The sequence below is a fragment of the Halochromatium sp. NSM3 genome (assembly GCF_059621085.1).
Window position 1 is genome coordinate 1 of sequence record NZ_JCAQIA010000022.1, and the last position, 57113, is coordinate 57113.

The following is a 57113-nucleotide window of genomic DNA, read 5'->3' on the forward strand; positions in this document are numbered from 1 at the left end:
CCAACCCTGATCGCCGCCCAAGCCGACAAACTCGACGCCCTCAAGACCCACAAGAGAGGGCTGATGCAGCAACTCTTCCCCAATGCTGCCGCAACGCCAACGGAACCTACGCCATGAGCATCGACGAACTCCTGCCTTCGGTCGGCGCGCTCTCGCACGCGGACAAGATTCGCTTAGCCCAAGTAGTCCTGCAGCAACTCGCACAAGAAGAGAGCACCGCCGAGTCACCCGCTGAGCCATCACGCAAGCCCTTCGACCCGCAACGCTTCTATGGCCTGGCGCATCAATCACGGCAAGCCGTGGATGAGTATCTGGCTTCAGCGCGCGAAGGTTGGCGCGAATGAGCCTGCTCACCGATACCAACATCGTCATCTATTACTTCAACGGCCTCACCGCCGACGAGACCCTGCATCAACGCCAGGGGCTCAACACCCAAAGCGTGACCCTGAAGCCGAGCCTTGATCCATGACCCAAGAACAACTCAACCAACTCGGCAAGACCCTCTGGGCCATCGCCGACGACCTGCGCGGTGCCATGAACGCGGACGACTTCCGCGACTACATGCTCTCGTTCCTGTTCCTGCGCTACCTCTCCGACAACTACCAGGCCGCTGCGGAAAAGGAACTCGGCCCCGATTACCCGCAACTGCCTGCCGATGATCGCCGCCCGCCGCTCTCGGTCTGGTACGCCGACAACGCCGCCGACGTGCCCGCGTTCGAGAAGCAGATGCGCCGCAAGGTCCACTACGTCATCCATCCCGAGTATCTCTGGCGCAGCCTCTCCGAGCGCGCCCGCACCCAAGACCCGGAACTGCTGCAGACGCTGGAGCGCGGCTTTCAGTACATCGAGAACGAATCCTTCGAGAGCCGCTTCCAGGGCCTGTTCTCCGAGATCAACCTCAACTCCGAAAAACTCGGCCGCAACCCCACCGAGCGCAACAGAAAGCTCTGCACCATCCTCACCAAGATTGCCGAAGGCATCGCCCAGTTCTCCACCGCGCGCGACATCCTCGGCGACGCCTACGAATACCTGATCGGCCAGTTCGCCGCCGGCTCCGGCAAGAAGGCCGGCGAGTTCTACACCCCGCAGACCGCCTCGAGCATCCTCTCGCGCATCGTCACCCTCGACAGCCAGGAACCGGCCACCGGCAAGAAGCCACGCCTCAGCTGCGTCATGGACATGACCTGCGGCTCCGCCTCACTGCTGCTCAACGTGCGCCACCAGATGGGGCCGAACGGCATCGGCATGATCTACGGCCAGGAAAAGAACATCACCACCTACAACCTCGCACGCATGAACCTGCTGCTGCACGGGCTGAAGGACACCGAGTTCGACATCTACCACGGCGACTCCCTCACCAACGACTGGCCGCTGCTCAGCGAGCGCAACCCAGCGAAGAAGCTCAAGTGTGATGCCGTGGTCGCCAATCCGCCGTTCAGCTACCGCTGGGACGCCAACGAGGCCATGGGCGAGGACTTCCGCTTCAAGAGCCACGGCCTCGCGCCCAAATCCGCCGCCGACTTCGCCTTCCTGCTGCACGGCTTCCACTACCTCAGCGACGAAGGCACGATGGCGATCATCCTGCCCCACGGCGTCCTCTTCCGAGGCGGCGCCGAGGCGCGCATCCGTAGCAAACTGCTCAAGGACGGCCACATCGACACCGTCATCGGCCTACCGCCGAGCCTGTTCTTCTCCACCGGCATCCCGGTCTGCATCCTGGTGCTGAAGAAGTGCAAGAAGCCCGATGACGTGCTGTTCATCAACGCCGCCGAGCACTTCCAGAAAGGCAAACGGCAAAACCACCTGCTCCCCGAGCATGTCGACAAGATCGTCGACACCTACCAGTACCGCAAGGAAGCAGAGCGCTATTCGCGCCGGGTTGGGATGGAGGAGATCGAGAAGAACGACTACAACCTGAACATCTCCCGTTATGTCAGCACCGCTCGGGCCGAGCCGGATATCGACCTTGCCGCTGTGCATACCAAGCTGGTGGACATCGACGAGAAGATCGCCAAGGCGGCCGAGGAGCACAACGGCTATCTGAAGGAGTTGGGGTTGCCGCCGGTGTGATGTAACGGATGAGTCACTGATGTTGGCGCCCGTCCGTCACGCGCCTTGCATCGGGCATCCCTGCCCGGCTTGCGCGTTATCGTCTACTATTAGGAGTCGGAGTCGAACGCCTCAAGGTCGGGCTCAGGCATGCATAGTGATTCTTATGGTGCGCGAGGGGGGACTCGAACCCCCACGGGATTACCCACTGGAACCTAAATCCAGCGCGTCTACCAATTCCGCCACCCGCGCACGAGGATCGCGGCCAGTGCCGATGATCCACAGGCGTAAGTGTACCGGCTTTCGTGCCTGGCGGTCACCTAGGACGTCAACGCGACTGGCGCCTGATGGGCACTGAGCGAGCATTGCGGGAAGGCGCCGGTGAGACAAGGGCGCCAATGCATCGTCGGGCCTAGGCTTGCTTTTTGGTCGCGAACATAGGATGGTCTTGCGCTCATTTTCACTTGGAGATCAAGATGCGTACCCTTCGTGTGTTCTGCGTGGTGCTGGCCGTCGCGTTTGCACTGACCGGATGTTTCAAGATCGACCAAACCCTCACCCTCAACAAGGACGGCTCCGGCGTGCTGGAGATGCGTTATGGCATGTCGGAACAAGCGATCGCCCAGCTCGAGGCGATGGAGAAGATGGCCGAGGCGATGGGCGAGGACGGCGGCGAGGCGATGACAATGGACACCGAGACCCCTTTCGACATGAGCTTCGACGAAGCCCAGGTGCGCGAGGAGTTCGAGGCCAAGGAACTCGATGGTGTCGAACTCCTGTCCGCGACCTCGGAAACCGTCGATGGCTGGCGCTACATGCAGCTAAAACTCAGCTTCGATCATCTTGCCGCGCTCAACCAGACCGAATTCCTCGAGGATAATGAACTGTCCCTGACGCAGAATGCCGACGGCAACTATGTGTTGACGCAGGGCGGCGGCAATGCTGATGCCGATGCCAGCGTCGACGGCGATGACGCCGACAGCGAGTTGGAGGCACAGATGCTACAGCAGATGGCCGCCATGTTCGCCGGTCTGCGGCTCGTGAGTCGGGTTGTGGTTCCGACCGAGATCATCGACACGGATGCCACCGAGGTCGATGGGCGCACCGCCGCGTGGATCTACGATATCGAAGAGAACCCGAACGTCCTGACCGAGCTGCGGGACATCAAGATGCGGGTGGTCTTTTCCGGCAAAGGCGTCTCGATTGACGAACGCTGATTGACCTCAGGCCAGCAAGACCGACATCCACAGCCAAGACAGCCCACTCGACTGACCGACCGCAAGAGGATCTTCGATGGATCTCGCAGAAAAAACCGCCCTAGTGACAGGCGCTAACTCCGGACTTGGCAAGGCGGTCTCGCGTGCGCTCGCGGCGAGAGGCGCCCGCGTGCTGATGGTCGCCCGTGACCCGCAGCGCGGCGAGGCGGCCCGCGCGGAACTCGAGGCCGCCACCGGCAATACCCGCCTCGAACTGTTGATCGCGGATCTGAAGTCGCAAACCCAGGTCCGCACCCTCGCCGCTGAGGTCAAGGAGCGCGCGCCGAGCCTGGATGTTCTGGTCAACAACGCCGGCACCGCCTTTCCGAAACGCTGCCTGACCGAAGACGGCATCGAATGCACGCTGGCCGTCAATCACCTCGCGCCGTTTTTGCTGACCAACCTGCTGCTCGATTCCCTCGAGGCCGCCGCGCCGGCGCGGATCGTCAACGTGGGAACCCGCATCAACGAGGCGATGGAACTCGGCGACCTGAACTGGGAAGGTCGCTCGTTTCGCATGATGCGCGCCTATGTCGAGTCGAAGCTCGGGATGCTGCATGTCACGCGCGAACTGGCCAAACGCATCAAGGGCAGCGGCGTCACCGTCAATTGCGTGTTTCCCGGTGTGTTCAAATCCAACCTCGGCGGAACCGACGGCGCCCAGGGGCTGTTCTGGCAATCGGTCAGCCTGCTGGTCGGCTGGGCGCTGGCACAACCGGAGCAAGCCGCCGAGCGCGTGATGTATCTGATCGAATCACCCGAGGTGGCTGAGATCAGCGGTGAATACTTCGGTGATTGCCGCGTGATCACGATGCCGGCTCAGGTGCGCGATCCGGCCGCCAATGCGCGGGTGTGGGAGATCAGCGAACGCCTCGCGAATCTCGATGACACCACGCCCTGAGCCGCGCTGTGGAGCCCCCCGTGAGCGTTATTGCGGGTCGCCCAATCGAGCATCGCCCGCGCGCTTCAACCGCGCGACTGCTCGGTGGGCCGGGCGGCACGAAAGAGCTTGAAGAAGTTCTCGGTGGTGAGTTCGGCGAGGGTTTCGACCGAGAGGCCGCGCAGCGCCGCGATCCGCGCGGCCACATGGGTGACGAAGCGCGGCTCATTCTTCTGGCCTCGATAGGGCACTGGCGCGAGATAGGGGGAGTCGGTCTCGATCAACAGGCGATCCAGCGGAACCGATTGCGCAATCTCGCGCAACGCGTCGGCGTTCTTGAAGGTGAGGATGCCGGAAAACGAGATATAGAACCCCAGATCCAGGGCCTGTTTGGCCATCTCCCAGGTCTCGGTGAAGCAGTGCATGACGCCACCGGCCTGATCGGCGCCGGCGGAGCGCATCAGCGCGATGGTGTCCTCGCGGGCATCCCGGGTATGGATGATCAGGGGCTTTGCGAGTCTGCGCGCGGCCTCGATATGGGTCTCGAAACGCTGGCGCTGCCAGCCGAGGTCGCCGTCATTGTAGTGGTAATCGAGCCCGGTCTCGCCAATCGCGACCACGGCAGGATCAGACCCGAGCCGCACCAGTTCATCGAGCGATGGCTCTTGACCGCCCTGTTCGTTCGGATGCACCCCGAGCGAGACCGAGATATCCGCATGACCACTCACGCGCTGGCACATCGCCGCGTAGTGCTCGAGGTCGATGCAGACGCAGAGCATGTGTTGCACGCCCTCCTCGCGTGCCTGCACCAGCATCGCATCGAAATCGCCTTGATAAGGGGTCAGGTCGACCCGGTCGAGGTGGCAATGAGAATCGACGAACATCAAAGAATCACCTTGGGCATTAGCATGCCCTTATAGCGTATGGGTCGGGCGTTGGGTATCGGTTCCTTCGGACAGACACTGCTCGAAGGCCTGGCGGATATCGTTTTTGTCCTGCACATTGAATTGGACACCCACGCCAGCGACGCGATTCCCCTCGGCACCCAGCGGTGTCACCCAGACCACCTGACCTGCCACCGGGATACGCTCTGGCTGGTCCATGAGCTGCACGAGTAAGAACAGCTCATCGCCGAGCTGATAGGGCGTGCTCGTCGGCACGAATAGCCCACCGTTCTTGATGAACGGCATGTAGGCGGCATGCAGGGACAGCTGATCCTTGATGACCAGACTCAGGATGTGGCTTCGCCTCTCGACCTGCTCGGCTGGCATCATCTGTTCTCAATCTCGCTCTGGATCTCGATGCGGCGTCCTGCTGCGCGCCCCTGTGTGAGCCGCGCCCAGCGTATCAGCAGGGACTCGAACAGCAGTTGCTTGTTGACCGGCGCCTCGACCAACGTGCGCGCCTGCAACAGCCGCTGCAACAGCCGGTGTCCGGCGGCTGGCTCGATCCGCTCGGCCAGCGCGTTCAGTGCGCGCCGCGCATCTGGATTGATCAGTCGCGTCAGTGTCGGATCGACCGCCACGCGCAAGAGGTCGGTCAGCCAATCGATCATGGCTGCGAGCACCGCTGCGGCCTCGAGCCGCTGCCACTCATCGGCCACAGCGAGCGGATCATGCTCGCCCCGGGCAACGCCCATGATGTCATCGACGAGCCGCTGGCGCAGCGCCAAGGCCTCCGTCGTTGCCAGCGACAGGGCGCGAAACGGTGCCCCATGGGCCAGCGCAAGACAGAGCGCGGCATGGGGCACTTGCACCTTGGCCTGCTCGGCGAGGCGCGCTTCCAGCCAGGGTAAGGCCACTGATTCCGCCGGCACCGGGAGGTTGACCCGCTGGCAGCGACTGCGGATGGTCTGGCTCAGGCGCTGCGGCTGCTCGGTGACGAGCACCCAGACGGTCGACTCCACCGGCTCTTCCAGGGTCTTCAAGAGGCTATTGGCGGCGAATGGGTTCATCGCATCGGCCGGCATTAGCGTTAAGACTTTCACCGAGCCTCGCGTCGGCGTCAAGGTTTCGCGGGCGCAGAGTTGACGCACCTGCTCGGCGCGAATCTCAGCGCTGGCGGCTTCGGCATCCGGCGCAAGCAGCAGATGATCCGGGTGATGGCCGGCGCTCAACAGTGCGCATTCGCGACAAACGCCGCAGGGCCTTGCATCGACGTTATCCGCGCGACAGAGCAGCAATCCCGTGATGCGGTCCGCGAGCAGTCGCTTACCGACCCCCAGCGGGCCGGTGATCAGTAATGCTTGCCCTAGCCGCGCATGACGATGCGCCCGCGCCAAACGTAGCCAGACCGTCTCCAGCCAGGGCGGTAACGGCTCCGACAATGGGCGCGATGGGGGCGTCCGATCCATCTCCGATCAGGGGCTCGCGAGCAGGCGTTCGGCGAGACAAGCCCGGACCTCGGCGGCCACCGCCGCCTCGCTCTGATCAGCGCGGATCAGACACACGCGATCGGCGGAGCGCTCGGCGATCTCCAGGTAGGCCGCTCGCACACGCTCGAAGAAGGCCAGATCTTCAACCTCGAACCGATCCGGCGTCGAGCGCTGATGCGCGCGCGCCAGTCCACTGGCGACGGGCAGATCGAGGATCAGGGTCAGGTCAGGCCGCAGCCCGCGTTGGACGAAACGCTCCAGTTCGGCGATCCGCGCCTGCTCCAGGCCGCGCCCGCCCCCCTGATAGGCATAGGTCGCATCGGTGAAACGATCACAGACCACCCAACGGCCGGCGCTGAGCGCGGGCTCGATACAGTGCGCCAGATGATCGGCCCGCGCCGCGAACATCAGCAACAGTTCGGCCTCGGCGGCCAGTCCGGTGTTGGCGGCATCGAGCAGCAATCCGCGAATCCGCTCCGCAGCCGGGGTCCCGCCCGGCTCGCGGGTGACGACAGGATCGATCCCCTGCCCCCGCAACCAGTCGACCAAGCGCGCGAGCTGCGTCGACTTACCTGCGCCTTCGCCGCCCTCAAGGGTGATAAAGCGGCCACGGCCTTCGGCTGAAGACGCGCGCGGCGAGGCGTGGGGCGACGAGTCGAGTCTGGGCGCGATAGCGTGCATGCCGGCCATTAGGGCGCGTCCTCGAACAGACTGCAGCGGCCCCCGCGCAGATAGTGGCGCACGGCGCAGTTGTGCTCTTCGAGCGTGGGTGAGAAATGGTGGCTGCCATCGCCACGGGAGACGAAATAGAGTGTTTCCCCGTCGGCCGGGTGCAGGGCCGCATGGATCGCTTCGCGTCCGGGCAACGCGATGGGGGTCGGCGGCAAACCGTCGATCACATAGGTGTTGTAGGGCGTTGCGCGCTGCAGATCCGAGCGTCGGATGGTGCCATCATAGTCATCGCCCATGCCATAGATCACGGTTGGATCCGTCTGCAGGCGCATCCCGCGTTGCAGCCGCCGGACGAAGACGCCAGCAATGTCCGGCCGCTCCTCGGCCAAGCCGGTTTCCTTCTCGATGATCGAGGCGAGGATCAGGGCCGCGTAGGGCGTCTCGATCGGGAGTCCTTTGGCGCGCTGTTCCCATTCCTCGTTCAACACCTGTTTCATCCGTTCGTGCGCACGCTTCAACACCGCGACATCGGTGCTCTCGCGCGAGACCATGTAAGTATCCGGAAACAGCCAGCCCTCGGGATGCGGCTCGTCGATGCCTAGCCGCCGCATGATCTCGGTCTCCGAGAGATCTGCCAGCTCGTGTTGCAGCTTGTCATGATTGGCGAGACTTTCCACCGCCTCGCGAAAGGTCCAGCCCTCGATCAAGGTGACTGGGTACTGGATCGAACGGCCACTCGCGAACAACCGCAGCAGCTCCAATGGCCGCATGCCATTGGTCAGCGCATATTCACCGGCCTTGATCTGCCTCTGAAGCTGCTCTTGATAGGCCAGGGCGATGAAAAAATAGGGATCATTGATCAGCCCCTCATCGCGCAGCCGATGGGCCAGCTCGTGCAACCGGGTGCCGAGGCGGATCTCGAAGACCCGTGGCCCCGTCTGTGCTTCGGCTCGTGTCTCGCCCGGTGCCTCGCCCGGTACCTCGGATTTCGGCGCGGCGCTAAGCTCGATTGGGCTCGCCAGGAACCGTTGATACTCGAACCAGAGCACCCCGAAGAGGGCAACTCCGACCAGGATCAGAGACAACACAGCCGCAAAAAAGGCTCTCACCACTCAAGCTCCGGTTGAAAAAGCCGAGCGTGGACGCGTTCGAGCAACGTCCAAGGCAACCGGGACAGCTCGAACGCATGCTCCTCGACGGTGCGGATCGGCCAGATGCCGATCACCGCATTGGTCAGGAAGGCCCCTCGCGCCCGAACCACATCGGTCAGCGCGAGGCGCCGCTCGCGAACCTCGAGGCCCGCCTCGCGGGCGTCTTCGAGGATCCGCGCGCGCGCCGTCCCGGCGACGCCACACCGGTCGATCAGCGGGGTCTGCAGGACGCCGTCCTCATCGACCAGAAAGAGGTTGCTCATGGTACCGCAGACCAGCCTGCCCTCGGCATCCAGCATCAGGCCCTCATCGGCGCTGGCATCATCCGCCCATTCTGAGCGCGCCAGCACCTGCTCGAGCCGATTCAGGTGTTTGAGACCGGCGAGCTGGGGATTGATTCCGAGCCGGGTCTGACAGAGGCGGACGTGGGCAGCCCGATCGCTTAAAGCGGTCTCGGCCTCGGCACTTAGCGGAGACTGCTCATTGAGCATCAGGATGCGCGTGGGCTTGGGCTCGAGCGGCGGTCGGTATCCGCGCGCCGAAGGGCCGCGGGTGACAATGATCTTGAGTATGCCGCGTTCGACACCGGCACTGAGTCGGGTGGCTTCCTGCTTCAGCCGGGCCGGGGATGGCACCGGCAGCCCAAGCCGGACGGCACCGCGCGCGAGCCGATCGAGATGATCGAGCCAACAGCAAGGTCGACCGGCGCGGATCGCGATGGTCTCGAACAGGCCGTCTCCATAAGCGAGCCCACGGTCCGAGACATCCAGATCAGCGCGCGCCTCGCCATTGACGAGGCAACGGGGCGCCTCCCGACTAGAGCCGTTTGAAGGCCAGGGTGCCGTTGGTACCACCAAAGCCGAACGAATTGCTCAGCGCGAGATCGATCTTCATCTCGCGTGCGGTGTTCGGGACATAGTCCAGATCGCAGTCCGGGTCTGGGGTCTCGTAGTTGATCGTCGGCGGCGCCACCTGATCGCGAATCGCCAGCACCGTGAAGATCGCCTCCGCGCCACCGGCCGCGCCCAGCATGTGTCCCGTCATCGATTTGGTCGAACTCACCGCCAACTGATAGGCCCCATCGCCGAAGGCACGCTTGATGCCCTTGGTTTCAGCGATATCGCCCGCTGGCGTCGAGGTGCCGTGGGCATTGATGTAATCGACCGACGACTTATCCAGCCCGGCATCGGCGAGCGCCATCAACATGCATTCGCTCGCGCCCTCGCCGGTCAGCGACGGCGCAGTCATGTGATAAGCATCGGAGTTCATGCCGACGCCGACGAGTTCAGCGTAGATATGCGCATTGCGCGCCTTAGCGTGCTCATATTCTTCCAGCACCATGACACCGGCGCCGTCACTGAGCACGAAACCATCGCGGTCCTTGTCGAACGGGCGGCTGGCCCGCAGCGGGTCATCATTGCGAGTCGAGAGCGCTCGCGCGGCCGCGAAGCCACCCAAGCCCACGGGCGATGTTGCCATCTCGGCGCCGCCCGCAAGCATCGCGTCGACGATGCCGCTACGGATCATGAAGGCCGCATCGCCAATATTGTGCGTCGCGGTGCTACAGGCGGAGACGATCGAGTAATTCGGACCCTTGAGCCCGTACTTGATCGATAGATCGCCGGCAACCATGTTGACGATATTGGCGGGTACGAAAAAGGGCGAGATCTTGCGCGGGCCTCCTTCTAGGAAGGCTCCGTAGTTATTCTCGATACCCGTGATGCCGCCGATCCCGGAGCCGATAGCGACACCGATGCGCCGACAGTTCTCCTCGGTGATCTCAAGGCCCGCATCCTCGATCGCCTGGCTCCCCGCGCCGATCCCGTAATGGATGAACGCATCCATCTTCCGTGACTCCTTCTTGGAGACGTACTGGGTGACGTCGAAGCCATAGATCGGGCCGCCAAAACGGCTACTAAAGGAGCTCACGTCGAAGTGGGTGATGGGTTGGATGCCACTCCGTCCCGCTAGGATGCTCTCCCAAGCGGACGGGATGTCGAGACCCACCGGAGCGACAATGCCGAGTCCGGTGACAACGACCCTTCTGCCTGACATGAATGACCCCTCAAATCTAGATAGCGACATACAGCCGCCAAACATCACAGGCCCAGTGCCGGGTCACGCGAAGGCGTGACACCTCAACCCGACGTAGGAACCCAAAAGATCACGGCTGACGCGCCTTGGCGCGCCCGGTGATCATGAACAGGCGATTCAACCGAGATGCGCGTTGACGTAATCGACGGCCTCTTTGACCTTGGTGATCTTCTCGGCATCCTCGTCCGGGATCTCGGTCTCGAACTCTTCTTCGAGCGCCATGACGAGTTCGACCGTATCCAATGAGTCGGCGCCGAGGTCGTCGACGAATGACGCATCCAAGGTCACTTCCTCTTCCTTGACGCCCAGTTGCTCGACAACGATCTTACGCACCCGCTCTTCAACGCTACTCATGATTGTTAAACCCTCAGGATGTGGAGACACGTCACCCTCTCAATGAGAGGCCGCGCCATTTTAGAGACAAACAACGGCGGGTGAAAGCTCGACGAAGGCCAAGCCAGCCCATCCAACGATGATGATTTGTTTTCAAATCAAAAGCCTAATTCAGGCCCGAACTCAGACTCTAACTCAAACCATCAGCATCCCACCATTGACATGGATGGTTTGGCCGGTCACATAGGCCGCAGCCGGCGAGGCCAAGAATGCAACCGCAGCGGCGATCTCCTCGGGAGCCCCAAGCCGGCCAAGCGGAATGCTCCCGAGCAGCGCCTCACGCTGCCCCTCGGGGAGTTCTCGCGTCATATCGGTATCGATGAACCCAGGCGCGACCACATTGACGGTGATCCCGCGCGGACCGATCTCGCGCGCCAGCGACTTGCTGAACCCGATGAGACCGGCCTTAGAGGCCGCATAGTTACACTGCCCGGCATTCCCGCTGACCCCCACCACCGAGCTGATGTTGATGATGCGCCCATGCCGCGCCTTGGTCATCGAGCGCATGCAAGCCTTACAGAGGCGAAAGGCCGACGAGAGATTGGTGTCCAGGATCTCGTCCCACTCCTGCGCTTTCATGCGCATCAGCAGATTATCGCGCGTGATCCCGGCGTTATTGACCAGGATGGTCGGCCGCCCGCCGAGCTGCTCTTCGACCGCAGCAAGCGCGGCTTCGATCGAGATCGGCTGCGTTACATCCAGGCATAAGCCAATCCCCACGCTATCCGCTTCGGCAAAACGCGCGGCAATACGAGACGCGCCACCATCGGTGGTCGCCGTGCCCGCAACCTTGGCGCCGAGTCGCGACAGTTCCGCAGCGATGGCCGCACCGATGCCACGGCTGGCACCAGTGACCAGGGCGATCTCTCCGTCGAGAATGGAATCAGGCATGAGCGCTCGCCTCGAGTGCGTGTGATAAACCGTCTGGATCGAACACTGGCAGAGTCGTCAGACGTTTGTCGATACGTTTATTCAGACCGGTCAGCACCTTGCCTGGACCGGCCTCGATGGCCAGTTGCACGCCCCGCTCGGCCACCGCTTGCACGGTCTCGACCCAACGCACCGGACTAAAAAGTTGTTGCGCTAAAAGCCCACGGATCTGCTCGGGTGACTCGGCCGTTTCCACATTAACATTATGGATAACCGGGATCGACGGCAGGTGAAGCTCGGTTTGCTCCAGCCGCGCGGCAAGGTCCGCAGCGGCATCCCGCATCAGCGCGCAATGCGAAGGCACGCTCACCGGCAGCAGCACCGCTCGTTTCGCGCCAGCGGCCTTGGAGGCATCGATCGCTCGCTGTACCGCATCACGCTCTCCCGCAATCACCACCTGCCCTGGGGCGTTAAAGTTGACCGGCTCCAGCACCTGATCCAGGGCCTGGGTCCGACAGAGTTCGACGACCGCCTCGTCATCCAGGCCCAATAGCGCCGCCATTGCGCCCGCCCCATCCGGAACTGCTGCTTGCATCAAACGCGCTCGCTCAGCCACCAGGCGCAGCGCATCCTCGAAGGTCAGTGCGCCCGCGCAAGAAAGCGCACTGTACTCGCCAAGACTGTGCCCGGCCATGACCGAGGGCATTGCACCGCCCTGCTCGCGCCAGACGCGCCAGACCGCGACCCCCGCAGCCAGCATCACCGGTTGCGTGTTCGTGGTCTGATCCAGGGCCTTCTTGGGGCCCTCTTGCATGAGCTGCCAGAGGTCGCGACCTAAGATCTGCGAGGCCTCATCAAAGGTGGCGCGGACTTGCGGATGGGCGACTGCGAGTTCGGCCAGCATGCCGAGTGCTTGCGAGCCCTGTCCGGGAAAAAAGAAAGCGGGATGCATGCTGATCGGTCGCTCCAATGGTCAGTAGCGCAGTAACGCCGAGCCCCAGGTAAAGCCGCCGCCAAACGCCTCCATCAGCACCGTCTGCCCGCGCTGGATGCGCCCGTCGCGGACGGCCTGATCGAACGCGAGCGGGATCGAGGCCGCCGAAGTGTTGCCGTGGTCGGTCACCGTGACCACCACCTGCTCCATGGCCAAATCGAGTTTGCGGGCGGTCGCTTTGATGATGCGCAGATTGGCCTGATGCGGCACCAGCCAGTCGATATCGGCGCGCGTCATATTGTTTGCCGCCAGGGTGTCGTCGACGATCGCCCCCAGGGTCGTGACGGCAACGCGGAATACCTCGTTGCCCTTCATCTGAATATACGGCGAGCCATTGCCGCCATTGCCGATGCCGGCCGGCACCTGCAACAGCTCACGATAGGCGCCATCGGCATGCAGGTGCGTCGAGATGATCCCCGGCTCATCGGCGGCACCGATGACCACCGCACCTGCCCCATCGCCGAAGAGCACGCAGGTACCGCGATCGGTCCAGTCGAGGATACGGGATAGGGTTTCGGCACCAACGACCAGGGCACGCTTGGCGCTGCCGGTGGCAATGAACTTCTCGGCCACAGCCAAGGCGTAGACAAAGCCGGTGCAAACAGCCTGCACATCGAACGCGGGACAGCCATGGTTTTCCAGGCGCTCTTGTAACAGGCAGGCGCTGCTCGGAAAGGTCTGATCCGGGGTGGTCGTCGCCACCACGATCAGATCCAGCTCCGAAGCCGCGACCCCAGCGGCCTCCAAGGCCGCGCGTGCCGCGCGCTCCGCCAGATCGACGCAGGTCTCATCGTCGGCGACGAAGTGGCGTTGGCGAATGCCCGTGCGCTCGCGAATCCAATGATCGGAGGTGTCGACCAACCGCTCCAAATCCTGGTTGGTCACGACCTTGGCCGGCAAGGCGCTGCCGGTACCGAGGATGCGCGTATAGCAGCGGCTCACGCCGACACCCGCGCGGATGCTTGCAATGACAGCGCGCGCGCTTCGCCCAGGTGCGCCTCAACCTCGCGTTCGATGCGCGCGATGACCCGCGAGCGAACCTCCTGATCGGCAATGCGCAGCGCATGCTCGAACGCCAGCTCGTCAGCACCGCCATGGCTCTTGATCACGATACCGCGCAGTCCAAGCAGACTGGCACCATTGTAACGACGTGGATCGACATCATCGCGAAACCCGCGCAGCACGGGCAGTGCCACCAAGCCGGACAGACGACTCAGCAGGTTGCGTCCGAAACGACGCTTCAACATCTGAGCGATGAGCGTGGCCACGCCTTCGCTTGCCTTCAATGCGACATTGCCGACAAAGCCATCCGAGACGACGACATCGACATCGCCGAGATAGATATCGTCACCCTCGACATAACCGACATAGTTCAGGGAACTCGCGGCCAGCAGCTCATGCGCGGCGCGCACCTGATCATTGCCCTTGATCTCCTCTTCGCCGATATTGAGCAGCCCCACGCGCGGCATCGGCAGCCCCTGCACGGCGCGCACGAGTTCACTGCCCATCACGGCAAATTGGAACAGGTGCTCGGCGGTGCAATCCACGTTGGCACCCAGATCGAGCATATGCGTCTGACCTTTGAGCGCCGGAATCGCGGTGATGATCGCGGGCCGGTCGATATGCGGCAAGGTCTTGAGCACGAATCGCGCCGTCGCCATCAACGCGCCGGTATTGCCGGCACTGACGCAGGCATCGGCCTCGCCCTGCTTGACCAGGTCGATCGCGACCCGCATCGATGAATCTTTTTTGCCGCGCAACGCCTTCGAGGGCAGCTCGTTCATCGCCACCTCTTGCGAGGCATGGCGCACAAGTACGCGCTCGTCACCCTCGGCCCAGCGCGGCAGATGCTCGGCGATCGCCTCTTCGCGGCCCACCAGGATCAAGCGACAATCCTGACGTTCGCCGAGAAAGCGCAGCGCCGATGGCACCACCACCCCGGGACCATGATCGCCACCCATGGCATCCAACGCGAAGGTCTGTGGAACAGCCAAATCGGTGTCTCCTGAGGGGATAGAGCCTGCTTGCAAACGCGATGGATGCGCGAATGACGGTCGCGACGCGCCCGTTTGCCCTAGGGCCTAGCGAGGCTAGCTGGCCAACACGGACGCGTCAGGGCAAGTGGGTGGACGACCTCAATCGTCCTTATCGATCACCTTGCGGCCGCGATAGAAGCCATCCGGGGTGACATGATGACGCCGGTGGATCTCACCGGTCGTGCCATCCTCGGAGAGGGTTGGGCGCGATAGCGCGTCGTGGGAACGGCGCATGCCGCGCTTCGAGGGTGTCTTACGATTTTGTTGAACGGCCATTTCGATCTCCGCGTGGGTCGCGATTAGTCCTGACTTTCAGTGTCGTCTCGTTGTGCTTCTTTGAGCGCCGCCAAGGTTGCAAACGGGCGCCGATGGTGATCCGCGCCCAGCGCCTGCTTCTCGCCTTCAACGCCGACCAATGCGGCGGCTGTGCTTGGCACCGGCGGGGGCTCGCACTGGCCATCCGGATGTCGAGGAATCGTTGGAACAGCCAAGATCAGCTCGTCTTCGATCAGATCGGACGCACGCATCAGCCGATCCTCCATCATGAGCGGTTCATACCGCGCCGGCAGGGCCTTGGCCTCATCGACCCCCTCGACCAGGGCGAGACTGACCGCCGCGTCAACCATGATGTCGTAGCGCTCAAAACACCGCTGACAGCATAATGGCAGTTCGGCGGCGACCTGGCCTAGTACAGTCGAGTGTCCGTCGATGTCACGCCCGAACGCGAACCGATAACGCACCGCGTTGGACGCCTTCGCGCTGGTTGGCGTCTTCGACTCCACGCCCCGCCACAGCAGCTTGGATAACCGGGGCAGACGCGCCAACGCCATCTCGCCCTCGAAGACCGAGCGCTGAGCGACCGCTTTTCGGGGGTCGAGAAGATCCGGAAAAGAGACCGACATAAGCCCTTAAATATAAAACGGGGATAGTAGCGCTGTCAACATCAGCCTCCTGTCAAAGCGAGCAGGACACCGGCGGCAACGGCCGAGCCGAGGACACCGGCCACATTCGGCCCCATCGCGTGCATCAGCAAGAAGTTGTGTGGGTTGCTCTCGAGACCGACCCGGTTGACCACGCGCGCGGCCATGGGGACCGCCGAGACACCGGCGGCACCAATCAAGGGATTCACCTTGCCGCCCGTGGCCCGGTACATGATCTTGCCCATCAACACGCCAGCGGCGGTGCCGATCGAAAACGCCAACGCCCCCAGCACCAAGATACCCAAGGTCTCGAGGGCCAGGAATTTTTCCGCCGACAGCCGCGAGCCGACCGCGAGCCCGAGCATGATGGTGACCACATTGATGATCTCGTTCTGCGCCGCCCGGCTGAGGCGCTCCACCACGCCGCTCTCGCGCAGCAGATTACCGAACATCAGCATGCCGATCAGCGGCGCCGCCGAGGGCAGTAGAAGCCCGCAGAGAATCATGACGACGAACGGGAAAAAGATACGCTCAAGGCGCGAAACCGGGCGTAGCTGCTCCATCACCACAGCGCGCTCCTTCTTGGTCGTGAACAAGCGCATGATCGGCGGCTGGATGATCGGCACCAAGGCCATGTACGAATAGGCCGCAACCGCGATCGCGCCCAGGAGATCAGGCGCCAGCCGCGAGGCCAGGAAGATCGCGGTCGGTCCGTCGGCCCCGCCGATGATCGCGATCGCCGACGCATCCTGCAACGTGAAATTGAACCCGGGCAAGGCATTCAACGCCACCGCCCCGATCAGGGTAGCGAAGATCCCGAACTGCGCCGCCGCGCCGAGCAGCAGGGTCGAGGGACGGGCGATCAAGGCGCCGAAATCGGTCAGGGCGCCGACACCCATGAAGATGAGGAGCGGAAAGATGCCGGTCTCGACACCGACACTGTAGATCATCCCGAAGAGACCATCGGGTCCGCCGATACCGGCCACCGGAATATTGGAGAGCACGGCGCCAAAACCGATCGGCACGAGCAGCAAGGGCTCGAACTTCTTTGCGATCGCCAGGTAGATCAGCCCGCAGCCGATCGCGACCATAAGCGCCTGCTGCCAAACGAGGTTGGCAACGCCGGTCGACTCCCACAGTGTGAGCAATGCATCCATCGACTCAGCCCAAGGCGAGCAACGGCGCGCCGAGCGCCACCGCGTCACCCTCCTTGACCCGAATATCGCCGACCCTGCCCGCCGAGGATGCGCGCACCTCGGTTTCCATCTTCATCGCCTCGAGCACCAAGAGCACATCGCCCGACGTGACGGTCTGATCAACGCGCACCTCGACGCGCACGATGGTCCCGGCCATCGGCGCGGTGATCACCCGTCCCTCGGTGATGGTCGAGACCTCATCGGCGGTCTCGGTGGAGCGCACGCGCTCAACCGCTCCCTGTGGCGATACCGTGACATCGTAGCCCTTGCCATTGACCTCAATGTGATAACACTCGGGCTCGGTGCTCACCGCCGGCGCGCTAACCGGAGTCGCAGCGGGGGCCGCAGCAGGCGCCGGCGCCGACTCGTCGATCGTCCAAGGCGGCGGCTCGAAGGCCGAGGCATCGCCGCGATGCTCGAGAAACTTGAGCCCCACCTGCGGGAACATGGCGTAGATCAGTACATCGTCGACCGAGGCTTTGGCAAGCCCGATGCCGCGCTCCTTGGCGATGCCATCAAGCTCCTTGCTCAAGCGCTCCATCTCCGGCGCCAGGTCATCGGCCGGACGTCCGGTGATCGGTACCTCGCCGTCCTTGAGCACCCGCGCCCGCAGCTCGGCGTTGACCGGTGCCGGCGTCGCGCCATAGGCACCGCGCAAGACGCCAGCGGTCTCGTTGGTGATGCTTTTGTAGCGTTCGCCCATGAGCACGTTGAGCACGGCCTGACTGCCGACAATCTGCGAGGTCGGCGTCACCAGCGGGATAAAGCCAAGATCCTCGCGCACCCGTGGGATCTCGTCGAGCACCTCGTCCATGCGCTCGGCGGCGCCCTGCTCGCGCAACTGATTCTCCATGTTGGTGAGCATGCCACCCGGTACCTGGGCGACCAGGATGCGCGAATCGACGCCCTTGAGCGAGCCCTCGAAGCGCGCGTACTTCTTGCGCACCTCGCGGAAGTAGGCCGCGATCTCCTCAAGCAACAGCAGATCCAGCCCAGTGTCGCGCGCGGTGCCGTCGAGGATCGCGACCAGCGATTCGGTCGGCGAGTGACCGTAGGTCATACTCATCGACGAAACTGCGGTATCGACCATATCGATGCCGGCTTCGGCGGCCTTGATGTAGGTCGCGGTGCTCATGCCGGTGGTCGCGTGGCACTGCATCGCGATCGGCACCGCGCAGCTCTCCTTCAGCCGCGTGATCAGCTGCTCGCAGACATAGGGGCGCAGCAGGCCGGCCATGTCCTTGATACAGATCGAATGGCAGCCGAAATCCTCGAGCCGCTTGCCCATGTCGACCCAGTAATCAATATCGTGCACCGGGCTCACGGTGTAGGACATCGTGCCCTGCGCATGGGCATCGGTCTCAAGCGCGGCGCGGATGGCCTGCTCCAGATTGCGCAAGTCGTTCATCGCATCGAAGATGCGAAACACATCAACACCGTTCTTAGCCGCGCGCTCGACGAATGCCGTCACCACATCGTCGGCATAATGCCGATAGCCGAGTAGATTTTGGCCACGCAGCAGCATCTGCTGACGCGTATTCGGCATCGCCGCCTTCAATGCGCGCAGGCGCTCCCAAGGGTCCTCGCCGAGATAACGGATGCAGGCATCGAAGGTCGCGCCGCCCCAGGTCTCCAGCGACCAGTAGCCGACCTGATCGAGCTTGGGCGCGATCGGCAGCATATCCTCGAGTCGCATCCGCGTCGCCAACAAGGATTGGTGGGCATCGCGCAGCACGACATCGGTGATGCCGAGAGGTGTCGGTTCGCTCATAGGCCTATGTTCCAGGTTGGATTCCACGTCAGGTTAGATGCCGGAGTCATTGCCGCCACCGCGATCGATAGCGGGTCACGGCTGCCGTGATCACCGCAATCAGCTCCGCATCCCCCGCCTGCCCAATCATCGGCGCCACAGGCATCGATGGGTGGGGTTGCGCGTCCATCGGGGACAAACGATGCGACAACCAGGACATGACCCGGAGTAACAGAACAAGCAACAGCAGGAAACTGAAGACAGTCCCCATGCCGATCGCCATCAAACTGAGGCTTTCTTTGATTAGGTTGGTATCGAGCATCGCTGCGCTCCGCTAGGGACACGACCGGGCAGTCGGCAACCGGGCTCGATGGCGGCTCCCGGGCGCCGAGCATGCCGCGTTCAGTCGTCGAAAGGATCACGGATCGTTAGGGTCTGGGTCCGATCGGGCCCGGTCGACACGATATCGACCGGCACGCCACCTAACTCGGACAAGGTGTCCAAATAGGTCCGCGCCTCCTTCGGCAAGGCATCGATCGACTCGGCGCCGACCGTCGAGGTCCGCCAGCCAGGCAGCTCGATGTAGCGCGGCGTACAGCGCTCGAGTTCCTCGGCGGTGATAGGCGGCGCATCCAGCTCACGACCATCAAGCTCGTAGGCGACGCAGATCCGCAACCGCTCCATCCCGTCGAGCACATCGAGCTTGGTGATGCAGAGCCCGGAGACGCTGTTGACGATGAAGGCCCGCCGCAGCGCCACCATGTCAAGCCAACCGCAGCGGCGTTTGCGCCCAGTGGTGGCCCCAAACTCGTGCCCGCGCGCGCCGAGTTGCTCACCGTCGGCATCGTGCAGCTCGGTCGGGAAGGGGCCACCGCCGACGCGGGTGGTGTACGCCTTGACGATCCCGAGCACATAGTCCAAGTCGAGCGGACCGACCCCGCTGCCACTGGCCGCGCCACCGGCGGTGGTGGTCGATGAGGTCACATAGGGATAGGTGCCATGATCGATGTCCAGGAGCGACCCTTGGGCGCCCTCGAACAAGACGTTAGCCCCCCCAGCGCGCAGGCGCGCAAGCTCACCGCTCACATCGGTCATCAACGGCAGGATCTGTTCGCGCTGGGTCATGACCTCGTCCAGACTGTGCTGGAAATCGATCGGCTCCGCCGCGAATTGCTGCTGCAGCACGAAATTGTGCTGCTCCAGCACCTCGCGCAGCCGTTCCTCGAACAGCGCGGGATCGGCCAGTTCGCCGAGGCGGATGCCGCGGCGCGCGATCTTGTCTTCATAGGCCGGGCCGATCCCGCGCCCGGTGGTGCCGATGGCCTTCTTACCGCGCGCCTTCTCGCGCGCGGCATCAAGCGCGATGTGATGCGGCAAGATCAGCGCGCAGGCGGGGCTGATCCCGATGCGCTCGCGCGCCGGAATCGCGCGTTGCTCGAGCATCGAGAGTTCGGTGAGCAACGCCTCGGGCGAGAGCACCACACCATTGCCGATCAGGCAACGCACTCCTGGGTGCAAGATGCCCGAGGGAATCAGATGCAGGATGGTCTGCTCGCCATCAATGACCAACGTGTGGCCAGCATTATGGCCGCCCTGGAAGCGCACCACCGCATCGGCGCGCTCCGTCAATAGATCAACGACCTTGCCCTTGCCTTCGTCACCCCATTGGGTGCCGATCACGACGACGTTCTTACCCATGGATTCCTCTTCTTCTCCTCGCGGGACTGCCTCAAGTGGCCTCGTCTGGCACCAGCTGCCAGACGCCATCGACCTGAGCCAGTCGCTCGCAACAATTGTAGTCACGTGGGGTCCCGCGCTGTCCGGGTAGCTCATGGAGCACCTGGCGCCCTTGCGCGCGCAAGCGCTCAACCGCGCGCTGGAGTGCGGGATCGGGGTCCCAAGGCACGAGCACGGCGCCCGAGGCGGCCTCATCATCCGCAGCTCGGGCCGAGAGTGCAATCAACCCCTTGAGATCGGAGCTGAAGCCAACTGCGGGCCGGGCCCGGCCGAAGACCTGTCCGATATCGTCATAACGCCCACCGCGCGCGATCTCGAGTCCCCAGCCCGGCGCGAAGGCGGCGAAGACCACGCCGGTCTTGTAGGTGTAACCGCGCAGCTCGGCCAGATCGAAGTGGACCGGAAGCCCCGGCAGCCAATGCGAGAGTTCATCGGCCACCGACTTCAGCCGATCGAGTGCCTTGAGCACTTGCGGATCAGCCGCGCGCAAGGCCGAGCTTGCGCGCGTCAGCGCATCCTCGCCATTGAGTTCGACGAGCGACAGCAGCATGCCGCCGACCGGTCCAGCGACCCCGGCCTCGGCAATGATCGCCTCAATCTCGGCGCTGGCCTTGCGCTGCAGCGCATCGAACAGGCGCAGCTCGTCGGCGCGTGTCAACCCCGCCTGCTGGATCAGTCCGCGATAGATGCCGACGTGGCCGAGATCCAGGTGCGGCGATTCGATCCCAGCGGTCTCCAGGGTGCGGACCAAGAGGCGCAGCACCTCGACATCGCTCGCGGGCCCGTCGTGGCCGTAGATCTCGGCACCGATCTGCAGCGGGCTGCGGGTGCCAGCGAAGCCATCGGTGCGCGTGTGCAAGACCGTGCCCAGATAGCAGAGCCGCGTCGGGATCTCACGGCGCAGATGATGCGCGTCGATGCGCGCGACCTGTGGGGTCATATCGGCGCGCACCCCGAGCATGCGCCCGCTCAGCTGATCGGTCAGCTTGAAGGTCTGCAAGTCCAGATCCCGACCGGTGCCGGTCAGCAAGCTGTCCAGATAATCGATGAATGGCGGGATGACCAGCTCATAGCCCCAGCTCTGATAGAGGTCGAGCAGGCAGCGCCTGAGACGCTCCAGTTCGGCCGCCCGAGCGGGCAGCACTTCTTCGATGCCAGTCGGCAACAGCCAACGCTCGTCGTTCATGAGATGAGGCTCAGTTGACCAAGTAGAGGAGCGCGACGCCGCTGATCATGCTCAGGAGTCCCGACAGACGCAGCTGGCGGGCATCCTGTGCAGCAACCTGCAACAACAGCCGGCGGAAACCATTCGGAGCGAGAAAGGGCAGTAGCCCCTCGATGACGAGCATCAGGGACAGTGCCAGCAGCAAGGCATGCCACATGGATCAACCGGTGCGGTAGCGAACGTCGTGGAATAAAGAATCGCGCGATGATTGCAGAACCATTTCGAGCTGTCCATGCGGCGGGTCAGATCGAGGGAGATCGCAATCCCGATGGGCGGGACAAAAACAAGGCCCGGCAGCTCGGCTACCGGGCCTGTCGACCTCCATCCGGGAGCGGATTAAGGCATGGTCGAGCCCGTTCCCGGGAAGTTGACCGCATCGCTCAAGGCTGCCGCAGCCCCGGGATCTTGGGAATTGAAGAAGCGGAAGAACTCCGAGTCCGGCGACAGCACCAGCGTGCTGTCCTTCTGGGCAAAGGTCCGACGGTACGCGTCCAGACTCCGATAGAAGGCGTAGAAGTTCGGATTGCGCTGGTAGGACGTCGCGTAGATCTCCGCCGCCCGACCATCCCCCATACCACGGGTCTCCTCGGCCTCGCGATAGGCATCGGCGATGATGACCGTGCGTTGGCGATCGGCGTCGGCTTGAATGCGCTCTGCGGCCTCGGCACCCTTGGCGCGGAGATCACGGGCGACACGCTCGCGCTCGGCGCGCATCCGGTTATAAACCGACTCGCTCACCTCGGGAGGCAGGTCGATCTTCTTCACGCGCACGTCGAGCACCTCGACGCCTAGCTCAGCGGCCTGGGTATCACTGACCTTGGTCAGCGCCTTCATCAGCGCGATCCGGTCCTCGGTGACCACCTCTTGGATGGTGCGCTTACCGAACTCATTGCGCAGTTCGGTATTGACGCGCTCCGAGAGCAGCCGCTCGGCGCGTGCACTGTCGCCACCGGTGGAGCGGAAGAATTGGGCCGCGTTGTTGATCCGCCACTTGGTATAGGAATCGACGATCACATCCTTCTTCTCGATCGTCAGGAACCGTTGTGGCCGCGAGTCGAGGGTCTGGATACGCGCATCGAAGCGCATGATGTTGTTCAGCACCGGCACCTTCAGATGCAGGCCAGGATCATAGTCGCTCTTGACGATCTCACCGAGTCGCAGCTTGATCGCCGTCTCCCACTGCTGCACGGTGAAGAATGACGCATAGACGATCAGCGCCAGCAACGCGACGGCGATCGGGATCAGAATCTTCTTGATGTCATCCATCAGCGCGAACTCCGGTCGCGGGACACGTCACGGATCTGAGACGGCGTCGAGCGCGAGCTATCTTGATTCGAATCGGTCCCACCGAGCATCGAGGTGCGCGGTGGCGAGATCGTTGCCGGCTGTTTGCGCATGATCTGATCCAACGGCAGATACATCAGGCTGTTGCCCTGCGGCACATCGATCAGCACCATGTTGCTGCCGGTCAGCACGGATTCGATCGTCTCCAGATAGAGACGCTCGCGCGTGACCTCCGGCGCTTTCTCGAATTCGGCGCGAATCGCATTGAAGCGCGAGGTTTCACCTTCGGCCGAGGCGATGACCCGATCCCGATAGGCCTTGGCCTCGGCAACGGCCCGCGCCGCCTCACCACGCGCCTGCGGCAGAATCTCGTTGGCGTAGGCCTCGGCCTTGTTCTCGAGGCGCTCCTTGTCCTCGCGCGCCTTGATGGCATCGTCAAAGGCATCCTTGACCTGCTCCGGTGGCTTCGCCGGCTGCATGTTGACCGAGGTGACGATCAGTCCGGTCTTGTACTCGTCCATCAGATTCTGCACGCCCTGCCGAATCAGGTCAGCCACCGCGCCACGTCCCTCGGTGAGGATGAAGTCGAGCTTGGCGCCGCCGACGGTCTTGCGCACCACAGTTTCGGTCGCGTCACGCAAGGTCTTCATCGGCGCCTGATCCTGGAAGAGATAGTTCGAGGCGTCTTGGATGCGAGACTGCACCGTGAGTTCGACGTCGACGATATTCTCATCGCGGGTCAACATCGCAGCCTTGTGGCTGAACGAGGAGATCTCATCCACATTGACGATTTCGACGCGCTCAATCGGCCAGGGGATGCGCCAATGCGGCCCCGGAGCGGTGGTTTTGACATAGGCGCCGAAGCGCAAGACGACACCGCGCTCGGCCGGATCGACGATGTAGATACCGGTCAGGAGCCAGGCGACGAGGAGGCCGGCGCCAAGCACGCCGAGCATGGTCAGACTGAAGTCGCGGCCACCGGACCCGCCACCGCCGCCACTTGGACCCTTACCCCCGAACAGGCCGCCGACCCGCTCCTGAAGCTTGCGCACGATCTCGTCGAGATCAGGCGGCCCGCCCTGATTGCCAGGGCCGCCCTGGTTGTTACCCCAGGGATCCCGGTTGCCACCTCCCGGTTCATTCCAGGCCATACGTGCTCCGATTACGCTCTGTTGTGTCGTGACAGTTGCCAGCCGACGGTTGACGCCGCTGTTGATGAAATGCCGCCCGCTCCTCGCTTATCAAGGACAGGCACTCGACCAAAACCAAGCATTGTACGTGGCCGCCGCCCTGTCCGACAACGCCGGCCGGTCAAGCGATCAGCCAGCGATCAGCCGCTGGATGAACCCGCGCGCCTTAGCCACCGCTGACCTGATCGAGGACCGCATTCGCGTCCGCTCGTTCCCCGGCCGATGTCGATGCGCCTTCTTCAGGCTCGAGTCGGCACCGCCGCCAGCGCGCATCGCCTTGCAGCGAACGCTCGAACTGGTGGCGCGACAGCTCGACATCCATGCGCCAACCGCCCTGTTCGGTCCCGGCATCTTGCAGAACGCGCGCGTGCTCGAACAACCAGGCGCGCAGGGCGCCGTCACTCGGCCCAAGCAGCAGCGCTTCGCGCACCAGTTCGCCACGCAAGCGCTCGCTCAGGGCCTGCGCCAGCAGATCCACGCCCGCACCGGTCTGCGCCGACATCCAGACACGCCAGACCTGCCCCTTGGCATCGCGATCCAAGCGCGGCGGACGATCCGCAACCAGATCGATCTTGTTGTAGACCAACAATTGCGGACAGTCTTGCACGCCGATCTCGCTCAACACCGCGTCGACATCGCGGATGCGGCGCTCGCGCTCCGGCGAGGCGGCATCGATGACGTGTAACAGGAGCGCCGCTTCACGCGTCTCCTGCAGCGTCGAGCGAAAGGCCGCGACCAGCTCATGCGGCAGGCCGTTGATGAATCCGACCGTATCGGCCAGGACCGCCGCCGGACCCTCCGGGAGCGACAGCCGGCGCAGCGTCGGATCCAGGGTCGCGAAGAGTTGATCGGCCTGGAACACGCCGGCTGCGGTCAAGCGATTGAACAGGGTCGACTTACCGGCGTTGGTATAGCCCACCAATGACAGCGTCGGCACCTCGGCGCGATCGCGGGCGCGGCGGCCCTGTTCGCGCTGGGTCTCGACATGGCTGAGCCTGTCGTTGAGCAGTGCGATGCGCCGCCCCAAGAGTCGGCGGTCGGTCTCGAGCTGGGTCTCACCGGGTCCGCGCAGCCCGATGCCACCCTTCTGCCGCTCCAGATGGGTCCAGCCGCGCACCAGCCTGGTCGAGAGATGTTTGAGCTGCGCCAACTCGACCTGCAGCTTACCGTCGGCCGAGCGCGCGCGCTGGGCGAAGATGTCCAGGATCAACCCGCTGCGGTCGACCACGCGACAGGCGAGCAGGCGCTCCAGATTACGCTCCTGAGCCGGGCTCAGCGCATGATCGAAGATCACCAGCTCGGCCGCCGTGGCCTCGACCAGCGCGCGCAGCTCCTCGGCCTTGCCCGAGCCGATGAACAGCCGTGGATCCGGCGTCTCGCGGGAGCCGCCCAAGGTGCCGACGATCTCGGCCCCGGCCGCCTGGGCCAAGAGTCGAAACTCCTCGACCGCATCGGCCGCGACGCTCTGACCCATCGCGATCTGAACCAGCACCGAGCGTTCACCAGCCTTTGGGCGCTCAAACATGAGGCCACCCAGAGGCAGGGGGCGTCAGATCTGGCCGGTGGCTTGCGAGTCGGTGGCGTGCAAATTGCGGCCGTTGCTGTGCGAAAAGCGCGATCAGCCTTCGTCCTCCTCGATCGCATCCTCTTGCGGCTGCGGAAGCTTGACGTTGCGGGTCGGCACCACGGTCGAGATCGCGTGCTTGTAAATCATTTGGCTGACGTTGTTCTTTAGCAGCACGACGAATTGGTCGAACGATTCGATCTGTCCTTGCAACTTGATGCCGTTCACCAAAAAGATCGAGACCGGAACGCGTTCTTTGCGCAAGGCGTTCAAAAACGGATCTTGCAGACTCTGCCCCTTGGACATGGGCGCTTCTCCTTGTTGTTGTCACGGACCGGTGTCACCACGGCGGCGCATGAGACGAATCCGGTAAAGTCACGGAAGATAGCACAGAGCCGAAAGCGCGTGTCTCGGTGGTTTTACTGACCACCACCGCCATCAACGACCACTATTGCCGGTCGAGAAAGGCCTCGACAAGCGCCAGCGCCTCCTGCTCGACTCGCGCGCCCTCCCAGAGCCAACGGCCCTCGGACTCGGCCCGCAGCCAGGTATATTGCCGCTTGGCCAACTGTCGGGTCGCGATCAATGCCCTCTCCTGCATCTGCTCCCAACTCAGCGCGCCACTCAGATAGGCCCAGAGCTGACGATAGCCCACAGAGCGCAGCGCGGGAAGCTCGGCGTTGAGGTCGCCACGCGCATACAGGCGGCGCACCTCCTCCTCGAAGCCAGCCGCCCACATCGCCTGCAGGCGCGCGGCGATGCGCTGATGCAGGGTCGCGCGCTCGGCGGGCGAGCGCACCAGGATCAACACCCGATACGGCAACGCGGCACCGCCCTCTCGACGCCAAAGCTCGCTCATCGGACGTCCGCTGACCAGGAACACCTCAAGCGCCCGCTGCACCCGCTGCGGGTCATTGGGATGCACCTTGGCCGCGCTCGCCGGGTCCACCTCGGCGAGCCAGGCGTGCATCGCCGCAGCCCCTTCGCGCGCGTGACGCTCGGCGAGGACCGCTCGGATCTCGGGGTGGGCGGCGGGCAACGCCGAGAGACCGCCGACGAGCGCGCGCCAGTAGAGCATGGTCCCGCCGACCAACAGCGGCACGCGCCCGGCGGCCGTGATCTCGGACATGGCCATCAGCGCATCCTCGCGAAAGCGCGCCGCCGAATAGGCCTCGCTCGGGTCGCAAATATCCACCAGACGATGTGGAACGCGCGCCAGCACGCTCGGACTCGGCTTCGCGGTGCCGATATCCATGCCGCGATAGACCATCGCCGAGTCGACACTGATCAACTCGCAGGGCAAGCGCTCAGCCAACACCAGCGCCAACTCGGTCTTGCCGGACGCGGTCGGGCCAGTGACGAAGATCGCCGGCGGCCGCATCAGCGCCCGCGCCAGAACAATCGGTCCAGATCCTGATGCGAGAGCTTGATCCAGGTCGGGCGGCCATGATTGCACTGATCGGCACGTTCGGTGCGCTCCATCGCCCGCAGCAACGCATTCATCTCCGGCAAGGTCAGCTGCCGATTGGCCCGCACCGAGCCGTGACACGCCATGGTCGAGAGCACCTGGTCGATCGCGGCGCGCAGACGATCACTCGAGCCCTCGGTGAGCAGATCGGCCAGCAGATCGCGTAGCAGTTGCTCGCCATCGGCGCCGCCGAGGATCGCCGGAATCGCGCGCAGCAGCAGGCGTTGCGGCCCGGTGCGATCGACACTGACGCCAAGCCTTGCCAGCAGCGCCTGCTGCTCTTCGACAAGATCGGCCTCGCGCGCCGAGACCGCGAGCGCAATCGGCACCAACAGCGGCTGTTGTTGCACATCACCCTGGCTCCAGCTCGCCTTCAGCCGCTCATAGCCGATACGCTCATGGGCCGCGTGCATATCCACCAGGATCAGCCCATCGTCCACCTGTGCCAGGATGAAGACCCCGTTCAACTGCCCGATCGCATAACCGAGCGGCGGCAGATCGGAGTCTTGGCCGAGGCCATCGGCTTCATTGGCGGCCGGGTTGGATAATGAATCCGAGAAGGGGTTCGGCAGCGGGCTCGACAGCGGAGGATTGGCCTGCTGGGTATTCAGCAACCCTGCGGCATCGGCATCGTCATCAGCATTGGTATCGGGCATCTGCAGGGCCAAGGCCGCCGCATAGGCGCTGCGACCATCGCTCACCCGCAAGGGGAGCCGAGGCTGGCTCGGGGCGCGTGACTGAGGCTGACTCGGGGCCGGCGCGCTGCTTGCGGGTTCGGCGGGGCGCCGCCCTTCAGGCCATTCCGGCAACCCGCTATCGGCTTGCTGATGGCTCGGCGTCGCGCCCTCGGCAAGCCGCCGATGCAGGCTGCGAAACAGGAAATCGTGCACCTGCCGTCCCTCGCGGAACCGCACCTCCTGCTTGGCTGGATGGACGTTCACGTCGACCTGCCGTGGATCGAGCCGCAGATCGAGGACATAGGCCGGATGGCGCGCATGATGCAGCACATCTTGAAACGCCTGCCGAACCGCGTGCGCAACCAGCTTGTCGCGCACCATGCGGCCGTTGACAAAGAAGAATTGCAGGTCGGCCTGGCTGCGCGAGAACGCCGGCCGCGCCACCCAGCCGCTCAGCGCCAGACCCACAGCTTGCTCGTCAATCCTCAGCGCCTGCTGCACAAAGGCATCGCCGAGCAGGGTCTCTAGGCGCTCGCTGCGGGCACCAGCCAGCAGCGGCGCTGTCTCGAGAGGCCGCAGCGCAGACGTCTCGGCAGCCGGCAACGGCGCTGTGGTAGCTGGCAGCGGCGACGCCTCGGCATCGGCGCGCAGATCGAACAGCTCGCGACCGTTGTGCCGCACGCGAAAGGCGACATCGGCGCGAGCCAGCGCCATGCGCCGAATCAACTGCTCGATGTGGCCGAGTTCGGTGCGCTCGGTGCGCAGGAACTTACGCCGCGCCGGGATCCGATAGAACAGATCCCGGACCTCGACCGAGGTGCCAACCGGATGCGCGGCCGGCTCGGGAGCCTCAAGGGTATCGGTGCCATCGGCTCGCAGCCGCCAGCCATGCTCGGCCCTCCGAGCGCGCGAGATCAGCTCGAGCCGCGCCACCGACGCGATGCTCGGCAGGGCCTCGCCGCGAAACCCGAGGCTGGCGACGGCCTCGAGATCCTCCAGGCTGCTGATCTTACTGGTGGCATGCGGGGAGACCGCCAGGATCAGATCCTCGCGCCCGATCCCGTCGCCATCATCGCGTACCTGGATGCGCTTGATCCCGGCCTGCTCGAGTTCGACCTGGATCTCGCGGGCGCCGGCGTCGAGGCTGTTCTCGAGCAATTCCTTGACCACCGAGGCCGGGCGCTCGATGACCTCGCCAGCGGCGATCTGATTGATGAGCAGTGGTGGTAACAGACGAATACGTGACATCTGTCGATGGAAGCAGAAACCCGGCGGCACGGCAAGCCGTCTTGCGCGCCGGCTCGCCGCTGCCCCCTCGATGCTCACGGGATCTCGCCCGCCAGCGCCCTGGAGTTTGGCGCTGAACTCAGCTGCCCGGGATGATCAGCACCTGGCCGGAACGGATCTGGTCGCCCTGGAGCTGGTTGAGATCGCGCAAGACGCTCAGATTGACATTGTGATTGCGTGCGATTTCCGAGAGGGTATCGCCGGACTGGATGCGATAGCGCCGGGCGCTTGCCGTCGCCGCCTTCGACAGCGCGCTCGGGGTGGACTCGGCAAAATGCGTTCCCGGCGGGGAATACTCGTCGAAAAACTCGACAATGCCCTCGAGGATGGCCGCAGCCAGCCTGTTCTGGTAGCGCGTATCGCGCAGGCGCTTCTCTTCATCTGGATTCGAGATGAAGGCCGTCTCGACCAGCATCGATGGAATATCCGGCGACTTGAGCACCGCAAAGCCGGCTTGCTGAATGCGCTGCTGATGCACCTCGCCGAGCCGCTGCAGCTTGGCCAAGACCTTGGCGGCCGCGATGCTGCTGAGTTCGATGGTGGCGTTCTGACTCATCTCGATCAGCACCGAGGCGAGCAGATCATCGCGTTGCTTGAGATCGACGCCGCCGATGAGATCGGCGCGGTTCTCACGCTCGGCTAGCCAGCGCGCGGCCTCGCTGGTGGCGCCGCCGGCCGAGAGGGTGAAGACCGAGGAACCGCGCACGCGCCGATCATGGAAGGCGTCGGCATGGATCGAGACGAAGAGGTCCGAGCGGTGCTTGCGCGCGATCGCGATGCGCTGCCGCAAGCTGATGAAGCGATCGTCGTTGCGCACCAGCACCGCACGCATGCCGGGATGGGCGTCGATGCGGGTGGCGAGCTTGCGCGCGATGGCCAGGGTGATGTCTTTCTCGCGCGTCCCGTTCGGCCCGACGGCGCCGGGGTCCTTGCCGCCGTGGCCGGCATCGACGGCGATGACCAGATCGCGCCTCGCCGGACGCGGGTCCGGTAACGATGGCTGCTCGCCCGCCGCTTGTGCGCGCGGCGATAAGTCGATCACCAAGCGGTGGCCGTAGGTCTTGTTCGGTGCCAGTTGAAAGCTTTTCGCGCGCACCGGCTGCTTGAGATCCAACACGATGCGCAGATCATCGCCCGCGCGCACCCCACTGCGCAGACCGGCAACCACGCGATCATCGCCAGCGGGCGCGGGGAGGTCGGCCTCGAGACGGGCATCGATGAGATCGACGACGAGCCGATCCGGATTCTCCAGCGCGAAGACCTTGTGCTCGATCGGCCCCGCCAGGTCGACGACGAAGCGCGTGTACTCAGGCCCGTTCCACATGCGCGCGCCATCGACACCGACCTGTTCGCCAAAGGCCAAACCGCTCAGGCCCATGAGACTGATCAAAAGACTGTATCGAACCAGCATCCAAAGCATGCGTGAGGCACCCATCCGTCGTCGCGGCCACCCTGTGTACGGTGGCATTTTTACCTCTTAGAGCATAGTCGTCGCGCGCGACTTTTCCAAGTCTGAACGGCTGCTTGGAAGGGTTTCTTGACGACGTCTCGAGTTCACTGTAGCGCTGATGCCACTGGACGTGAGCGCCGCTCAATCGGCGCGCGCCAAGGCCGCCAGCAGGGGCGCCCATTGCGGGCACGCGGCGAGCCTGATCCGACGACGTTCGCCAGCATGTCCTGCTGCGTAATCCGCAGCATGCTCCCCGCCAGGCCCCCCGGCATACTCAATGAACAACTCGAGATCCGCCGGTGGCAGCGCGCCAGCGCCCCGCTCGGGCCATTCGACCAGGATCAAGCCGGGACGCTCGAGCAGGTCGCGTAGCCCGAGATAGTCAAGCTCCTCGGGATCGGCCAGGCGATAGAGGTCTAGATGTACCACCGGGGGCTCAACCGCCTCATAGGGCTCGATCAGGGTATAGGTCGGGCTGCGCACGGGCGCCTGATAACCGAGCCCGCGCAGCAGACCGCGCACTAAGGTGGTCTTCCCGGCGCCCAGCTCGCCGTGCAGATAGATCACGCCGCAGTACGACCGAAGCAGCGTGGCGAGGCGCGCGCCGAACTCGAGCTGCGCGGCCTCGCCGGCCACCTCGAGTGTGATCGGAGCCTGTGCGTGACGCATCATCATCTCTCGGGCTGTCTGTCGGCCCGTCTCTCGGTCAACCCGAGCAAGGGCCGCAAGGCGGCGATCAGATCGCTCGCGATCAGGCCGCGCTCACCCTGCTTGGCCGCACGATCGCCAGCCGCCGCGTGCAAGCAGACGCCCACCTCGGCCGCTAGGACCGGCTCCAGCCCCTGCCCGAGGAGCGCGGCAATGATGCCGGTGAGCGCATCGCCCATGCCAGCGCTGGCCATGCCTGGGTTGCCGTCGATACAGAGGGCGCTCGGGCGCGGCCCGGGGCCTTGGATCAGGCTGCCGGCGCCTTTCAGCACCACGACTCCGCCATAGCGCGCCTGCAGTTGCCGCACCGCGCCCGGGCGATCGGCCTCGACCTCGGCGATCGAGCGACCGAGCAGCCGTGCGGCCTCACCGGGGTGCGGCGTCAGCACCCAGTCCTCGCGACGCCGTGGCGACTGGGCGAGCAGGTTGAGTCCGTCGGCATCCAGTACCAGCGGGATGTCGGCCGCGAGCACGCGCTGATAGAGGGCCTGGCCCCAAGTACCCTGCCCCAGCCCCGGCCCGAGCGCGACCACGGTCGCGCGCGACAGGGCGTGATCCATCGCGGTCTCAGGCGCGGTCTCAGCCGCGTTCGGCTCGGCAATTCCATGCACCATCAGCTCCGGCCGGCTCAGGTTCAGCACCGCCGCATGCGCTGGATGCGTCGCGATGGCGACGCGACCGACACCCGTGCGCAAGGCCGCTTCCCCCGTCAGCCGGGGCGCGCCGCTCATGCCGGCATCACCACCGACCACCAACAGAAACCCCAGGTCCCCCTTGTGCGCGCTGCGACGCTGCGGTGGCAGCAACCGCTGTTGCTGATGCCAGTCGATGCGACGCGCGGCCGGGATCTCGCTCGCGTAGATCAGCGCCGGCACCCGCAGCGCATCAAAACAAATCTCGCCGCAATAATCGGGACCACGGCCGGTGAAAAGACCACACTTGAGGCCGATGAAACTGATGGTGACTGCGGCCTCGACCGCAACGCCCAACACGCGACCACTATCGGCATGCAAGCCGGAAGGAATATCGAGCGCCAGGACCGGCGTCCGCGCCGCATTGCACTGCGCCACCGCATCCGCCCAGCGCCCGCTCACTGGCCGCTCGAGACCGGTGCCCAGTAGGGCATCGACGATCAGCTCAGCATCGGGCGGCAGTCGCGTAAAGGGCTCGACGCTACCGCCCGCATCCCGGTAGGCGCGCGCGGCGGCCAAGGCCGGGCCGCTGAGATGATCATGCTCACCCAGCGTCAGCAGGCGCACCCCGAGCCGGTGTTGATGCGCGAGCCGGGCGAGTACATAGCCATCACCGCCGTTATTGCCAGCACCGGCGAGGACCACGATCGAGCCCGCTTGCGGCCAGCGCGCGCGTAATGCCGAGAACGCCGCAGCCCCGGCCCGCTCCATCAGTTGCTCGGCGGCAATCCCTTCTTGCTCGATCGCGGCCTGATCCAAGGCCCTGACCTGCGCGGCGCGATAGAGCGCCCGGGGGAGCTGTTGCCTGTCGGGTAACGGACGCGTCATGTCATTCCTCCAGCGCCAGGGTCGGCGCCTACTTGGGATCAGTCGAGGGCGCAGGGCCAACCCACGCCGATGACAGACCGCGCCCCATCAGAGCCGCAAGAGCGCGGCGCGATAGTGCGCCAGCTCGGCAATCGATTCCTTGATATCGGACAGCGCTAGATGGGCGCCTTCCTTCTTGACCGCCTCGGCCACCTGCGGTGCCCAGCGCTGCGCTAGAATCTTCACCGTGCTGACATCCAGGTTACGATAATGGAAGAAGGATTCGAGTTGCGGCATCCAACGGGCCAGGAACCGGCGATCCTGACAGATGCTATTTCCGCATAGCGGCGAGGCCCCAGTCTTGCACCAGACCTCAAGGAACGCCAGTGTCTGTCGCTCGGCCGAGCGCTCGTCCTCGCTGCTGGCGCGCACCCGCTCGAGCAAGCCTGATTGGCCATGGTGGTCGCGGTTCCACTCGTCCATGGCCGCTAGCACATGCTCGGGCTGATGGATGGCGATCACCGGCCCCTCGGCGAGGATGTGCAAATGGGTGTCGGTCACCAGGGTGGCGATCTCGATGATCTGGTCGCGCAACGGATCAAGCCCGGTCATCTCCAGATCGATCCAGATCAGGTTCTCTTGGTTTACCACAATCACTCCACAGGGTTTGAAAGGCGGCTCGATGCCGCACTTGCATCAGTGAGCCTCAATCGCTCAAAGTCTCATTGCCCAACGTCACAGATTGACCACCGATCTTGCGGAGAATCTCATGATCCAACCATCCATGCCGAGCCTTGTCCTTGCATCACTCCTGACAGCCAGTCTCGGAGCCCAGGCCGAAGAGGCGGTCGACGCGCAAGCGCTAGTCGATCAGAACTGCACCAGTTGCCACGGCACCGAGGTCTACACGCGTGACGAGCGCCGCGTCGAGTCGCTCGACGCCTTGCACGGCCAGGTGCGGATGTGCGAACAAAACCTCGAGCTGACCTGGTTCGATGACCAGGTCGACGCCGTCACCACACTGCTCAACCGCAAATACTACAACTTCGAGCCTTGAGCCCAGGGTTGAGCGCGAACGGACGGCTCGCACATGCCTCGGCGGCGTCTCTCGGAGCGACAGATCACGCGCATCCAACACATTCAGGAGCGTCGCCGCAGTAAGGTCGAGGCGCGCGCCGCGCTTGCGCTCGACGAGATCGGCGACGAGGCCGCGCGCGATGGCCTCGTCGTCGTCCGCCACGGCGCCAACCTGATCGTCGAGGATCAGCAAGCGCACCGCCACCACTGCGTCACCCGACAGCACATCGGCCATCCTGTCTGCGGAGATCGGGTCGTTTGGCAACCCTGTGGCCCGCAGGCCGGCGTGATCACCGCGATCCACCCGCGCGATACCCTGCTCAGCCGACCCGACGCCAGCGGCGCCGAGAAGCCGCTCGCCGCCAATATCGGCCTGCTGATCGTCGTCGTGGCGCCACAACCACCACCGACCGGGTTCTTGATCGACCAGTATTTGGTCGCCGCAGAGCGCATCGGGGTCGCGGCGCTGATCCTCTGCAACAAGATGGACCTGCTCGATGAGACAGCGCGCGCGTGTTTTCTCGACGCGCTCCAGCCGTATGCCGAGATCGGCTATCCGCTGCTGCCCTTGAGTCTGAAGCACGACCCCAGCCTTGGCCCCCTGCGCCAGCGCTTTGCCGGCCACTGCGGGATCTTGGTCGGCCAATCCGGCGTCGGCAAGTCCTCCCTCATCCAGGCGCTGCTGCCCGATCTCGAGGTACAGATCGGCGCCTTATCCGGCGCTACCGGACTCGGCCGACATACCACCTCGACGGCCACCAGCTACCGGCTCGAGTCGGGCGGCCGGCTCATCGATTCCCCCGGCGTGCGCAGCTTTCGACTCGGCGCCATCGAACGCGCGGAATTGGAGCAGGGGTTCCCGGAGTTCCGGCCGTTCATCGGACGCTGCCGCTTCAGCAATTGTCAGCATCACCAAGAGCCCGAGTGCGCGATCCGCGCCGCCTGTGCCGAGGGCGCCATCGCGCCGACACGCCTACGCGCCTTCCATCAACTGGCCAAGACCATCACGCGCGGCGGCGCGCGGACTCAGGAGTGAGAGTGAGGCGGGGGTTCCGGCAAGATGATGTTGACCTCCAAGATCTCTTGGCTGTCCTCTTGCTCATAGCTCACCGACACCGCGTCGTTATCGACGGCGACATATTTACGGATCACCGCGACGATTTCCTCTTGTAATTTAGGCAGGTAAAAGGGGCGATCACGCGCGGCGCGGTCGTGCGCAACGAGGATCCGCAGCCGCTCCTTGGCAACGGAGGCCGACCCCTTGCCGGACTCGGAACTGTTGCGGAAATAGTCGATGAGACCCACCAATCACCCCCTAAATAATCGGCTGAACAACCCCTTCCGCTCTGGGTCCAGAAAACGTATCGATCGCTCCTCGCCCAGATAGCGGGCCACCATATCGCTGTAAGCCAGACCGGCATCGGACTCCTGATCCAGAATCACCGGATTGCCGGCATTGGACGCATTCAGGACGGCCTTGGATTCAGGGATGACGCCGAGCATGTAGAGCGCCAGGATCTCCTGCACATCCTCGAGCCCGAGCATCTCACCACGGGCAACCCGCTCCGGCGAGTAGCGCGTGAGCAACAGGAACTCACGGATCGGCTCCTGGTTCTCGAGCGCTCGCCGCGACTTGCTCGAGAGGATACCCAACATGCGATCGGAATCGCGCACCGAGGAGACCTCGGGGTTGGTCACCAACACCGCGTCATCGGCGTAATACATCGCCATCAGGGCGCCGTGCTCGATCCCGGCCGGCGAGTCGCAGACGATGTATTCATAGGTCTTGCCAAGCTCGTCAAGAACCTGCCCCACCCCCTCCTGGGTCAAGGCCTCCTTATCACGCGTCTGCGAGGCCGGCAGAATAAACAGGTTCTCGCATCGCTTATCACGAATCAATGCCTGATTCAGATTGGCTTCGCCGTTGATGACGTTGGCAAAATCATAGACCACTCGCCGCTCGCAACCCATGACTAGATCCAGGTTCCGCAGCCCGACATCAAAGTCGATGACCACCGTGCGATGTCCGCGCTGGGCGAGGCCCATGGACATGGCTGCGGCGGTCGTGGTCTTGCCGACGCCCCCTTTACCCGAGGTGATGACGATCGTTCTGGCCAAGTCGGACTCCCCTTGTGTGTGTTGATCTCGTGTGTTGACCCAATGGCAAAACCGCGTGCGAGCCACGACCACTAGGAGCCTGGCTACAGTGGCTCGATACGCAAGATCTCATGATCCAGGAACACCTGGATTCGGCAGCCTTTGAGCGCGGCCGGAATCTTATCGCTGACCCGATAGTGACCCGCGATGGAGACCAGCTCGGCCTGGAGGTCGGCGCAAAAGATGCGGGCCGTGGTATCGCCGTGCAGTCCGGCCATGGCGCGACCGCGCATGGGCGCATAGACATGGATATTGCCATCGGCCATCAGCTCGGCACCGGAATTGACCGGCGCAAGCACCGTCAGATCCCCGCCAGCGGCATAGACGCGCTGCCCGGAGCGCACCGGCCGATCGATCAGATGCGAGCCGGTCTCGATACCGACCGGCGGCTCAGCTGTCTGTCCGCTCACGGGGAGTTCCTCGACCTTGATCTCGGGCTCGCTCGCGGCCTGATTCGGCTTCACGGTGTCCGCCAAGATTGCAAGCTCCATCGCCTTGGCCGCTTCGTGCTGGGCGCCACCGCCGCCTCGGACACCGATCGGGATCATGCCCAATCCGCGCAAGAGACCGATCAGTTGCGGGAAGCCAACGTCCTCCTCCACCGAGGGCAAGGCACTGAGTTCGATGATCACCGGCGTGTGCGCGAAAAAGCCTGGCGCTTGCTGAACCTTCGGCCTCAGCTGCGCCTCCAGCGCATTCATATCCAGGCGCAACAACCGAATCACAGGCAGGGTGAACGCGGCCGCCTTCAGCTCGAAGGCAGGCCCGACGACACGGCTGGACTCAACACTCGGCGTCGCGTTGTCCGGCGATGCGGGGGTCAATGACATGATCTCAAGGCTTCTTGTTCCTGGGTCACCCTGGCGGCCACTGCAACGCACGCCCACCGATGAGATGAACATGCAGGTGATAGACGGTCTGCCCGCCACCGGCATTGCAGTTGATGACCGTGCGATAGCCGTGCTCGGCGATGCCCTCCTGCTCGGCGACCTTGGCGGCGGTCAGCAGCAGGCGGCCAAGCAGCTCGGCATCTTCGGCCTGGGCCGCGTTCAGCGTCGGGATCGGCTTGCGCGGGATCACCAACACATGCACCGGCGCCTGGGGATTGAGGTCGCGGAAGGCCACCACCGCATCGTCCTCGTAGACCAGGTCCGCCTCCACCTCAGCGTTCGCGATCTTGCCGAAAATCGTCTCAGACATGGGTCTCCTCCGCTTTCGGGTTGGTGTCGATCAAAGCCCCTGGCGGCCCGCGAATGCATGCGCCAGGGTGCCACCATCGACGAACTCAAGCTCGCCACCGAGCGGCACGCCGTGGGCGATCCGGCTCAGTCGCAGACGCGAGCCACGCGCCAGCTCGCTGATGTAGTGCGCGGTCGCCAGCCCCTCGACCGTCGGACTGATCGCCAGGATCGCCTCATCGAGCGCGGGCTCATTGAAGCGCGCCTCGAGCCGATCGAGGCCAAGCTCCTCGGGACCGATGCCATCGAGCGGCGACAAGCGACCACCCAGCACGAAGTAGAGTCCGTCGTAGTCCGTTGCCTGCTCGATGGCGACGATATCCGAAGGCTGCTCGACAATACAGAGCAGATTGACATTGCGGCGCGCGTTCGCGCAAATCTGACAACGGGGATGCTCGGTCAGGGTACGGCAACGCTCGCATCGCCCGATGCGCTCCATCGCTGCCGCCATCACCCGCGCCAGTTGGCGTCCCGCGTCGCGATCCCGCTCCAACAGATGAAAGGCCATGCGCTGCGCGGATTTTGGCCCGATGCCGGGTAAGCGCCGCAGCGACTCGATCAGCTGATTCAGCAGATTGGAATCGGACACCAGGGATCACCGTCAATGATGCCGGCCAGTGACCGACTCAGAACGGCAGTTTCATCCCGGGCGGTAACGGCAAGCCCGCAGTCAGCTCCGCCATGCTCTCCTGCGCCTTTTCGGCCACGCGTCGCGCCGCGTCATTGAAGGCGGCGGCGAGCAGATCCTCGAGCATCTCTTTATCGTCGCCCATCAACGTCGGGTCAACCTCGACGCGCTTCACCTCGTGGCGGCCGTTCATGGTGATCTTGACCATGCCCCCGCCGGCCTCGCCGATCAGCTCCTCGTTTGCCAATCGCTCTTGCGAGTTCTTCATCTCTTCTTGCAGCTTCTGGGCCTGCTTCAGCATCCCACCCAATCCATTTTTCATGGTTCAACCTCTCTCATCGATGATCAAAAAATCCGGCTCGGCCACGCTGGGACGACGCCGTCATCCACCTTCGGCCCCGACGCGCAAGGCCGTTAGCGTACCGGGTATCCACTCGCCCTCGAAGCGTTCGCGCAGCTGCTGTGCAACCGGGTCCGCCGCCAGGGTCTGTTGCGCCTCGGCCAATTGCCGGGCGTCGTCGCGCGCGCGCCGCTGCGCCGGGGTTTCCGCAGCGGGCGCATCCGTCGCGATCTCCAAACGGAGATCATCGCACGCCAAGGCCGTGGCCACGGCCGCTCCGAGCCGCTGCTCGGCGCCAGCGGTGCGCAGATGCAGATGACCGGGATCGAGCACCAACTGCAGCCGCGCTCCGTCCCAAGCGGCGAGCGCGCAATGGCGCGCTAATTCCAATGCCAGCCCCCCCAGATTCATACTCGCGACCAGACGCTCCCAATCAGCGGCCGAGTGCAACCCCTGCGGGCGAGGCGCGGCGGATGCCGGTGCCGGTGCCGATGCTGGTGCTGGTGACGACGGCGGGGGCGGATCAAGTCGAGCATCCGTTGCGCCCTGGCTCGCGGCATTGCTCGAAGCCCGGCCTTGGGAGGCCGGCCTGACGTCGGACGACGACCCAGAGCACGAGCCGGTCGCGGGCGACGAAGGCGGTGCCGTCGAAGACGAAGCCGGCGGCGCCAAACCGCTCTCCCCGACCGCAGCCGGGCGAAACGCGAGCGCGCGCAGCAGCACCATCTCGAGCCCGGCGCGCGGATCAGGCGCCAGGGCGAGATCGCCCTGCCCGGTCAGCAGGACTTGGTAATAGAGCTGCACATCCTCGGCAGCAAGCTGCCCGGCCAGGGTCTCCAAGCGCTGGTCGTCAGGGTCATCGCCCTTGAGCGTCGCCGGCACCTGCTGCGCCAATGCGATCCGGTGCAAGGCCGCGAGCAGATCCTCGAGCACGCTGGAAAAATCCGGCGTCAGCTCGGCGATGCGGCCGATCTCGGCGAGTACCCGCGCGCCATCGGCCAGCGCCAGCGCCTCCAACAGATCAAGCGTCAGCTCACCGCCGCCGGTGCCGAGCATCGCGCGCACGTCATCGACCGCCACCTGACCGGCGCCAAAGGCGATGGCCTGATCCAACAGGCTCAGCCCATCGCGCATGCTGCCATCGGCCGCGCGCGCGAGCAGGCGCAACGCCGGTTGCTCGAAGCCGATGCCTTCGGCCTCGAGCACGCCGACGAAGCGCTCGCGAATCTGATCCGGCAACAGCCGCTTCAGATTGAACTGGAGACAACGCGAGAGCACCGTCGCCGGCAGCTTCTGCGGATCGGTGGTGGCGAGCACGAACTTCACATGCGGCGGCGGTTCTTCCAGGGTCTTCAGCAGCGCATTGAAGCTGCTCGCCGAGAACATGTGGACCTCGTCGATCAGGTAGACCTTGTAGCGACCGCGTACCGGTGCGAAGGGGACGTTATCGAGCAGCTCGCGGGTCTGGTCGACCTTGGTGCGCGAGGCGGCATCGACCTCGAGCAGATCGACGAAACGGCCGGCATCGATCTCGGTGCAGGCCGAGCAGACTCCACACGGGGTGGGTCCGACGCCTTGCTCGCAGTTGAGCGTCTTGGCGAGGATGCGCGCAAGCGTGGTCTTACCGACGCCGCGGGTGCCGGTGAACAGGTAGGCGTGATGCAGCTGACCGCGCTCCAGTCCATTGATCAGCGCGCGCACCACATGCTCTTGGCCGACGAGATCGGCGAAAGACCGGGGACGCCACTTGCGCGCGAGGACCTGATAGGCCATGAGATCAGTTGCGGACGAGCCTGAGCACAGAGGACCATCCACGGCCGTTCAACGGCGGGCAGGGATGGGGGTGGCGAGCCGCGCCAGCCACACCCCGGCACACACATCCACCGCTGCGGCTGCTCCCTTCCGGGCCTGACCGAGTTCACGGTTTCGCGTTGCGAGGGGACCGGCGAAGCCCACCATTGACGGATGCCACTGGCCAACGACCGGCAGCAAGCGCACCAAGGTAGCAGTCACTGCCCGCTACCGCAAGCGTCGAGATGCGAATCCGGCGCGCATCGGGACGACCAACCGCCGTTGGTGTCGCTTGGGTGCCCACATGCACAGGCGCGAGCGGCGCCCGTTCTTGCTACTCTTTCCATCCTCACAGACCCCCCTACAGACCTCGACAAGGCCACCAACCACCGGGCGAGAGCACTGATGACGCAGAGGACAACAGACCCGAGCGCACAACATGGGAGCGCCACCCGAGTACCCAGAGGCCTGGGCACGAGCCTGATGCTCAACGCGCTGATGCTGAGCCTGTTCTTCCTCGTCACCGTGGGAGCGAGCGCCCAGCAGACGCCTGCGGAGGCTGCGCCGCGTGATCCCGATGCCAACCTCGACTCTGGCTCCGGCGCCGAGGGCGAGGATTCGGGGCTCCTGGAGCGCTCACTCGACAGCGCCGCCACGCTCTGGGAGCGTTCGACCCAGTCCGCCGACGGCTGGTGGCAACGCTCGCGCGAGGCCACGCTCGAGGCCTGGGATGGGGCTCAGCGCTCCCTGAACCCAGCTGACCCGCTGCCAAGCGCCAAGGTCTGGAAAGACTTGGTGCCAAAGCTCGAGGAGACGCTGCGCATCGAAGAAGAGCGCCCGCAACTCCCCGAGCGCGCCTGGATCGGGCGCGACCAGGGAGACGCCGATGCCGACATCAATGCGCTGCTCGACGCCTCGGTCGCCATCCTGTCACGCGCGCCAGTGCAAGACTACCGCGCGCGCATCGAAGCATTGCGCGCGCGGGTGGCAGCGGCACGCGCCGATATCGACCGCTTCCGACGCGCCCGTGTCGCGGCCCCAAGCGAGTCGCTGATCACGACCACGGTCAGTGGCTACAACGCGCGCATCGCCGAGCGCGAGGCCGATATCCGCGCGCGCCTAGCCGAACTCGAGCAGGTCAAGGCCGAGTTCGTCGGCGAACTGCGCGCGATGGGCCTCGAACTCAGCAACGATCAGGTCGATCTGTTGTTGGCGACCGTGGTTGGCGACAACCTCATCGATCTCGGTATCGTCTTCGATAACGTCAAGGCTATCACCCAGCAGCTCGAAACCCTGGTCGAAGAGAGTGGCGAGGATCTCGAGAGCGCAAGGCGCTATTACGGCATGTATGTGATCCTGCTGCGCGCGCTGGCGCGGATGCACAGCGATGTCGTCCAGGCGATCGACGAAGGCTACATCCCCGAGATCGAGGCCATCGCCGCGCGCGCCGCGCGCTTAAGCGAGGAGACGCGCGCGCTGATGCGCACGCAACCGGCCCGCGTCGAACTGTTGCGCAGCAACCTGCAAGCGCAGCAACTGACAATCGACGCCTCGGCGGTCTATCGCGAGTATCTGATCGAACAGCGCGCGCAGGTCGAGCGGGCCCGCTCGGCGCTCGCCAAGGATATCGACACCGCCTGGAATACCTATCAAACGGTGCGCGTCTCCGGCGAACTCGTCGACCTCGTGCACTCCAGCCAGAACCTGCTCGACGGCCTGCTCGAGCGCAAGGTGCCGCCGCTGCGGCCATTCCAGAACCTCGAGATGCAGCGCGAACTCGAGAAGCTGACGCATGAGCTACGCCGCTCAGAGGGTTGAGCGAGCGCATGCAGAGAAGCGCTCCGAGCGCATCGCAATCGGGTATTTTTTCTGTTCGTCAACGCAGGTTCTCCGGGCCAACCGTTTTGCCTTCTCCCCCTATGTGTGAACCAACAGCCACCGCCAGCCAGCTTCGCGCTGCACTCCTGTTCCCTGGGTCAGGCCGAGACCACAGGCGACGCCGTCCTCCAGCACGAGCAATCGGCGGCTGGCTGTTGATGCGCTGCCTCTTGATGGCCTTAGCGCTCGCGGCCTTAGCGTTCCCTGTCAGTGCCGATCCGCGCCCGACTGACAATGGCCCTCACCCGATTTCACCCAGCCCCCGTTCTGCCGAGGACTGGCTGGCGCACTACCGCACGCTCGCCGCCGCAGCGCCCGCGCACTGCCCGCCGCCGAGCATCCCGGCGCTCGACAGTCACGCTTCGGAACGCGCCTTCATCCTTGAGCCGCGCGCCGCTCAATCCCAGTCGCAACCTCTCATCGCTGCAATCAAAGACCCCATCGTCGAGCGTTTTATCGTTCTAGCCGAAGACACTGATGGCTGCATCCACGCGCATGAATCGGGCCGCTCGACACCCTTTGAGCAGCGCAGTCTCTCGAGTCCCTTTCCCAACACGCGGCTGCCGGCGGCCCTGGGTGTGACACCGGCGGTCGCCATCGTCATCGACCATAAATCGGTGCGGCCTTGGCTCGATCTCATGAGCGACGCCCGCTTCCAGCGCCTCAGCGAGCATCTCTGGATCGCGATCAGCATGTTCACCGGGATGCTCGCGACCCTGTTCGTGATCGCCCTGCTGATCACGCGCTATCAGCGCAGTCGCCTCACCCTCGCCTACCTCGCCTATGTCGTTGCCCTGCAGTTCTATCAGTTGCAGGCGCTTGGGCTGGGGGCGGCCTGGCTACCCTTCTGGCCTCCGCCGAGCGCGCATCATCTGCTCCAGGCCATCGCCGCTGGCACCGCCGTCATCGGCCTCGCCTTACTCGTGATCGCCTTCCTGCGCCCGCACGGGCACATTCGCTCGATCTTGATCACGAGTGTCGCCTTGAGTGCCGGCGGTTTCTATCTCTCCGCCTTCAATGCCGAGGCCTACCGCTTCGGCGCCGCCCTGCTGCCGTTGTTGGCGATCCTGGTCATCGTGCTGCTCGCGCGACGCTTGCGCGATGGCGAACCCGCCATGCGGTGGTTCGCCGCCGGTCTTGCCGCCGCCCTCGTCGGTGGCGGCATCCAGGCCACCGCCGTGGTCACCCAGGGGGCCTGGCTACCACCCATCGCCGCGTTCGCCTTCCCGTTCGGGAACGTGATCGAGTCGATCTGCTGGCTCATCGCCATCCTCATGCGCCTGAAGACCGAGAACTTGTCCCTGCAGCGGCGCCTCATCCACGAGGCCCATCATGACTCGCTCACCGGCATGCACAGTCGCGCCTCGATGTATGCGCACCTGGTCAAGGCCATTGCCGATGCCAAATCATCGACGCACCCCACCCCGGGCCTGATCTACACCGATCTCGGTGACTTCAGACGCATCAACGACCGCTTCGGCCAGGCGCGCGGGGATCAAGTTCTGCGCCAGTTCGCTGCCATCCTTTGCGAGCTTGGCTTCGAGGCCGATGCCATCGGCCGCTTCGGTGGCGATGAGTTCATGGTGCTGATGCCTCGGGATGCCCATTGGAGCCATACCGAAGGCGCGGCGGCGACCATCCTCGCGCGCTTTCGCGAGCCGATCAAAATCGATGACGACAGCGTGCTGATCAGGCCCGATATCGGCCTCCTGCGGATCACCGCCGATTACCAGAGCGTCGACGAGGTGATGCAGGATGTGAACCGCGCCCTGCGGGTGAGCAAGCAGCTTGGCGGTCGGCGCGCAATCCCCTTCGAGGCGCGGATGCGCGGGAACGCCGAGGCCCTAGACGCGCTGAAGCTGGCGCTCGAGGACGCCATCCGCACGCATCAGCTCGACCTGCACTATCAGCCGATCGTCGCGCTCGAGAGCATGTCGCCGGTGGGCTTCGAGGCCCTGTTGCGCTGGCAGCGTCCGAGCCAGAAAAGCATCAGCGTCGAGCAGGTCTTGACCGTCGCCGAATCGGCCGGACTGCTGGGCGCGCTGGGCGAGCGGATCATCGAGATGGCGCTCGCGCAGCTCGCCGACTGGCAGCGCCGGGGCGTCTGGTCGCCTGGGCTCTTCCTCAGCATCAATGTCTGCGAGCAACAGCTCATCGACGGGCGCTTTCTCGATGACCTGCATGGTGGCTTGCAAACGCATGGCATCGACGCCTGCGCGCTGCGGCTCGAACTCTCCGAGCGCTCCCTGGGCATGGACCTGGACTGGTCGCGCCTCGTGCTGCCGCGGCTGTTGAATCAGCACATCCTGCTCGGTGTCGACAACTTCGGCGCCGGCCTCGCCTCGCTGACCATGCTGACCGACCTGCAACCAGATTTCATTAAGGTCGACCGCAGCCTGATCGCCGCCCTCCCCAACCTGCCGCGCGCGCAGAATCTCGCGCGCATTGGCTGCCTGTTCGCCGCTCAGGTCGGCAGCCTTGCGATCGCCGAAGGCATCGAGACCACCGCGCAGCTCGACACCCTGCGCGAGCTTGGCTTCGAGCACGGACAGGGCCGCTTGATCGCGCCTCCGATGTCGGGAGCTGAAACCGCAGACTGGCTGCAGCTCGCCGCGCGCGCCCATGATCAGCCGTTGACCGAGAGTGCTTGGCAGATGAAGTTGCACTGAGCCATTAAGGCATCAGCACGTGCAGCGGCGCAAGGGCCAGCCCGATGACGAGCGCGATCAAGCAGGCAACCAGCATCAGCCGCAAGGCGCGGCGCAGATCCTCGGTATCCAGCTCGGCGGGCCAGTCGGGATCGCCCATATAGGCGTCATTGACCCGTTGGCCGGCATGCCAGATCGGCCCCACCAGTCGCACCCGAAGCGCACCCGCGCAGGCCGCCTCGCTCCAGCCTGAGTTTGGACTCGGCAGCATCGCGTGGTAGGTCTTGGCTGCAGGTAAGACCAGCCTCGGATGCTGGCGCAACAGCGCCGCCGCGAGCCCGATCACCAACACCGAGAGGCGCGCCGGCAGCCAGTGCACCAGGTCATCGGAGCGCGCCCCGGCCCAGCCGAAGTGGCGGTAACGCGCGTTCTTGTAGCCGACCATCGAATCCAGGTTCGAGACCACCTTGACCAGGATCAGCCCCGGCAAACCGAACAGGCACAGCGCCCAGAGCGGCGTCAACACGCCATCGGTGAGGTTCTCGGACAGGCTCTCGATGGTGGCGCGCACGATCCCGGCGCGCGGTAGGTGTTCGGTCTCGCGGCTGACCAGCTTCTGTAATTCGCGCCGGGCGGGGGCGAGGTCCTGAGGCTGACACTGATCCTCAGTCTGATCACCGGGCTGATCCTGAACCCGACTTGGGCGCTGATCCCGAAGCTGTCCCGGATGCAACCCTTCCAGTGCCCGCAATACGCGCCGCCCCTGCTGCAACAGATCACGCGAGCAGAGCAGACTATAGGCGATGAACAGATCCCAGCCGAACGCCAGCCAGGGATGCAGCAGGTCGAGCACAGCGCGCACCGCCCACCAGGCCAAGAGTGCGCCCCCAACGGTCGCGATCCAGAGCAGGCTGCCGCCGAAGCGTCCATCGAGCCCGAGGCGAAACAGCCAGCGCTCCCACAGCAGCGTCCAAGCGCCGAGTACGCGGATCGGATGCAGCCGATAGACCGGATCACCGAGCAGCGCGTCGAGCGCACAGGCGCCGAGGATCAACAGCAGGTGCGCGCTCAGGTCCATTTGCGCGCGAATCCCAAGGCGACGGCACGCGCCGCGAGCGCCCCCGGCGCCAGCCCGCGATGCGGCTGCAGGGCCTCGCGCAGCGCGGCAAACTGCTCCGGCGCAACCGCAACCGCCGCTGCCAGCAGCGTGGCCTGGTTGATCAGCGCCTCCTGCGTCACCTCGGCATGCAGCACGCCAGCGCGCACTAGGTCGATGATCTCGGCCAGCGCATAGGCGGCCGCCGCGCTCTGTGGATCATGGATCAGCGCGGTCAGATTGTGCGCGAACAACTCGGCGTCGGGCGCGGCCAGTTCGGCGCGGGCTTGTGCCCTCAGTTCGGCCTCATCGCAGCCATGGCGAGCCAATGCCCCGCAGATGGAGCGGCGCAGCTCGGCGCAGACCCCATTCTGCAGCAGGATGCAGCGGGTCACGGCGGCATGGGTCGCTCGCCCGAGCAATTCGCCTAGGCTGTTGTGGCCGCCGGCCCAATGCCGCTCCCACGGTGGTTCCCCCGGTGGTTCCCAATGTCGTTGCCCCTGTGGTTGCCAGTGTTGCTCCGAGTCGCCCGATCGCAACAGCGGCGCCGCGATCACCAGCTGATCGGTACCCGTGCCGGTCGCCAGTCCAGCCGATTGCAGGCTCGGCATGCGCAGATCGAGCAGCGCCGTGCTCTTGCCCTCGGTCACAACGGTCGCCGCCCGCGTCAGACAGGCCGGCGTGCAGGGCTGGTTGATGAAGACCAACAGCACAATGGTTCCAGAGCCGGTCTCATCCGGTGAATGCAACGGCCGAGCTACCGCAGGCTCGGCCATCGAGAGATCCTCTATGGCCACGCCATCCGGGTGGGCACCAGCACCAGCGTTGGCGTTGGCGTCGGCGTTGGCGTTGGCGTTGGCGTTGGCGTTGAGGTCAGCATCGGGGTTTGCATCGGCATCGGCTTTAGTGTCATCCGAACGACGGATGGGACGACTACCTTCGCGCTGCTCGTGCCAGCCTGCGGGATCACCGGCGCGGGTCGCGTTGCCCAACACACCAGCGGTCGCAACAACCGAGACACACAGTTCCTCATGCTCGGCCTGGGCAAGCACCGCGCACTGCATATTCGCTGCCGTTGACATCAGCGCCGTGGTCGCCGGCGGCAACTCAGCCTCGCTACAGGTCTGAACATGGAAGGCGTCCAGCCATGGCAGCGGCGATGAGGAAAGCCCATGGTGCCGATCGTGGGCAACACCTTCGCAGCTTTGATGGTTAGCCACATGGGTGAGATCCTCGCGCAACCCACCGTTGACCTTGCAGGTGCTCAGCACTCGATGCGGGCGCGTGAAGGCCGCCCAGAGATAGCGACCTTGGCGATAGAGGTGATAACGATTGGTCTCGCGCAGCAACATAGCTCGCCGATGATACCCGACCTGCGAGCGGACACCAGGTCGCTGGCGCTAGGCCGAGCGCGCCAAGGCCATTAGCTGATAGGGCTCGAGCAGCAGCTCTTGGGTAGCGATGATGGTCTGACCGGCCAACAGGTCAACCATGGTCTTGCGCATCCCCATCTGGCGCAGCCGGCGCGCCTCTAGGCGCTGTGGACGCTCGCTGAAGTTGCCGACCACGAAGACGGTGGACTGCTCGCTGGAGCGCAGGAAACCGAACACCTGACGATTGCCGGTATCCAGCAGCTCGGTGTCGCCGCGCGCGAAGGCGTGGTTATGACTACGCACCTGCAACAGGCGTAGCAGCCCCTGATAGACGCGCCCCGGCACCGTCTCGCGATCGCGACGTTGCTCGGCGCGCTCCCAATCGAAGGTGCTGCGGTGCAGCCAGCGCGAATCGCCGACCTTCTCGGCATCCTGATCGTAGCCGTAGTCGTTCAGGGTGGCGATCTCGTCGCCGAGGTAGATCAGCGGGATACCGCCAATCATGATGATGATGCCGTGGATCAGCAAGATGCGGCCGATCGCCAGCTCGAGTTCTGCGGCATCGTCCTGCTCCAGCGCCATCTCGAGCCCGGCCAGCGAGGCGCAGGTACCAGAGACGCGGGCGTTGCCAGTGGCCGGGTCCTCCTGGAACGGCGCACCCCGCGCGAAACTGCCCTCGAAGCGCCCGGTATAAAAGCGGGTCAAGAACAGGCGGTGTGAGTCGGGATCAAAACCGACCGCCTCGATATCATCATTGGCGAAGGCCCAGCCGATATCGTCATGGCAGCGCACATAGTTGACCCAGGCGCAGCCCGAGGGCACCGAGAAGCGGCTCCGCATGGCCCGCTGCAGGACGCGCACGTCGCGTGTTGCCAGCGCGTCCCAGAGCAAGGCCATCAACTGTGGATTATAGGAGAGCGGGCATTCATCGATACTGACGTACTCGCGCACCTCGTCCGGGTGCACGATGGCCTCGGATTTGAATACCATCGCCGGCGCGGCGATGCTGACCAAAGCATTGAAGGCCTGGATGATCCAATGCGCCTCGGGCAGGTTCTGCGAGTTGGTGCCGAGCCGCTTCCAGAGGAAGGCAACGGCGTCCAGGCGCAGGATCTCGACGCCCTGATTGGCCAGGAACAGCATCTCCTCGAGCATCCGGTTGAAGACCTCCGGATTCTCGTAGTTGAGATCCCACTGATAGGTATGGAAGGTGGTCCAGACCCACTTCTTGATCCGGGTCCGATAGGTAAAGGCGCCGGGATGATCCTCGCCGAAGACCTCAGGCATGGTTTTTTCGTACAGGTCCGGCAGCGTGCGATCGGGGAACAGCCGGTAGTAGCCCTGGCGAGCACGATCGCGGGCCAGGGCCGCGCGCGCCCATTCATGCTCGTCGCTGGTGTGATTGAAGACGAAATCGAGCGTCAACGAGATACCGTGGTGGCGCAGCTCGGTGGCTAGGTCGGCGAGATCCTCCATGGTGCCGAGCGCGGGGTCGACCTCGCGATAGCTGCTGACTGCGTAGCCGCCATCGTTGTCGCCATCGGGCGAGCGAAACACCGGCATCAGGTGCAGGTAGGTGATGCCAAGCTCAGTCAGGTACGGGATGCGCTCGCGCAAACCGGCGAGATCATCGCCAAACAGGTCGACGTAGCACATGGCGCCGACCATTCGATTAGATTGATACCAGTAGGGATCGGCGCCGCGCATCGCGTCCAGCGCCTTAAGCTCCGGCGAGCGCGCGATCCACATCTCGGTGGCCGAGGCGACGATGCTCTCGAGATGATAAAAGAAGTCGTAATAGCCCCCGTAGAGGCCATAGAGGCGTTTGAACAAGCGCGGAAAGTGGCGCTCGAGCCGCTCGCGGTAGCCGAGCCACTCGACCTCTTCGACATCGCTACTGAAGCGCTGCTCGAGGCGGGGTAGCAGACGCGCGAGGGAGCGGTCCGCCTGCTCGCGCACCCACTGTTCATCGTTGATCGGGGTCTTGTTATCCATGGATTCTTCGGTTGTGCGCGGTCCTGATGCGTGATTGACCTCGGCGACGGACAGGGAACCGTCGCCGAGGTCGACCAGAACGAGCGAGGGGCGTGGGTCGAGGACCGCCGTTTCAGTCGGTTGTATTGCCGCGACGGCGCAGCAACAGCATCGTCACGATGCCAGCCACGACGACAATGGCGACACTGATCAGCAAGGCATTGTCGTCGAGGAAGGCGAGACCAATGGCGCTCGCGATCATGAAGGCGCCGAAGAGTGACATCTTCCAGTCGAGATAGATGCCCGACAGCAAAGCGGAGAGCCCAAGGATATAGGCGATCACGAAGCCCTGCGTCTCGGCGTTGAGGAAGTTCGGGGTATCGCCCATGAACAACAGATTGATCACCAACAGCACCGCGCCCCAGTACAGCAGTTGCTTGGCGATATAGAGGCCCTTCTCTTTCGCGTCCTCGCCCGAGAAGCGCCATCCCCCCATCATCGACACCAGCGCCACGAAGGGCATGAACCATTTCCACAGCGAGGTTGCCTGTTCGGGCTGGGATTCGGTCATCGCAATCAGCACGAGAGAAGCGATGTACAGGGCCAGATAAGGCAGGCTGGGGATCAGCAGCTTGAGCCAGCTTGGCTTAGAGGCGGAATGAGCGTCGTTCATCGTGGATTCGGACACGTTGATATCTCCTCTGTAGGTGGGTTCTTGTGCAACGCACAACGCAGCGGACTTGCCCTTGGCGCTCGCAGGCTCGGGCTCGGGCGTCGATCGAGCAACCCTGAGCAAAGGCCGCAGTAAGCATAGTATCAACGCGGATAGGTGCCGGACCAACCAGCGCGGGCTCAGGCCGAGGCATGATCGGCTTCAATCGCCTCGAACATGCGCTCGTAGACCAACGGAAAACTATAGGCGACACGATTCCAGGACGGGATCAACTTCGCCTCCTGCGGCCCCTTGGTCTGCATCCAAGCATCCCAGAGAAAGCCGCGGAAGTAACCCGCAGCGGCCTCTTCCTGGTAGAGATCGTAAGCCAGGTCGTTCACATCGGCGTCGTAGCTGTATTTGCGCACATAGGTCAGCGCGGTTTGATAGTAGGTATGCAACAGCATGTCGACATAGGCGTCATCGAGCGGCACGCCGTGCGAGCGCATATAGGTCAGATAGAACTTGGCGATGTCGACCACCATCCGGTGCAGTCCCTTGGACGTGTCGTCCGGCGATAGCTCCTGATGCTTATGCTCATAGTTGGCCGTGAGATCGATCTGCGCGACCTGGCGCCGCGTCACCTGGTCGTAGACCTGTGACAGGGTCGCGACCTCGAGTCCCCAGTCGTAGGCGATGTTGAGCCCGCGCGCCAGATCCGAAGTGAAGCAGAACTCACCCGCGAGGGGATATTTGAAGCCGCGGTGATACTCGAAGAACCGCTGCAGCTCCGGCATCCCTTGGTTGCACATCACCCGCGAGAGGGTATCGACGAACGGGGTGACGAACAGGCGCGTCACCCGCCCCTTCATCGAACGCTCGCTCGGCGAGATCCGCGCATAGTACCCCTTGCAGAACTGGAAGGCGTTGTTCGGGTTGGCGACCGGCTCGATCAGCCGCCCGAGCATGGTGCGATCATAGGTGACGATATCGCAGTCATGCAGGGCGATGGTATGGGCCTCGCCACGCGCGAACAGGTAGCCTAGGGTCACCCAGACCGACTGCCCCTTGCCTTGTTGCCCGGTCGGTATCCCGCGCTCACCGAGTTCGCTCAGCAGCGCCTGAACGCGCGGTCCATCGACCCAGACCACCCGAACGCTGCAATCCGGACGTGCCAGGCGGTCAAAATACCGCTGCGCCTCGCGAAATTGTTCCTCTTCCGGCGCGCCCCCGAGCGCAATGACGATGCTGCGCAGATACCGCACCTCGGCAATCCGAGTGACGATGCGGTCGAGCACATCGCCGTTACTGATCTCGCTGAACAGCGACGGCAGCAACAGGCACATGTGATCATGCTTGGCGTGGGACTCGAGCTTGCGTTCGAGGTTGGTCAGATAGGCCGTGCGATCGAAGGCCTCGTGCAGCGCATGCAGCGTCGTGATCTGCGGCTCTTGGTGGAAATCGGCCATGCGCTCTCTCCTGGCGAGGATGCGGGGCGATCGGCCGCAAGGGCAGCCGGCCTGGCGAACCAGCCAGCTGTTTGGCCATCACGAGCGGCGCCAGCGCGCACTAGTCGTGAGCGATGGGCTTCTCGGTAAACAGATAATCCTTGAGTTCCTCGTCGAACTTCGGGTCTTGGCGCCGAATCCACTCGAGCACCATTGCCGCATGTTCCTTTTCCTCGTCGCGGTTATGGGCGAGGATGGCCTTGAGTTCGGCATCCTTGCAGACATCGACACGCTGGTTATACCAGTCCACGGCTTCCAACTCCTCCATGAGCGAGACGATGGCGCGATGCATATCGCGGGTGGCCTCCGACAGCTCAGCAACCGGCTCGTGATAACCCTCATTGGACATAATGCGTCTCCAAAGCAGGGGGTGCCGGCGCGCGACAGCCCCGATGAATGATCAGGATCAGGAGCCAAGCATGCTTGCCGCTCCTGTCCGTGCATTGTCCGAGCCCAGCGCGAAAAATACAACGTGCACTGCGACCCCATTGAACTACGCCATCGATCGCTCAAGCCCTCATTCAGGAGAAGGCGCTCGGGTCCAGCGCCAGCCCCGAGGTGCCGCCCCCGCTGCTGCCTCCTGCCGCGCCGCGACCGGCGGTGCCGAGCGAGATCAGCACCCGAGCCTCGCGCGGCAGCACATCGACCTCGGCGCCCGAGGCGATCAGTTGCTCGGTCTCCATCACCTCCATCAGCGCCGCCAGTGTTTCCGGGTCCTCGCGGGCGATCTCGTTGAGGGCCTCGCCGACCACGCGTGGCCGCGTCGCGGTGGCCTCGGCCATCTTCTGCGAGACCTTGAACGCGGTCTCGCTCTTGATCAGGCCGACGCGGTTCTCGCCGTCCTGCTTCATCGCGCTGGTGACCTGGATCAAGCGCTTGACCACCTTCTCGGTGATGTTGTCGACCATTTGCCGATCGGTGAAGGCCACCTTGCGGATATACACCGAGCCGAGTTTGTAGCCCCACTTCTCCGACAGCGGCGAGACTGTCGCGCGCACCTTGCGGCTGAGCTGATGGCGGTCCTCGAGCATCTTGTCCATCTCGAGGTTGGACAGGGTCGAGATCGTCGAGCTAGCGACATTGGCCTGCAGCGAGCCCTCGGGATTGGCGTTGGTGAACAGATAGTCCACCGGATCGCAGACCTGCATCTCGTACCAGATGCCGACCCCCATGGGCGTGCCCTCCTCCGAGTTCACCATCAGATCGCGCAGGTAATACTGACGCAGCTTGGTGTTCACCAGTTCACGATTGCCGAAGAAGGCCACCAACAGCGCCTTGGGACCAAAGTAGAGGATCGGGAAACGCAAGCCGGGCTCGTCGAGGGTGCCGATCACCTTACCGAAAAGGGTGAACACCTGTGACTCACGCTCGCGCACGATCGCATAGAGGCCGAAACGCCGAGCCACGCCCAGCAGGACCGGGATCGCGGCAAGGCCGAACAGGAAGGCAAGCAACGGGGAGAATTCGGAGATAGGCATGATCGTGCTCCTCAGCGAGACCGCTGCTCGGCATCCTCCGACGCTGGCCCCACAACCTGAACGATACGCTTGGCCTGCTTCAGCAGCGGGATGCGCATATTGCGGATATAAGCGCGCAAGGCCGCGCCACCGCCGGTGCGTTTGATGCCCATCAGGGTCGCCGCCAGTTCGCGCAGCGGCGCGACCTCGGCCTGGGCATTATTGCTGGCGATGTCGACCGCGCGCTTGCTCATGGTGATCTGCTGCTCGGCATCGGCGCGCGCGGTACTGATATCGGCGGCCACCTGGTTGCGGGTGCTGTTGATCGCCGAGAGCGCCCGGTCCACCTCGCTGGGCGGGTCGATCTGAGTGATCAGCGCCGCGTCGAGTTCGATCCCATAACGCGCGCCGGTCGAACGGCATTGGGTCTCCATGTAGTCGTTCAACAGCGGGAGATTCTTGCGCAGATCGTTGATCGAGACGCCCTCGGTCAGCTCGACCGTGGCGCTTGCCTCCTCGCCGGCGACATCACCGGTATCGACCAGGCTTTGGCCCTTGGGATCGACGAAGTTGGCGATGCGCTCGCGCAAGACCGCGATGAAATACCCCATCACATGCTCGAGGGGGCTATCGACGCCGAAACAGTAGGCATAGAGATTGCTTTCGGCGACGCGAAAACGGATCTGGCCATCGACGCCTGTGGTCAGGTTGTCCTTGGTCACGGCCTCGATCGTGCTTTGGCGCTTGGTCGGATCCCAGGTCAGGTCGATCGACTGGGTGGCAATATCAACCTTGTACACAGCTTGCCAAGGCCATTTGAAGTACGGTCCACCGGGCCCGATCACGCGCAACTGCGGGAAGCGGTAACGCTCGCGCTCGTCCTCATTGAGATGCGCGTCGGCCACCCATTGGTCACCGAGGCGAACCGCGCGGCCGAATGAGGTCAGCACCGCCCGTTCATTGGGCTTGACGGTGTAGAGGGCTCGAATGAAAACCTTGAAGGCGATATAGACGAAGAGCCCCAAAAGAAAGGCGAGTAACAGCATCGAGCCCCCCTGTTGCTGATGGCACAGCCGTGATAACGATGATTCGGGACGGTCGGCCTCCTCGCGGAACGCTCGTGCTGAGCGGGCTCCTCGCCCACAAGCATGGCGTCATCGCGCTTGTGATAAGGCGCGCTCGCCGGCGAAGGCGGTTCGCTGAACACGATCCGCTCCGAATCCGGCGGATCCTCCAGCGCCGCGAGTAACGGCCGATCGCGCTGGTAGATGTCATCGCGAAAGGCGATACGGCCCATCGCATCGGCACGCGCGGTCAGATAGTAGAGCAAGATCGGCAGATGCTCATCAAGATGGACATAGCGCGTGCGCCCTCGCGCCAGTACCCGCTCGATCGCGCTCGCATCCCAGGTCGGATCATCCAGTAGTTGCTGGGCAAGCTGCAGCGGCTCTTCGACGCGCACGCAGCCATGGCTGTAAGCGCGCCGGTTGTGCTTGAACAGGTGGCGACTCGGGGTATCGTGCAGATAGATGGCGTGACCATTCGGGAACATGAACTTGACCCGCCCCAGCGCATTCTTCGGCCCGGGCTCCTGCACCAGTCGGTAGCGCCGATGGTTGGTCGGATTGGTGGGATAGACCCGGCGACCGCTGCGGCGATCGATGACCCGATAATCGCGAGAGACGCCGCGCATCCGTTGTTGAATCGAGCGTGGCACCGACCAAGTCGGATTGAACACCAGATGTTCGATCTCGTCGCGGAACATCGGCGTCTGGGTCTGGTCCGTGCCGACCACGGCGCGCGTGCTCCAGACCGGCTGATGATCGCGCACCAACGCCAGTTGATAAGCGGCGATGTCGACCAGCAGATAGTCCGCTGGAAGCGCATGATAGAGCCAGCGCATGCGCTCCAGATTGGCGCGGATGACCACGAGGCGCTCATCCAGCGGATGATTGAGCGCCGCGAGCGTGCGTGGACCAATGACGCCATCCCGCGCCAAGCCGGAACGCGCCTGGAATGCGAGCAGGGTCTCGTAGAGCGCCCTGTCGTAGATATCCGGCTCGGCCACAGGCGGAACCTCATGCCCCTCCAACAGCGCGAGCCGTTCTCGAATCTGGGGCAGACGCCCATCGCGCATGCCGATCCTGAGGTTGTTGCCGGCCGGGATCGGCGTCCAACCGCCCTGCTCGCGCAGCCGCTCATCAAAGGCGCGATAGCGCGTGTAGCCTTGCCTTAGCTCCTCGTAGAAGGGGGCATGGGGCAGCACCGCCGCGACGGCGGCGGAGAAATCGGCGGCGGCCAGGATGTGGTGCATCTCATCCTGCAAGGCCGCCGCATCGATCGAATCGACAAAGGTCCAGTCAGGATCGATCCGCTTCGGATTGTGCTTTCCATACTGCAGATGATGCAGGTAGCGCAGCAAGGCGTCGCTGAGGAGCAGGTCGGCACGCCAGCGCGCGAGCGTATCCTGCGCGGCGCTCGGCTCGAGCCTCGCCTCGGCCAGCACTGTTTGAATCGCCTCGGCGTTGAAATCCTTTGGCGCTAGCCCGTGCGTGACGCTGGTCTCCGCGAGCGCGAGCATCGCCTCTGCTTGCGGGACGCTCCAGGCATGCTGGAACTGGCGTTGCGCATAGAATTCGAGCAACAGGCGGGGAGAGAAGAGCGCTAACTCGGGCATCGCCTGATCGAGCAATGCGCTTCGCCGTTGGGCTTCGCGCTCGTCAAACGCTGGCTTCTCGAGTGCGGCGCTCGCCCCGAAGGGGTCGGCCGACAGGACTGGCGCGGCCTGACCCGAAGTGGAGATGCCAGCAACACCCAGCGAGGCCCACAAAGCGCCGAACAACAGGGTGCCGCGAAGAGGTTGCGCGATGATTGACATCGGCCACATCCGGCAAGCGCTGCCGGAGCGCGAGTCGGCGTTAGGTCTCCCCAATGAGCTGCACGCGACCGTGCTCATCGACGGCCTCCATACGCACCTCGAAGCCCCAGAGGCGGCGGATATGCCGCAGCATCTCCTCCACCGAATCACCAAGCGGGCGCCGGTTGTAGCGAAAATGGCGCAGCGTCAGCGAGCGATCACCGCGCACATCCACATTATAGACCTGGATATTAGGCTCACGACTGCCAAGGTTGTATTGATCGGCCAGGCGTTGGCGTAACTGGCGATAGCCGGTCTCTTCATGGATCGCGGTGATCTCCAGGGTGTCCTCGCGGTCGTCATCGGAGACGGCGAACATCCGAAACTCGCGCATCAGATGCGGCGAGAGAAACTGGGCGATGAAGCTCTCATCCTTGAAGTTGCGCATCGCGAAATCCAGCACCTTGCGCCAGTCCTGATCGACCATGTCCGGGAACCAGTCGCGGTCTTCGTCGGTGGGCTCCTCGCAGATGCGGCGGATGTCGCGCATCATCGCGAAGCCGAGCGCGTAGGGATTGATGCCGCTGTAATAGGGCGAATCGAACGGCGGCTGATAGACGACGTTGGTATGCGATTGCAGCACTTCCATCATGAAGCCGTCGCCAACGAAGCCTTCATCGTAGAGCTGATTGAGCAGCGTGTAATGCCAGAAGGTGGCCCAACCCTCGTTCATCACCTGGGTTTGGCGCTGCGGATAGAAGTATTGCGCGACCTTGCGCACGATGCGCACGATCTCGCGCTGCCAGGGCTCGAGCAACGGCGCGTTCTTCTCGATGAAATAGAGCAGATTTTCCTGCGGCTCGCCCGGAAAATGGCGTTCGTTGAGACCGCCGTCCTCCTTATCGGCGAACGGCAGGGTTCGCCATAGATCATTGATCTGAGATTGCAGATAAGATTCGCGCTCGGATTGCCGGCGCTTCTCCTCGGCCATCGACAGCGGCGCTGGTCGCCGATAACGATCCACGCCATAGTTCATCAACGAGTGGCAGGAGTCGAGCAGCAGCTCGACCTCTTCGGTACCGTATCGCTCCTCGCACTCGGCGATGTACGAGCGGGCGAAGACCAGGTAGTCGATGATGGCATCGGCGCTGGTCCAGGTCTGGAACAGGTAGTTGCCCTTAAAGAAGCTGTTGTGGCCATAGCAGGCATGCGCGATCACCAGCGCCTGCATCGGCATCGAGTTCTCTTCCATCAGGTAGGCGATACAGGGATCGGAGTTGATCACGATCTCGTAGGCCAGGCCCATCTGCCCGCGCCGATAGGTCTGCTCGGTGGCGACGAACTGCTTTCCGTAAGACCAGTGATGGTAGTTGATCGGCAACCCAACGGATGAATAGGCATCGATCATCTGCTCCGAGGAGATCACCTCAACCTGGTTGGCATAGGTATCCAGGCCAAACTCGTCTTGCGCGATCCGCCCGATCTCTTGATCGAAGCGCTTCAGTAACGGGAAAGTCCATTCCGAACTCTCGGAGATGATGCAATTGCTTGCCATATCGGAAACTAGGCCTCTTGCCGTTTGAATAGCTCACGAAAGACCGGGAAGATATCGTCGGCCCCGTTGATCTCCTCCATCGCGAAGTGAGCATACGCCGCCTTCACATCTTGATAGGCATACCAGAGACTTTGATGCTGACGCGGAGTGATCTCGACAT

Annotated in this window: 57 protein-coding genes, 1 tRNA gene and 1 other RNA gene (1 of these 59 running past the window's edge); 9 read left to right on the plus strand and 50 right to left on the minus strand. The window is 64.1% G+C overall.

Going from position 1 to position 57113, the window contains the following annotated elements; all coding sequences use genetic code 11:
- Nucleotides 1-113: 113 nt before the first annotated feature.
- The 3 genes from AC54T3_RS10610 to AC54T3_RS10620 are packed head-to-tail and all read left to right on the plus strand — an operon-like array spanning nucleotide 114 to nucleotide 2070.
- Nucleotides 114-344, plus strand: coding sequence for a hypothetical protein (locus AC54T3_RS10610; protein ID WP_496624564.1), 231 nt, complete (start codon nucleotides 114-116; stop codon nucleotides 342-344).
- On the plus strand, nucleotides 341-469 hold the full coding sequence (locus AC54T3_RS10615) for a hypothetical protein (protein WP_496624565.1): 129 nt from the start codon (nucleotides 341-343) through the stop codon (nucleotides 467-469). Before AC54T3_RS10610 ends, AC54T3_RS10615 begins: the two co-directional genes overlap by 4 nt.
- Nucleotides 466-2070 (plus strand): type I restriction-modification system subunit M, encoded by a 1605-nt coding sequence (locus AC54T3_RS10620; protein WP_496624567.1) that lies wholly within the window; start codon nucleotides 466-468, stop codon nucleotides 2068-2070. The genes AC54T3_RS10615 and AC54T3_RS10620 overlap by 4 nt, the downstream gene beginning before the upstream one ends.
- A 146-nt stretch (nucleotides 2071-2216) precedes the next feature.
- Here the strand turns inward: AC54T3_RS10620 and AC54T3_RS10625 are convergent.
- Nucleotides 2217-2301: transfer RNA gene (locus AC54T3_RS10625), tRNA-Leu, on the minus strand.
- Nucleotides 2302-2525: 224 nt separating this feature from the next.
- On the opposite strand from AC54T3_RS10625, the gene AC54T3_RS10630 reads away from it, so the two are divergent.
- Entirely contained in the window at nucleotides 2526-3266 is a 741-nt protein-coding gene (locus AC54T3_RS10630; RefSeq protein ID WP_496624569.1) for a hypothetical protein, read from the plus strand.
- Nucleotides 3267-3342: 76 nt separating this feature from the next.
- Nucleotides 3343-4206 carry an SDR family NAD(P)-dependent oxidoreductase gene (locus tag AC54T3_RS10635; protein ID WP_496624571.1) on the plus strand — a complete coding sequence of 288 codons (864 nt, stop codon included), beginning with the start codon at nucleotides 3343-3345 and terminating at the stop codon, nucleotides 4204-4206.
- A 65-nt stretch (nucleotides 4207-4271) separates the two neighbouring features.
- Here AC54T3_RS10635 and AC54T3_RS10640 read toward each other — a convergent pair whose 3' ends face one another.
- The 30 genes from AC54T3_RS10640 to orn all read right to left on the minus strand — a co-directional run bounded on the left by AC54T3_RS10640 (nucleotide 4272) and on the right by orn (nucleotide 33378).
- On the minus strand, nucleotides 4272-5069 hold the full coding sequence (locus AC54T3_RS10640) for a TatD family hydrolase (protein WP_496624572.1): 798 nt from the start codon (nucleotides 5067-5069) through the stop codon (nucleotides 4272-4274).
- A 30-nt stretch (nucleotides 5070-5099) separates the two neighbouring features.
- Nucleotides 5100-5459, minus strand: coding sequence for a PilZ domain-containing protein (locus AC54T3_RS10645; protein ID WP_496624573.1), 360 nt, complete (start codon nucleotides 5457-5459; stop codon nucleotides 5100-5102).
- On the minus strand, nucleotides 5456-6538 hold the full coding sequence (locus tag AC54T3_RS10650) for a DNA polymerase III delta subunit-related protein (protein WP_496624574.1): 1083 nt from the start codon (nucleotides 6536-6538) through the stop codon (nucleotides 5456-5458). Before AC54T3_RS10650 ends, AC54T3_RS10645 begins: the two co-directional genes overlap by 4 nt.
- 6 nt (nucleotides 6539-6544) lie before the next feature.
- A complete protein-coding gene (gene tmk / locus AC54T3_RS10655; protein WP_496624644.1) occupies nucleotides 6545-7240 on the minus strand; it encodes a dTMP kinase in 696 nt (231 codons plus the stop codon).
- 8 nt (nucleotides 7241-7248) lie between these two features.
- On the minus strand, nucleotides 7249-8340 hold the full coding sequence (mltG, locus tag AC54T3_RS10660; protein WP_496624576.1) for an endolytic transglycosylase MltG: 1092 nt from the start codon (nucleotides 8338-8340) through the stop codon (nucleotides 7249-7251).
- A complete protein-coding gene (gene pabC / locus AC54T3_RS10665; RefSeq protein ID WP_496624578.1) occupies nucleotides 8337-9236 on the minus strand; it encodes an aminodeoxychorismate lyase in 900 nt (299 codons plus the stop codon). Before pabC ends, mltG begins: the two co-directional genes overlap by 4 nt.
- Nucleotides 9199-10437, minus strand: a complete 1239-nt coding sequence (gene fabF / locus AC54T3_RS10670; protein WP_496624579.1) for a beta-ketoacyl-ACP synthase II — start codon at nucleotides 10435-10437, stop codon at nucleotides 9199-9201. Before fabF ends, pabC begins: the two co-directional genes overlap by 38 nt.
- A 156-nt stretch (nucleotides 10438-10593) precedes the next feature.
- Entirely contained in the window at nucleotides 10594-10830 is a 237-nt protein-coding gene (gene acpP / locus AC54T3_RS10675; protein WP_496624581.1) for an acyl carrier protein, read from the minus strand.
- Nucleotides 10831-11004: 174 nt separating this feature from the next.
- Nucleotides 11005-11748: a 3-oxoacyl-ACP reductase FabG gene (fabG, locus tag AC54T3_RS10680; RefSeq protein ID WP_496624646.1), complete on the minus strand. Its 744-nt coding sequence runs from the start codon at nucleotides 11746-11748 to the stop codon at nucleotides 11005-11007.
- A 4-nt stretch (nucleotides 11749-11752) separates the two neighbouring features.
- Nucleotides 11753-12691, minus strand: a complete 939-nt coding sequence (fabD, locus tag AC54T3_RS10685; RefSeq protein ID WP_496624582.1) for an ACP S-malonyltransferase — start codon at nucleotides 12689-12691, stop codon at nucleotides 11753-11755.
- A gap of 21 nt (nucleotides 12692-12712) precedes the next feature.
- Entirely contained in the window at nucleotides 12713-13675 is a 963-nt protein-coding gene (locus tag AC54T3_RS10690; RefSeq protein ID WP_496624584.1) for a beta-ketoacyl-ACP synthase III, read from the minus strand.
- Nucleotides 13672-14727 (minus strand): phosphate acyltransferase PlsX, encoded by a 1056-nt coding sequence (gene plsX / locus AC54T3_RS10695; RefSeq protein ID WP_496624586.1) that lies wholly within the window; start codon nucleotides 14725-14727, stop codon nucleotides 13672-13674. The genes AC54T3_RS10690 and plsX overlap by 4 nt, the downstream gene beginning before the upstream one ends.
- 141 nt (nucleotides 14728-14868) lie before the next feature.
- Nucleotides 14869-15045 carry a 50S ribosomal protein L32 gene (rpmF, locus tag AC54T3_RS10700; RefSeq protein ID WP_496624587.1) on the minus strand — a complete coding sequence of 59 codons (177 nt, stop codon included), beginning with the start codon at nucleotides 15043-15045 and terminating at the stop codon, nucleotides 14869-14871.
- Nucleotides 15046-15068: 23 nt separating this feature from the next.
- Nucleotides 15069-15599, minus strand: coding sequence for a YceD family protein (locus AC54T3_RS10705; RefSeq protein ID WP_496624589.1), 531 nt, complete (start codon nucleotides 15597-15599; stop codon nucleotides 15069-15071).
- 113 nt (nucleotides 15600-15712) lie between these two features.
- On the minus strand, nucleotides 15713-16846 hold the full coding sequence (locus tag AC54T3_RS10710; protein ID WP_496624591.1) for a sodium ion-translocating decarboxylase subunit beta: 1134 nt from the start codon (nucleotides 16844-16846) through the stop codon (nucleotides 15713-15715).
- Nucleotides 16847-16850: 4 nt separating this feature from the next.
- Complete coding sequence (oadA, locus tag AC54T3_RS10715) at nucleotides 16851-18656, minus strand: sodium-extruding oxaloacetate decarboxylase subunit alpha (RefSeq protein WP_496624593.1); 1806 nt, start codon at nucleotides 18654-18656, stop codon at nucleotides 16851-16853.
- A gap of 46 nt (nucleotides 18657-18702) precedes the next feature.
- Nucleotides 18703-18957 (minus strand): OadG family protein, encoded by a 255-nt coding sequence (locus tag AC54T3_RS10720; RefSeq protein WP_496624594.1) that lies wholly within the window; start codon nucleotides 18955-18957, stop codon nucleotides 18703-18705.
- A gap of 80 nt (nucleotides 18958-19037) precedes the next feature.
- On the minus strand, nucleotides 19038-20333 hold the full coding sequence (locus AC54T3_RS10725; RefSeq protein ID WP_496624596.1) for an adenylosuccinate synthase: 1296 nt from the start codon (nucleotides 20331-20333) through the stop codon (nucleotides 19038-19040).
- 31 nt (nucleotides 20334-20364) lie between these two features.
- A complete protein-coding gene (locus AC54T3_RS10730; protein ID WP_496624597.1) occupies nucleotides 20365-21558 on the minus strand; it encodes an ATP phosphoribosyltransferase regulatory subunit in 1194 nt (397 codons plus the stop codon).
- A 10-nt stretch (nucleotides 21559-21568) separates the two neighbouring features.
- Entirely contained in the window at nucleotides 21569-21754 is a 186-nt protein-coding gene (locus AC54T3_RS10735) for a DUF2065 domain-containing protein (protein WP_496624599.1), read from the minus strand.
- Between the two features lie 179 nt (nucleotides 21755-21933).
- The gene (gene hflC / locus AC54T3_RS10740; RefSeq protein WP_496624601.1) at nucleotides 21934-22863 is read right to left on the minus strand and encodes a protease modulator HflC; all 930 of its coding nucleotides are present in this window, start codon (nucleotides 22861-22863) and stop codon (nucleotides 21934-21936) included.
- Nucleotides 22863-24032: an FtsH protease activity modulator HflK gene (hflK, locus tag AC54T3_RS10745; protein WP_496624602.1), complete on the minus strand. Its 1170-nt coding sequence runs from the start codon at nucleotides 24030-24032 to the stop codon at nucleotides 22863-22865. Before hflK ends, hflC begins: the two co-directional genes overlap by 1 nt.
- 205 nt (nucleotides 24033-24237) lie before the next feature.
- Nucleotides 24238-25596: a ribosome rescue GTPase HflX gene (gene hflX / locus AC54T3_RS10750; RefSeq protein WP_496624603.1), complete on the minus strand. Its 1359-nt coding sequence runs from the start codon at nucleotides 25594-25596 to the stop codon at nucleotides 24238-24240.
- A 93-nt stretch (nucleotides 25597-25689) separates the two neighbouring features.
- Nucleotides 25690-25941: an RNA chaperone Hfq gene (gene hfq / locus AC54T3_RS10755; protein WP_496624604.1), complete on the minus strand. Its 252-nt coding sequence runs from the start codon at nucleotides 25939-25941 to the stop codon at nucleotides 25690-25692.
- A gap of 142 nt (nucleotides 25942-26083) precedes the next feature.
- Nucleotides 26084-27016, minus strand: a complete 933-nt coding sequence (gene miaA, locus AC54T3_RS10760; RefSeq protein WP_496624606.1) for a tRNA (adenosine(37)-N6)-dimethylallyltransferase MiaA — start codon at nucleotides 27014-27016, stop codon at nucleotides 26084-26086.
- A complete protein-coding gene (gene mutL, locus AC54T3_RS10765; RefSeq protein ID WP_496624608.1) occupies nucleotides 27016-29028 on the minus strand; it encodes a DNA mismatch repair endonuclease MutL in 2013 nt (670 codons plus the stop codon). The genes miaA and mutL overlap by 1 nt, the downstream gene beginning before the upstream one ends.
- 118 nt (nucleotides 29029-29146) lie before the next feature.
- Nucleotides 29147-30457 (minus strand): N-acetylmuramoyl-L-alanine amidase, encoded by a 1311-nt coding sequence (locus AC54T3_RS10770; RefSeq protein WP_496624609.1) that lies wholly within the window; start codon nucleotides 30455-30457, stop codon nucleotides 29147-29149.
- A gap of 201 nt (nucleotides 30458-30658) precedes the next feature.
- Complete coding sequence (gene tsaE, locus AC54T3_RS10775) at nucleotides 30659-31186, minus strand: tRNA (adenosine(37)-N6)-threonylcarbamoyltransferase complex ATPase subunit type 1 TsaE (protein ID WP_496624648.1); 528 nt, start codon at nucleotides 31184-31186, stop codon at nucleotides 30659-30661.
- A 2-nt stretch (nucleotides 31187-31188) separates the two neighbouring features.
- The gene (locus tag AC54T3_RS10780) at nucleotides 31189-32745 is read right to left on the minus strand and encodes an NAD(P)H-hydrate dehydratase (protein ID WP_496624611.1); all 1557 of its coding nucleotides are present in this window, start codon (nucleotides 32743-32745) and stop codon (nucleotides 31189-31191) included.
- 87 nt (nucleotides 32746-32832) lie between these two features.
- On the minus strand, nucleotides 32833-33378 hold the full coding sequence (gene orn, locus AC54T3_RS10785) for an oligoribonuclease (RefSeq protein ID WP_496624650.1): 546 nt from the start codon (nucleotides 33376-33378) through the stop codon (nucleotides 32833-32835).
- A 115-nt stretch (nucleotides 33379-33493) separates the two neighbouring features.
- Between orn and AC54T3_RS10790 the strand changes: the two genes are divergently transcribed.
- A complete protein-coding gene (locus AC54T3_RS10790) occupies nucleotides 33494-33781 on the plus strand; it encodes a cytochrome c (protein WP_496624613.1) in 288 nt (95 codons plus the stop codon).
- A gap of 33 nt (nucleotides 33782-33814) precedes the next feature.
- Nucleotides 33815-34837 carry a ribosome small subunit-dependent GTPase A gene (rsgA, locus tag AC54T3_RS10795; RefSeq protein ID WP_496624614.1) on the plus strand — a complete coding sequence of 341 codons (1023 nt, stop codon included), beginning with the start codon at nucleotides 33815-33817 and terminating at the stop codon, nucleotides 34835-34837.
- On the opposite strand, the gene minE is transcribed toward rsgA, so the two are convergent.
- The 8 genes from minE to ffs all read right to left on the minus strand — a co-directional run bounded on the left by minE (nucleotide 34828) and on the right by ffs (nucleotide 40112).
- Complete coding sequence (minE, locus tag AC54T3_RS10800) at nucleotides 34828-35106, minus strand: cell division topological specificity factor MinE (RefSeq protein ID WP_496624615.1); 279 nt, start codon at nucleotides 35104-35106, stop codon at nucleotides 34828-34830. The two genes, rsgA and minE, sit on opposite strands and share 10 nt — an antisense overlap.
- A gap of 3 nt (nucleotides 35107-35109) precedes the next feature.
- Nucleotides 35110-35919, minus strand: a complete 810-nt coding sequence (minD, locus tag AC54T3_RS10805) for a septum site-determining protein MinD (protein ID WP_496624617.1) — start codon at nucleotides 35917-35919, stop codon at nucleotides 35110-35112.
- A gap of 83 nt (nucleotides 35920-36002) precedes the next feature.
- Nucleotides 36003-36788 (minus strand): septum site-determining protein MinC, encoded by a 786-nt coding sequence (gene minC, locus AC54T3_RS10810; RefSeq protein ID WP_496624619.1) that lies wholly within the window; start codon nucleotides 36786-36788, stop codon nucleotides 36003-36005.
- 25 nt (nucleotides 36789-36813) lie between these two features.
- Entirely contained in the window at nucleotides 36814-37158 is a 345-nt protein-coding gene (locus AC54T3_RS10815) for a histidine triad nucleotide-binding protein (RefSeq protein ID WP_496624620.1), read from the minus strand.
- A gap of 30 nt (nucleotides 37159-37188) precedes the next feature.
- A complete protein-coding gene (gene recR, locus AC54T3_RS10820) occupies nucleotides 37189-37785 on the minus strand; it encodes a recombination mediator RecR (RefSeq protein WP_496624622.1) in 597 nt (198 codons plus the stop codon).
- A 37-nt stretch (nucleotides 37786-37822) separates the two neighbouring features.
- The gene (locus tag AC54T3_RS10825; RefSeq protein ID WP_496624623.1) at nucleotides 37823-38146 is read right to left on the minus strand and encodes a YbaB/EbfC family nucleoid-associated protein; all 324 of its coding nucleotides are present in this window, start codon (nucleotides 38144-38146) and stop codon (nucleotides 37823-37825) included.
- A 60-nt stretch (nucleotides 38147-38206) separates the two neighbouring features.
- Entirely contained in the window at nucleotides 38207-39937 is a 1731-nt protein-coding gene (dnaX, locus tag AC54T3_RS10830; protein ID WP_496624625.1) for a DNA polymerase III subunit gamma/tau, read from the minus strand.
- A 78-nt stretch (nucleotides 39938-40015) separates the two neighbouring features.
- Nucleotides 40016-40112: signal recognition particle sRNA small type (gene ffs / locus AC54T3_RS10835), an RNA gene on the minus strand.
- Between the two features lie 326 nt (nucleotides 40113-40438).
- Here ffs and AC54T3_RS10840 point away from each other — a divergent pair.
- Nucleotides 40439-41773: a hypothetical protein gene (locus AC54T3_RS10840; RefSeq protein ID WP_496624626.1), complete on the plus strand. Its 1335-nt coding sequence runs from the start codon at nucleotides 40439-40441 to the stop codon at nucleotides 41771-41773.
- Nucleotides 41774-42006: 233 nt separating this feature from the next.
- Nucleotides 42007-44502 (plus strand): putative bifunctional diguanylate cyclase/phosphodiesterase, encoded by a 2496-nt coding sequence (locus AC54T3_RS10845; protein WP_496624627.1) that lies wholly within the window; start codon nucleotides 42007-42009, stop codon nucleotides 44500-44502.
- Between the two features lie 4 nt (nucleotides 44503-44506).
- On the opposite strand, the gene AC54T3_RS10850 is transcribed toward AC54T3_RS10845, so the two are convergent.
- The 11 genes from AC54T3_RS10850 to AC54T3_RS10900 all read right to left on the minus strand — a co-directional run.
- Nucleotides 44507-45559, minus strand: coding sequence for a cobalamin biosynthesis protein CobD/CbiB (locus AC54T3_RS10850; RefSeq protein ID WP_496624629.1), 1053 nt, complete (start codon nucleotides 45557-45559; stop codon nucleotides 44507-44509).
- Nucleotides 45550-46929, minus strand: coding sequence for an adenosylcobinamide amidohydrolase (locus AC54T3_RS10855; protein ID WP_496624630.1), 1380 nt, complete (start codon nucleotides 46927-46929; stop codon nucleotides 45550-45552). The genes AC54T3_RS10850 and AC54T3_RS10855 overlap by 10 nt, the downstream gene beginning before the upstream one ends.
- Nucleotides 46930-46977: 48 nt before the next feature.
- Nucleotides 46978-48945, minus strand: a complete 1968-nt coding sequence (locus tag AC54T3_RS10860) for an alpha-amylase family glycosyl hydrolase (RefSeq protein WP_496624631.1) — start codon at nucleotides 48943-48945, stop codon at nucleotides 46978-46980.
- A gap of 112 nt (nucleotides 48946-49057) precedes the next feature.
- Nucleotides 49058-49720: a hypothetical protein gene (locus AC54T3_RS10865; protein ID WP_496624632.1), complete on the minus strand. Its 663-nt coding sequence runs from the start codon at nucleotides 49718-49720 to the stop codon at nucleotides 49058-49060.
- A 56-nt stretch (nucleotides 49721-49776) separates the two neighbouring features.
- Nucleotides 49777-51045 (minus strand): glycosyltransferase family protein, encoded by a 1269-nt coding sequence (locus tag AC54T3_RS10870; protein WP_496624633.1) that lies wholly within the window; start codon nucleotides 51043-51045, stop codon nucleotides 49777-49779.
- Between the two features lie 100 nt (nucleotides 51046-51145).
- Entirely contained in the window at nucleotides 51146-51433 is a 288-nt protein-coding gene (locus AC54T3_RS10875) for an encapsulin-associated ferritin-like protein (protein WP_496624634.1), read from the minus strand.
- Nucleotides 51434-51605: 172 nt separating this feature from the next.
- The gene (locus tag AC54T3_RS10880) at nucleotides 51606-52562 is read right to left on the minus strand and encodes an SPFH domain-containing protein (protein ID WP_496624636.1); all 957 of its coding nucleotides are present in this window, start codon (nucleotides 52560-52562) and stop codon (nucleotides 51606-51608) included.
- Between the two features lie 11 nt (nucleotides 52563-52573).
- A complete protein-coding gene (locus AC54T3_RS10885; RefSeq protein WP_496624637.1) occupies nucleotides 52574-53587 on the minus strand; it encodes an SPFH domain-containing protein in 1014 nt (337 codons plus the stop codon).
- Nucleotides 53485-55419: a L,D-transpeptidase family protein gene (locus AC54T3_RS10890; protein ID WP_496624639.1), complete on the minus strand. Its 1935-nt coding sequence runs from the start codon at nucleotides 55417-55419 to the stop codon at nucleotides 53485-53487. Before AC54T3_RS10890 ends, AC54T3_RS10885 begins: the two co-directional genes overlap by 103 nt.
- Nucleotides 55420-55459: 40 nt before the next feature.
- Nucleotides 55460-56953, minus strand: a complete 1494-nt coding sequence (locus AC54T3_RS10895) for a SpoVR family protein (protein ID WP_496624641.1) — start codon at nucleotides 56951-56953, stop codon at nucleotides 55460-55462.
- Nucleotides 56954-56961: 8 nt separating this feature from the next.
- A protein-coding gene (locus AC54T3_RS10900) for a YeaH/YhbH family protein (protein WP_496624642.1) crosses the window boundary here: on the minus strand, nucleotides 56962-57113 show its end. 1120 nt of this gene lie beyond the right edge of the window; the window shows 152 of its 1272 coding nt (coding positions 1121-1272); its start codon lies beyond the right edge, outside the window; it ends in the stop codon at nucleotides 56962-56964.

Coding starts and splice junctions, on each gene's coding strand:
- AC54T3_RS10610 (WP_496624564.1), top strand. CDS start 114: ATGAGCATCGACGAACTCCTGCCTTCGGTCGGCGCGCTCTCGCACGCG.
- AC54T3_RS10615 (WP_496624565.1), top strand. CDS start 341: ATGAGCCTGCTCACCGATACCAACATCGTCATCTATTACTTCAACGGC.
- AC54T3_RS10620 (WP_496624567.1), top strand. CDS start 466: ATGACCCAAGAACAACTCAACCAACTCGGCAAGACCCTCTGGGCCATC.
- AC54T3_RS10630 (WP_496624569.1), top strand. CDS start 2,526: ATGCGTACCCTTCGTGTGTTCTGCGTGGTGCTGGCCGTCGCGTTTGCA.
- AC54T3_RS10635 (WP_496624571.1), top strand. CDS start 3,343: ATGGATCTCGCAGAAAAAACCGCCCTAGTGACAGGCGCTAACTCCGGA.
- AC54T3_RS10640 (WP_496624572.1), bottom strand. CDS start 5,069: ATGTTCGTCGATTCTCATTGCCACCTCGACCGGGTCGACCTGACCCCT.
- AC54T3_RS10645 (WP_496624573.1), bottom strand. CDS start 5,459: ATGATGCCAGCCGAGCAGGTCGAGAGGCGAAGCCACATCCTGAGTCTG.
- AC54T3_RS10650 (WP_496624574.1), bottom strand. CDS start 6,538: ATGGATCGGACGCCCCCATCGCGCCCATTGTCGGAGCCGTTACCGCCC.
- tmk (WP_496624644.1), bottom strand. CDS start 7,240: ATGCACGCTATCGCGCCCAGACTCGACTCGTCGCCCCACGCCTCGCCG.
- fabF (WP_496624579.1), bottom strand. CDS start 10,437: ATGTCAGGCAGAAGGGTCGTTGTCACCGGACTCGGCATTGTCGCTCCG.
- acpP (WP_496624581.1), bottom strand. CDS start 10,830: ATGAGTAGCGTTGAAGAGCGGGTGCGTAAGATCGTTGTCGAGCAACTG.
- fabD (WP_496624582.1), bottom strand. CDS start 12,691: ATGCATCCCGCTTTCTTTTTTCCCGGACAGGGCTCGCAAGCACTCGGC.
- rpmF (WP_496624587.1), bottom strand. CDS start 15,045: ATGGCCGTTCAACAAAATCGTAAGACACCCTCGAAGCGCGGCATGCGC.
- AC54T3_RS10705 (WP_496624589.1), bottom strand. CDS start 15,599: ATGGCGTTGGCGCGTCTGCCCCGGTTATCCAAGCTGCTGTGGCGGGGC.
- AC54T3_RS10710 (WP_496624591.1), bottom strand. CDS start 16,846: ATGGATGCATTGCTCACACTGTGGGAGTCGACCGGCGTTGCCAACCTC.
- oadA (WP_496624593.1), bottom strand. CDS start 18,656: ATGAGCGAACCGACACCTCTCGGCATCACCGATGTCGTGCTGCGCGAT.
- AC54T3_RS10720 (WP_496624594.1), bottom strand. CDS start 18,957: ATGCTCGATACCAACCTAATCAAAGAAAGCCTCAGTTTGATGGCGATC.
- AC54T3_RS10725 (WP_496624596.1), bottom strand. CDS start 20,333: ATGGGTAAGAACGTCGTCGTGATCGGCACCCAATGGGGTGACGAAGGC.
- AC54T3_RS10730 (WP_496624597.1), bottom strand. CDS start 21,558: ATGAACGACGAGCGTTGGCTGTTGCCGACTGGCATCGAAGAAGTGCTG.
- AC54T3_RS10735 (WP_496624599.1), bottom strand. CDS start 21,754: ATGTGGCATGCCTTGCTGCTGGCACTGTCCCTGATGCTCGTCATCGAG.
- hflC (WP_496624601.1), bottom strand. CDS start 22,863: ATGGATGACATCAAGAAGATTCTGATCCCGATCGCCGTCGCGTTGCTG.
- hflK (WP_496624602.1), bottom strand. CDS start 24,032: ATGGCCTGGAATGAACCGGGAGGTGGCAACCGGGATCCCTGGGGTAAC.
- hflX (WP_496624603.1), bottom strand. CDS start 25,596: ATGTTTGAGCGCCCAAAGGCTGGTGAACGCTCGGTGCTGGTTCAGATC.
- hfq (WP_496624604.1), bottom strand. CDS start 25,941: ATGTCCAAGGGGCAGAGTCTGCAAGATCCGTTTTTGAACGCCTTGCGC.
- miaA (WP_496624606.1), bottom strand. CDS start 27,016: ATGCGGCCGCCGGCGATCTTCGTCACTGGCCCGACCGCGTCCGGCAAG.
- mutL (WP_496624608.1), bottom strand. CDS start 29,028: ATGTCACGTATTCGTCTGTTACCACCACTGCTCATCAATCAGATCGCC.
- tsaE (WP_496624648.1), bottom strand. CDS start 31,186: ATGCGTCACGCACAGGCTCCGATCACACTCGAGGTGGCCGGCGAGGCC.
- AC54T3_RS10780 (WP_496624611.1), bottom strand. CDS start 32,745: ATGACGCGTCCGTTACCCGACAGGCAACAGCTCCCCCGGGCGCTCTAT.
- AC54T3_RS10790 (WP_496624613.1), top strand. CDS start 33,494: ATGATCCAACCATCCATGCCGAGCCTTGTCCTTGCATCACTCCTGACA.
- rsgA (WP_496624614.1), top strand. CDS start 33,815: ATGCCTCGGCGGCGTCTCTCGGAGCGACAGATCACGCGCATCCAACAC.
- minC (WP_496624619.1), bottom strand. CDS start 36,788: ATGTCATTGACCCCCGCATCGCCGGACAACGCGACGCCGAGTGTTGAG.
- AC54T3_RS10815 (WP_496624620.1), bottom strand. CDS start 37,158: ATGTCTGAGACGATTTTCGGCAAGATCGCGAACGCTGAGGTGGAGGCG.
- AC54T3_RS10825 (WP_496624623.1), bottom strand. CDS start 38,146: ATGAAAAATGGATTGGGTGGGATGCTGAAGCAGGCCCAGAAGCTGCAA.
- dnaX (WP_496624625.1), bottom strand. CDS start 39,937: ATGGCCTATCAGGTCCTCGCGCGCAAGTGGCGTCCCCGGTCTTTCGCC.
- AC54T3_RS10840 (WP_496624626.1), top strand. CDS start 40,439: ATGCTCAACGCGCTGATGCTGAGCCTGTTCTTCCTCGTCACCGTGGGA.
- AC54T3_RS10845 (WP_496624627.1), top strand. CDS start 42,007: ATGGCCTTAGCGCTCGCGGCCTTAGCGTTCCCTGTCAGTGCCGATCCG.
- AC54T3_RS10850 (WP_496624629.1), bottom strand. CDS start 45,559: ATGGACCTGAGCGCGCACCTGCTGTTGATCCTCGGCGCCTGTGCGCTC.
- AC54T3_RS10855 (WP_496624630.1), bottom strand. CDS start 46,929: ATGTTGCTGCGCGAGACCAATCGTTATCACCTCTATCGCCAAGGTCGC.
- AC54T3_RS10860 (WP_496624631.1), bottom strand. CDS start 48,945: ATGGATAACAAGACCCCGATCAACGATGAACAGTGGGTGCGCGAGCAG.
- AC54T3_RS10870 (WP_496624633.1), bottom strand. CDS start 51,045: ATGGCCGATTTCCACCAAGAGCCGCAGATCACGACGCTGCATGCGCTG.
- AC54T3_RS10875 (WP_496624634.1), bottom strand. CDS start 51,433: ATGTCCAATGAGGGTTATCACGAGCCGGTTGCTGAGCTGTCGGAGGCC.
- AC54T3_RS10880 (WP_496624636.1), bottom strand. CDS start 52,562: ATGCCTATCTCCGAATTCTCCCCGTTGCTTGCCTTCCTGTTCGGCCTT.
- AC54T3_RS10885 (WP_496624637.1), bottom strand. CDS start 53,587: ATGCTGTTACTCGCCTTTCTTTTGGGGCTCTTCGTCTATATCGCCTTC.
- AC54T3_RS10890 (WP_496624639.1), bottom strand. CDS start 55,419: ATGTCAATCATCGCGCAACCTCTTCGCGGCACCCTGTTGTTCGGCGCT.
- AC54T3_RS10895 (WP_496624641.1), bottom strand. CDS start 56,953: ATGGCAAGCAATTGCATCATCTCCGAGAGTTCGGAATGGACTTTCCCG.